This window comes from Actinomycetospora sp. TBRC 11914 (assembly GCF_012933465.1).
Classification (GTDB): domain Bacteria; phylum Actinomycetota; class Actinomycetes; order Mycobacteriales; family Pseudonocardiaceae; genus Actinomycetospora.
The window spans coordinates 1-43,028 of sequence record NZ_JABBND010000032.1 but is presented as its reverse complement, the minus strand read 5'-3'; the positions used below and the strand labels follow the sequence as shown (position 1 = coordinate 43,028).

Genomic DNA, 43,028 nt, shown 5'->3' with positions numbered 1-43,028 from the left:
TCCCGGGAACCAGCGCTTGAACCCGGCCGCCAGCTCGCGCTCGCCGTCGAACGTCAGCCGGAGGTCGTCGGCCGCGAGACGCCCCAGCGCGAAGCGCAGCACCGCGGTGTCGTCCGCACCGGTGACCGAGGCGGTGGGGTCCTCGCCGGGCGCGGCCTGCCACACGCCGTCGAGCAGGGCGAACCGGAGGTCCACCGACGGCCCGCGCAGCGCGAACACGGTGCCCTCCGGCGGCGGGGCCTCGCCGCCCGCGCCGGCGAGCGCGGGGAAGACCGGGGGCAGCACCGTCGTCGTCGCGCGGACCACGTCCTGCGCCAGGGGCTCGTCCCGGCCGCACGCGGCGACGGCGTCGTCGGCGTGCACCCCGGCCTCCATCGTGAAGACGTGCAGCCCGAACACGGCCGGGATGACGCCGAAGGGGATGGCGAGCACGGCGTCCGGGGCCAGCTCGTCGGCGCGGGCGAGCTCGTCGTCGAGGGCCGCGACACCGGCGCGCAGCGCGGCGGCGACCTCCGCCGGACCGCCCGACGGTTCCTGCCCCTCGGCGGTGCCCGGGGTCCCGGTCCGGGCGCGGCGCAGCGCGTCGGCCTCCATCGTGGTGCCCCACGCGCCGTGGCGGGCGAGGTCGGTGACGCTCCAGCCGGCGCAGCGGGTGGGGGTGTCGGCGGCGGCGTCGCCGAGCTCGTCGAGGGCGGCGAGGGTGCGGCCCCAGTCGCGGGCCACGGCGGCACGGGCCTCGGCGGGGGTCGGTCCCGGGTCGGTGATCAGCGTGGTCCTTCCTCAGGCGGGCCGGGCGGAGCCGCGGCCGGCGGTGTCGGCGAGGGCGTCGCGGGCGCGGGCGGCGGCCCGGACGGCCCCGGTGGCGTCGTCGATCCGGACCGCGTTCCCCAGGTGGGCCGCGGCCGCCTCGTGGTTCCCGGCCGCCCGCGCGGCCAACCCCAGCGCGTGGTCGGCCGCGCCGAGGCACAGCGCGCCGGACCCGACGACGACCACGTGGCCCTCCCAGGGCGCGAGCAGCTCGTGGAGCAGCGCGCCCGACCCGGCGTCGCCGACCGCGTCCGCGGTCTCCGCGGCCTCGGCCAGCAGGAACGCCCGGGCGCCGTCGTGGCCGATCACCGCGAACCGGTCGGCCGCGGCCGCGGTGAGCAGGTCCGCCGCCTCGTCGAGCCGCCCGGCCCGCGCGAGACCGACCGCGGTGTGGATCCACGTCCGGCCCCCGACCACCCGCGCCACGCGCTCCAGCGTCGGCAGCGCCCGCTCCGTGGTGCCGGCCGCGGTGTGGAGGGTCAGCAGCTGGACGCTGTGGACCTGGCCCGCGTCGCCGTAGTGCCAGCGCTCGCCCTCGCGGCGGAAGTGCTCGACGGCGTCGGCGGCCGCGCCGAGGTCGCCGTGGTGGAGCAGCATCATCGCCCGCCACATCGCCGGGTACCACAGGTGCAGCGGCCGCCCGAGCCGCAGCGCCAGCGCCCCGGCCTCGTCGACGAGGGCCTCGGCGGCCGGGGTGTCCCCCGCCTCGAGGAGGTCGACCATCCGTAGCCGCAGCGCCTCGAACTCGCGCTCGGGGTCGCCGGCCGCGCGGGCCGCGGCGAGCAGCTCGTCGTCGGACCGCAGCCGCTCGGGCAGCCGCGCCGGGGCGGCGAGGGTCGGGCGGCGGGCGAGCAGGGCGTAGGCCAGCGCCCCGGCGTCGCCGGCCTCCCGCGCGAGCCCGACCGCCTCGTCACCGAGCACGGTGGCCCCGGCCTCGTCGCCGCCGTAGCCCCGGGCGCGGGCGCCGGCGGCGAGCAGCCGGGCCCGCAGCGCCGGCGACGACGACGGGACCAGCCCGAGGGCGTCGTCGAGCAGCACCTGCGCCCGGGCGCCCCAGGTCTCGCGGGGCAGCCGGCTGTCGAACAGGGCGTCCTCGTAGCCGAGCGCGGCGGCCGCCCGGGCCGCGTGCGTGCCCGGCGCGGCGGCGTCGGCGACCTCCGCGAACGCGGCCATCGCGGCCGGCAGCCGCCCGGCGCGGCGCAACGCCTCGGCGGAGCGCAGCGTGCGGTGGGCCCGTTCCTCCGACGGTGCCGGGTCCGCCGCGACGCCGAGGTCGACGGCGCGGCGGAAGAGCTCCGCGGCGCGCAGCGGCTCGGTCCCGAGGGCCGCCTCGCCCGCCTCGGTGAGCCGGGCGGCCGCGCGGCGGGCCAGCTCGTCCCGGGCGATCCGGCCGTCGACGGGGCCGCCCAGCGCCGGCGCCTCGTCCCAGGCGGCGGCGAGGTGGCGCCCGGCCCGCTCGGCGGCCCGGTCGGGGGCGCGCGCCTCGAGCCATTCGGCGAAGCGCAGGTGCAGCGCGGCGCGCCGGGCGCGGGGCAGCGTCGCGTAGGCGGTGTCGCGCACCAGGGGGTGGCGGTAGGTGTACGAGGCCGGGTCGACCGGGTCCGGCCGCGGCCCGACGAGCAGGCCCGCCCCGGTGAGGTCGCGCAGCGGCTCTTCGGGCTCCGGGCTGCCCAGCCCGGGCAGGGCGCCCGCGGGCAGCGTCGTGCCGGTGACCGAGCCGCGGCCCAGCACCTCGCGGGCGGGCGCGGCCAAGGCGTCGAGCTGGCCGAGGTAAATCGCCCGGACGGTGCTGGGCACGGTCAGGGCCACGCCGCCGTCACCTCCGGGCAGCGCGCCGGAGCGCTCCCACACCCGCAGCAGCTCGACGACGAAGAGCGGGTTGCCACCGGCGGCCGCCCGGAGCTCGGCGAGCACCGCCGGCGGGAGCACCCCGTCGCCGACCCGGTCGGCGACCAGGGCGGCGACGTCGTCGTCGGACAGCGGGTCGAGGGTGCGCACCGCCCCCGACGGCGGGCGCTCCCCCGGTCGCGCGGTGGTGATCACCAGGCGAGGGGTGCGGTGGGGCGCGGCGAGCGCGTGCTCCAGGAAGGCCTGCATGTCCGCGGACGCGAGGTGGACGTCGTCGAGGATCCACACCGGAGTGGGGCCGCCGGGCTCGCCGTGGGCGTCGAGGACCGCCGTCCACGAGGCCCACAGCTCCGCCGGGGCGCCGGCCGGCTCCTCCCCCGCCAGCAGCGCGGCGGTGTGGTCGGCCGAGAGCGCCGCGCGGGGTCCGGTGTGGCCGTGGCGGGCGAGACGGCCGGCGAGGTCGGTCCCCTCGACGCCCGCGGCCCGCAGCAGGGCGGCGACCGGGGCGTACCCGGGTTCGTCGGTGCGGACGCGGACCAGCCAGGCCGGGCCCGCGGCGCGGGCGGCGAACTCGGCGACCAGCCGGCTGCGCCCGACGCCGGGCGGGGCGAGGACGGTGATCCGCTCGGCCCCGCGGGCGTCGCGGTGGGCGGCGTCGAGGGCCGCGAGGTCGGCGGCCCGGCCGCGGAAGGGCCCGCCGTCGGGAACCGGGCCCCGGCGTCGGCCGACGACCCGCCAGGCGCCGACCCGCTCCGCCTTCCCCTTGAGCGGGATGTCCCCGAGCGGGACGAGCTCGAGCGTGCCCTCGACGGCCAGCGCCGTGTCCGGCCCGACGACGACGGTGCCGGGCTCGGCGGCGGTCTGCAGCCGGGCCGCGGTGTTGACCACGTCGCCGGAGAGCCGCCAGGTGCCATCGGCGGCCCAGGTCACGACGACCTCGCCGGTGTGCACCCCGACCCGCGCGCGCAGCGTCCCCGCCGGCAGCCCGAGCCGTTCCTCCACCCCGGCGAGCGACTCGACGACGGCCAGCCCGGCCCGGACCGCGGCCCCCGCGTCGTCGGGACGCAGCACCGGGAGCCCGAAGGTCGCGAGGACGGCGTCGCCGATGTACTTCTCGACCTGCCCGCCCGCCGCCGCGACGAGCCCCGCGACCTGCGAGAAGTAGTGCTCCTGCAGCAGCGCGACGTCCTCGGCGTCGAGGTCCTCGACCAGCGAGGTGAACCCGACGAGGTCGACGAACAGCACGTGGACCAGCCGTCGCTCGGCGGGCCGCGGCGGCTCGGGGATCACGGGGGAAGTCCAGCACGGCGGCGCGCGGGACGCACCGCCCGGGCACGGCCACTCGCCGCACGGATGGTCGGCCATCCCGCCGCACACCATTCGGAGGAGCACTCAGGAATGGCGCGCGTCCGAAAGGCCGGCATCTTGTCAGAAGCGTCGGGCAGGTGCACCGTGACACGACGCACACTCTCCGGGACGAAGAAGGTGACGTCGTGGCCGCCATCGCGCCGGAACCGATCATGACACGGCCCTATCCGGCCCGCGAGACGAAGCGGGGGTCGAGCTTCGCGCACATGCTGCGCACCACCGACCCGAAGGACATCGCGATCCTCTACCTGGTCACCTCGTTCGCGTTCTTCATGATCGGCGGCCTGATGGCGCTGCTGATGCGCGCCGAGCTCGCCCGCCCGGGCCTGCAGATCCTCTCGGTGGACCAGTACAACCAGCTGTTCACCATGCACGGCACGATCATGCTGCTGCTCTACGCGACGCCGATCCTGTTCGGCTTCGCGAACTACATCGTGCCGCTGCAGATCGGGGCGCCCGACGTCGCGTTCCCCCGCCTGAACGCCTTCTCCTACTGGCTGTTCCTCTTCGGTGGCCTGATCGTGCTCTCGGGGTTCGCCTTCCCCGGTGGCGCCGCCTCGGCCGGGTGGTTCGCCTACACCCCGCTCTCGGACCTGACCTTCTCCCCCGGGTTGGGGTTCGACGTGTGGGACGTCGGGCTCGTGGTGGCCGGCCTCGGCACCATCCTCGGCGCGGTCAACTTCACGACCACCATCGTCTGCCTGCGCGCCCCCGGCATGACGATGTTCCGGATGCCGATCTTCACCTGGAACATCCTGGTGACGGCGATCCTGGTCCTGCTGGCCTTCCCGATCCTGACCTCCGCGCTGCTCGCGCTCGAGGCCGACCGCCACCTGGGCGCGCACATCTTCGACCCGGCCAACGGCGGGGCGATCCTGTGGCAGCACCTGTTCTGGTTCTTCGGGCACCCCGAGGTCTACATCGTCGCGCTGCCCTTCTTCGGCATCGTCACCGAGATCTTCCCGGTGTTCAGCCGCAAGCCGCTCTTCGGCTACAAGACGCTGATCTACGCGACGCTCGCCATCGGTGCGCTCTCCGTCGCCGTGTGGGCCCACCACATGTACGCCACCGGCGCGGTGCTGCTGCCGTTCTTCTCGTTCACGACGTTCCTCATCGCCGTGCCGACCGGGATCAAGTTCTTCAACTGGATCGGCACCATGTGGCGGGGCCAGCTGACGTTCGAGACGCCGATGCTGTTCGCCGTCGGCTTCCTGGTGACGTTCCTGTTCGGCGGCCTCACCGGGGTGCTGCTCGCGAGCCCGCCGCTGGACTTCCACGTCTCGGACTCGTACTTCGTGGTGGCGCACTTCCACTACGTGCTCTTCGGCACGATCGTGTTCGCGACCTACGCCGGCATCTACTTCTGGTTCCCGAAGATGACCGGCCGGATGATGGACGAGCGGCTCGGCAAGTTCCACTTCTGGACGACGTTCATCGGGTTCCACACGACGTTCCTGGTGCAGCACTGGCTGGGCAACGAGGGCATGCCGCGCCGCTACGCGGACTACCTGCCCAGCGACGACTTCACGTTGCTGAACACGGTCTCCTCGATCGGCGCGTTCATCCTGGGTGCCTCGACGCTGCCGTTCATCTGGAACGCGTTCGCCAGCTACCGCTACGGGCGGCCGGTGACGGTCGACGACCCGTGGGGCCACGGGAACTCGCTGGAGTGGGCCACGTCGTGCCCGCCGCCGCGGCACAACTTCTACGAGCTGCCCCGGATCCGCTCCGAGCGCCCGGCGTTCGAGCTGCACTACCCGCACCTCACCGAGCGCATCCGGATGGAGGCGCACGTCGGCGGGGGCGGCCACACGCCGTCCCTCGGCGAGGCGGCGGCCGGGGCGACCGGCCAGGAGCACCTCCCCGGCAGCGATCCCCGGAACCGCTGACCCCCGCAACCACCGACCCCGTTCCCGATGCCGAAGGAGCCCCACGCCGAGGAGGTCGTGAGATGTCGGACCACCGGGCGGCACCGCTGTCCGCCGACGAGGCCCGGGTGCTCCGCGCCGTGGCCCAGGACCTCACCCGCTCCGGCGCCGACGTCCTGCGCGATCCCGACTCCGGCGAGCCCGCGGTCCGGCCCCGGCTCGTCGAGCTCGGGATCTACCTGCTCGCGATCGGGGTGGTCGCGAGCGCGCTCACCCTGTCGGTCGGCCCGATGATCGCCATCGTCGTCGGCGCGGGCCTGCTCGTCGTCGCGACGATCAAGGCCGCGACGTCGGCACCCCCGCGAGCTCCTCTCCGTCGGTGACGGCGGCGAGCGGCCGGGACAACGCGCCGCCGGCGCGCAGGCCCTCGCGGTGGACGCGCTCGTGGTGGCCGCAGAACACGAGCAGGCCGCCGCCGGGCAGCATGCTGACGTAGCGGCCGGCGGCGCCGCAGCGGTCGCAGCGGTCCCGGGTGATGGTGTCGATCATGGCGAGCTCCTCGGTGTCGTGGCACTGGTCCGTGCCATCCGAGGGTGTCGCCGCGCCGACCCGGCCGACATGGTGTGCGCCCCCGCGCGGGTGGGGGCGCTCCCCCGGTTCCGCGCGGGTCGTCCCTCACTGCTCGAGGAGCCCGAGCTGGCCGACGGCCATGACGTCCTCCTCGCTCTCGTCCGGGCCACCGCGGCCCGGTGTGGTGCCCACGGTCGCCGTCGTCGGCGGGGACAACATCTGCCGAGCGGCATACGCGCGGTGACCGCCGGACGGCGACGAGGCCGCTCGTGCCTCGTTCGGCGGGTAGGCGGGTCACGCTGGGTGGAGCACCATCGGTCGCATGACCGAGGGGGTCCGGTCGCCGACGGCGTTCGTGGGACGGACGGCGGAGCTCGCCGAGCTGTGCCGGCGCGCCGGGGTCGAGCGGCTGGTGACGGTCGTGGGGCCGGGCGGCGGCGGCAAGACGCGGCTGGTGACCGAGGCGGTGCCCGCGCTGCCCGCGCCCGTGGTGGGCGTGGTCGAGCTGGCCGCGTGCGCGCCCGGGGACGACCTGTGGACGACCGTGCTCGACGCGTGCGGCATCCGCGACGACCCGACCCGCGCCCCGGCCGATCGGTTCGCCCACCGCGTCGGCGACGACGAGACGGTCCTGGTGCTCGACAACTGCGAGCACGTCCGCGACGCGGCGGCCCGCCGGGTGGTCGAGCTGGCCGACGCCTGCCGCGGCCTGCGGGTGGTCGCGACGAGCCGGGTGTCGCTGGGTGTTCCCGGCGAGGCGACGCTGGCGGTCGAGGGACTCCCCGACGACGAGGCCGCGGTCCTGTTCCTCGACCGCGCCCGCCGGGCGCAGCCGGCCCTGCCCGGGGGCGAGGAGACCGACCACCGCGTCCGGCGGATCGTGCGGGCCCTCGACGGGCTCCCGCTGGCCCTCGAGCTCGCCGCCGCCCGCGCCCGTGGCCTGCCGCTCGCCGCGATCGAGGCCGGCATGACCGACCGGCTCGCGTTCGTCGCCGCACGCTCCGCCGCGGGCCGCGACGTCCGGCACCGCTCGCTGCAGGCCTGCCTCGCGTGGAGCACCGCCCTGCTCGACGAGCGGGCCCGTGCGGGCCTGGCCGCCCTCGCCGTCGTCGAGGGCCGGTGCTCGCTGGAGGCGGCTGTCGCGGTCGTCGGCGAGCCCGGTGCGGTCACGGCGCTCGAGGAGCTCGTCGACCACTCCCTGGTCCGCTTCCGCCCCGACGACGCCACCTACCTCGTCCTCGAGACGGTGCGCGACCACGCCCGCGAGGCCGCTCCGGACGAGGTCCCGGCCGCGCACGCTCGGCTGGCCCGCTGGGTGGCGGACCTCGCCGCCGCCGCGCGCCCGGCGCTCGAGCACGCGGACCTCGACGTGCTCGCCCGGCTCGACCGCGACGCCGCGGCGATCCGGACGGTGCTCGCCCACGCCGGCACCGGCCCCGCGCTGGACGCCGCGGCCGACGTCGTCGCCGACCTCGCCTTCTGGTGGTCGCTGCGCGGCCGCTGCCGCGAGGGCCACGAGGTGGCGGGCCGCCTCGCCGCGGCCCTCCCGGCACCGACCCCGCGGCTGCGGTGGGCGCACGCCTTCCAGGCCGTCTACGCGGGCGACCTGGTCGGGGGGCTCGGGCTGGCCGCCGAGCTCGCCGAGGACGCCACGGCCGACGACGACGTGCGGGCCCGCGCCCTGATCCTGCTCGGGATGGCCCAGGCGTTCGACGATCCCGCGGCGGCCGCCCCGTCCGTGGAGGCGGCGGTCGCGCTGGCCCAGGGCGCGGGCGACCGGTGGGGCGTGGTGGAAGCGCTGCAGGTGCTGGCCTACACCCACATCTGGCGCGGGGACCACGCCGCCGCCGTCGCCTGCGCCGACGCGGCCCTCCCCGCGCTCACCGAGCTCGGGCACCACCAGTTGCGCGCCTGGGACGCCGCCATCCGCGCCGAGGCCGCCCGCCTGCGCGGCGACGTCGACGCCGTCCGCCACCACGGGCGGGCCGGGTGGACGCTGGCCGTGACGGTCGGCGAGCCCGTGAGCGCCAGTGGTGCCCTCGCCCCGGTCGTCCGCGCGCTGTGCCGCACCGGGGAGCACGCCGAGGCGGCCCGGCTGACGACGCGGCACGCGGCCTTCCTCGACGAGCACCCCGGCCTGGGGACGACGGAGATCCTGGACCTGTGCCGCGCGCACGTCGCGCTGTGGGCCTCCCCCGCCACCGCCACCGACCTCGCCGCGGCGCTCGTCGACGGGGCCGAGCAGGCCGGGCTGGCGCTGGTGGCCGCCGAGGCCGGCGGGGTGGAGGCCGTCGCGGCCCTCGCGGCGGACGACGTCGCGCGGGCCCTGGCCGCGGCCGACCGGACCCACGACCGGGCCCGCGCCGTCGGCGCCCACGACACGTGTCTGGTGGCCGGGCTGGCGCGGTGCGTGGCGCGGCAGCGGAGCGGGGACGCGGCCGACGTGCTCGCCGAGGCCCACGACGTCCTCGCCGCCGCCCACGCGTCCGGCTACGCCCCGATCGTCGTGGACGCCCTCGACGTCGTCGCGGCCCTCGTCCTCGACGCCGGCCGCCCGACGGACGCGGCCCGGCTGCACGCCGCCGCCGCGGCCGCCCGCGACCACCGCGGCTACGTCCCCTCGCCGCTGACCCGCCCCCTCGTCGACGCGGTCGGCCGGGTGGTCCTCGACGAAGACGGCCTCGCCCGCGCTCGTGCCGACGGCGCGACGCTCGACCTCGACGCCGCGGTCGCCTACGCCCGGCGCGCCCGCGGGGCTCGCGGACGCCCGAGGAGCGGCTGGGACAGCCTCACCCCGACCGAGCGCGACGTCGTGGCCCTGGCCGCACGGGGCCTGCGCAACCAGGCCATCGCCGACCAGCTGCTCATCGGGATCGGGACGGTCCGCACCCACCTGCGGCGCATCTTCACGAAGCTCGACCTCACCTCCCGCGCGGAGCTGGCCGCCCTCGCGGTGCGCCGCGGCCTCTGAGTCCCACGGGGGCGGCCCGACCCCGATGGTCGCAACGACCCGACCCCGACGGAGCAGACCGCACGGCAGCCCGCCCGATCCACCGGTGTGCGGAGCATCCCGTCGACATGCGGATGTCCGAATCCTGGGCCGCGCGAGTGAGCGCACTCAACAATGCGGGCGGCCCCTGGGACAATGGAACGACGAGCCGGTCGTCGCCGACGGTGGGGGGCAACAATGGAGAGCAACGGCGACGGGACGACCCTGACGGACGGGCGGGAGCCCGAAAGCACGCCGACCGATCTCGAAACGGATCCCGCCGCGGGAGAGCGCGATACGCCGGACGGGTCACCCTCGGTCCACGACCTGATCGTGGCGTACCAGCGGAAGGACCGCAGTCGGTACCGGAAGCTCAAGGCTGATTTCGTCCGGGAGAACGGCACGATCCGGGACGAGTACATCGCCGTCCGTTCGCAGAGCGGGGTCTACCTCACCGACCAGAAGGGCGACATCCTGCGGTGGCGGCACAGCTACCGCATCCAGGCCTACTACGCGAGAGCCCTCAACCCCGCGCTCGACGACGCCGTCCGGAAGACCCGGTTCGAGGAGAGCCGCTGGCAGCCGGTCCTCAGCGGCCGCTCCGAGGAGATCGTCCTCACCCAGCTGTTCTCGCTGATCGCGTCGCTGTTCCGGGTCCAGGACCTCGAGCGGGGCGTCGCGCCGACCCGGGAACAGCAGACGATGATCGCGACCACCGCCGCGGACGTCCTGGCCTACGTCCCCGTCCTCCAGCGGTTCGCCGCGGGCCTGGCCCGGCGGGCGACCCTCCAGGCGTACTTCTTCGGCATGCTGGTCGGGGTCGCGGTCGCCGCGACGGTCATCTGGTGGTTGTCGGTGCCCGCGAGGCTGACGCTGGGCACCATTCCGCTCAGCCTCGTGGGCGTCTGCGCCGCCGCCGGCGGGGTCGGAGCGGTCATCAGCGTCATGGTGCGTGTCACCAACAACGAGAACCTGAACATCGATTACGAACGAGGGCGCATCATCGCGTTCCTCGTCGGCGTGTTCCGCCCCCTCATCGGCGCGGTGTTCGGCGGGATTCTCCTGATCTTCCTGAAGAGCGGGCTCATCGCGATCACCATCGCGCCGGCCACGATCCAGGACATCACGCTGTTCTACGTCGCCGTCGGATTCCTGGCGGGTTTCAGCGAGCGGTGGGCCCAGGACACGATCGTCAACAGCGCTCCGGCACTCCGGGCCCGGACGCGCTCCCCGGACGGGGAAGACGGGGTGCCGCCGCACGACGCCGAGGCCGGGCACCGAGGACGGGAGGGCGAGGACCACTCCCGGTCACCGGGCTCCACGTCCTCGGGCAGTTAGGGTCCGTCCCGGACCACGGAGGGTGCGGTCGGGCGGCGTCGACGGACCACGCTGTCCGCGACCGACCTCGACGGCACCCTGCTCGCGCCGGGCGGGGTGCTCACGCCCGGGGACCGGGAGACGCTCGAGCGCCTGGTCCGGGAGCGCGGGCTCCTGCTGACCTATGCGACCGCCCGCTCCTTGCGGCACAGCGCACCCGTCGTCGGGACGGAGATCTGGCGGCTTCCGGTGATCGTCCACAACGGGGCCTTCAGCGTCGACCCCCGCTCCGGCCGCCCGCTGCGCACCCACCTGATCGCCCCCGAGGCCGTTGCGGCGCCCATCGCGGCGAGCACGCGCCAGGGCCTGTCCCCCGCCGTGTTCGCCTAGGCGACGGGCTCGATCGCGTGCAGTGGATCCGCGGCACCGAGACGTCCGCGCTGAGCCGGTTCCTGGCCGACCGGCCCGACGACCCCCGCTTCACCCCCGTGTCCGCGGCGTCGGAGCTGGCGACCGCGGGCGTCTTCGCGGTCGCCGTGATGGGCGCCCCAGAGCCGTCTCCCAGGACGCCCACCGTCCCGAGGACACAGAGCAAGGCCGTTCAGGTGCCACATCCCCGTCACGCGGCCGACCGCGAAGTTGTGTGCGCCGCCGAGCAGGAAGTCATGGACACGAGCGCCGTTGGCCTTCGTGACTTCAGATAGCAGTGAGCTGCACCAGCGTGACCAGGCGGTCGCGCTCGATGATCCCGAACACCAGCAGACCCCGTCCCGACGCGAAAGACGCTGCTCGGAGTCCGCCCGGTCTCGCCTGGTTGAGGGGCTCCCCGACGGTCCACGGGGACACCTCCAGGGCCGTTCTCACCTCGGCGAACGCGGCGAGGAGATCAGTCGGGAGGTCGGCGACGACGACCTCGACCTCGTCGAGGACCTGGAGGCGGTACACCGACGGTCAGATGCCGGCCCGGGCCCTGGTCACGGCGAGCGGTTCGTCTTCTGGTGGGACCTCACCGGTGGCGAGCTCGGCACCGAAGCGCACGGTGCGTCGCCAGCCTGCGGGGTCGGTCTGCAAGACCGCGATGCGACGCCACTGCTCGACGACCGAGTGGACCGGGCTCAGGTCGAGGCTCTCGCGTGCCTCGTCCAGTGCCGCGGTGTACTCGGCGAGGAACCGGTCTCGATCGTCCTTGTCGAGCCAAGCCCGGATGACGGCTGGGGTTGCCCCAGGCAGGAGCGGATGCTGCTCGGGGCCCTCGGCGGGGCGTGCCCGGCTGCTCATGCGCCTACCGTACCGCCCGCCAAGCGGCCGAAGGGCTGACCGAGTGGGCACTGTGCCTGACACTCAGAGGCGGCAGGCAGCGATGGCAACCGCTAAGGGCAGCCCGCCGCACAGCCTCGTATCCGCACATCGCCGAGATCGCCCCGTTGCCGCGATAAGCGGGATTATCGTGGCACCGACATGCGTACTCAGCCGACGGCGAGACCACTGCGATCTCTACGGTATGTGGGATCCAGGTCCGCGAGCCAACCGCGGGGCCGCTGATGCACTGCTCCTTCGAGCAGGGCTTATGAGCTGAACGGACCTCGGCTTGAGGCCACGGGGCACATCTGCTCACTAGACAGGAAGCAATACTCTGCACCGCGATCACACCCTGCCTCCACGGGCACCGCTACACGATCAGCTGTCAGGCGACGCGGTCTGATGACCGTCGAGCCAGACGTCGAGTCGCACCGCGACGCATGCGCAAAGCGAGCACCGGGAACCGTCCTCGCCCTCGCTCGCGGACAGGGGTCAACCCATACAGTAGGTGGCGGTCGGGGTCGTGCCATCGCACGCGTCGGCGCGCAGATCGTGGGACTGGCTGGCTGCTGCCACACCGAGCGCACCGGTGGCCAGAGATCCAGCCAGCACCGTGCCGACGATCATCGATCGGATCGTTCTCATGAGGGAACATCTCCTTTCGCCGTCCGACGCTATCAGCGTTCAGACACCTCGCACTACGCCGAATGGCCGCAGGTGTTCATCGACTGTGGCGCCGTGGTCGTGGGCACCCCATCATCCTCTGGTGATCGATCTCGAGGTCCGGTTCGGTTCGCGGCGGTGGTCGCTTGGAGACGGGGGGCGCCTCACGTTCGGGCGCGGTGCGGACCGCGACATCCAGCTCGGGAACGACCCGGAGGACCGGGACGTGTCTCGGGCCGCGGGAGTCGTGGTCGTCACCGACGGCTTGTGGGCCGTGCGCAACGAATCGGCATCTCGCCGACACCTCCTCGAGCCGCGGCCCGGGCCGACGGTCGAGGTTGAGCCCGGCGCGACCGTGGGCCTCCCCGTTTCACTTGCCTATGTCCATGTTTATGGCCGCGGAACTGTCTATACTATTAGATTGAACCATCGGCCCATTGGCCGGCCTACCGAGGACACTCCGCCGATCGCGGCTCCCGGAACCCCGACACGCACGCCGCCCGATGTTCTCGGGAGAGAACTAGAGATCGTTGCCGCATTGTGTGAGCCACTGCTTTCGCAAGCGGGCACGGAGGCGCGTCCGGCAACGCACGCGGAAGTGGCAGCGCGGTTGGGCGTAACTCAAGGATATGTCGCGCGTCGGATCAGTGCTCTACGCTCGCGACTGCTTGGCGAAGGAGAATCGGACCTTGCCGTCGAGGATGAGTCCGCCCAGGGCGCGTCCGCTTTGCTTGCCGCGTGGGCGATCCGCAGAGGAGTCGTGTCGGCCCAGACTCTCGCAGTGCTTCCGGCGCGCCGATGAGCGAGACCTTCGAGCCGACGTCGGCATCTGGTCCGCAGGAGGAGGTCGGGGGACAAGGGGACTGGATCGCGCGTCCCGACGAGCTTGAGGCCTACAGGATCGTGGGGCGCCCGGTGGCGGGCGGGGAAGGCTGGACCTACGAGACAGTCTATCGCCAGGGTCAGAGGCGGGCAGTCAAGCAGCTTCGTCGGCCACCTCAGGCCGGTGCCGAGTGGCCATCGACGAGCGACCTGGCCCGCTGGCAGGACGTCATGACGGCCTTAGCGACTGTGGACAACGAGCACCTAGTGCGGGTGCTCGAAGTTTTCGCCGGTCCCCCTCCACGACCTGCCGGCACTCGCGCGGCCGCAGGAGCCCGGCGATACGCCTACGTGGTGATGGAGTGGTTGGAGGGCTCGACGCTCGAGAATCTGCTGAGGAACGGCGAGATCGATCGCGTAGAGGCCGTTAAACATGTCTACGAGCTTGCCTCGGCGGTCTCCGCCCTTCACTCCTCCACGCAGATGGACGGAACACCGCTGATCCACCTCGATATCAAGCCGGCGAACTGCGTGGTGACTGCCGATCGCGGTCTCGTCCTCGTGGACATCGGGACAATGCGGCTCTTGGGTGAAGGCCCGGACCCACGGCGACCGCGTTCTCTCGGATACACGGCTCCTGAGTACACGAGGGCTCCTGAACGAAGCCCGGCTCCGGCTGCAGACCACTACGCGCTAGGCGCGGTGACTTATTTCTGCCTCGTCGGAGAGGTTCCGCCAGGCGATATGGACTCGGCGGCGGTACGGGCGAGCGCGAGACAGCGAGTCGAGAGGGCAGCCGCCGAGATCAAAGTCCCGCGCACTCGCCTGGGCGATCTCGTGATGGGAATGCTCGCCGCGGATCCCGCGGACCGCTCCTCGCCGGCACCAGCCGAGCTGCTGGAAGCGATCACCCCGGAACGCCGGCGGCGGCGAACGCTGATGCTCGTCGCGGGTGCCGCCGTCATTGGGGTCGTTCTCGCGTTCTCGCTCGTGATGGGCAACGAAGGGGGTACTTCTTCGACACCCGTTTCAAGCGTCCCGAACTTGGCCCCTTTCGGCGCCTCCCACGCGAGCTTCACGGCACGACAGGCGGGGGACTCGCTCCAGATCTCGCCGCCGTTGGGGACGAATCGCTACGACTTCCTATGGGGTATGAGCACTGGCCCCGGCCTAGTCGCCTGCGGGTCGGTGGTGGACTTTGATGTCACCATGGACCCGTCGGCGGATCGCGAGAGCGGCTTCGGAGTCGGTGTCGCGCCGCGTAGTAGTATCGACGCCGATCAGCCGTCTGGTTCGTCTGTGCAGTACGAGTGGGTGCCCAGATCGGTGAGCAGTACCCCGGGGTCACGCATACGCCCTGCACTTCTTCCTGGCGGCGCTTGGAACGCCCGAACCCAACCGGTGATGGCTCCCGACGTTGGCGCGACCCATCACGTACACGTAATCGGCGAGGGGAAGGGGCTGGAGATGACCGTTGACGGCGTCCGCGCGAGCTACGACGTACCGAGGGTGGAGTGCGGCGGCGTCGCCATCCGCGCCTGGGGAACCTCGATGACGATTAGGAACCTACGGATCAAGCTGTCCGCGTGATCTTGCGCCGCCATGTCTGGTCATGGAGCCACGGGAGCCGGGCGTCGGCCATGAGCGACCGACGCCCGGCGTACTCCGATGGCCAGGCCTCACCAAGCGGCAGCGCAACCACCGGCAGCACCGGCGAGGCCGCCGGCCGCGCCCCCAACCGCGGCGCCAACTGGGCCGCCGACGGCGGCGCCGCCCGCGACGCCGGTGGCGCCTACCCCGGCTGCGCCGACGACACCGCCTCCGATGCAGTGCGTGATGCGGTCGCGGTGGTCGTTAATGCTGCCACCACGACAACCGGAGCCCTTCCCGTGCCGAGTGCCAGTGATGCACCAGGCTGGCAACGCGGCCGACGCCTTTGTCGACACAGGTGTATGGGCCGTGAGGTCTGCGGGGGCGTCGGCGAATGCCACTCCGCCGCTCAGGACGCTGAAGAGCGCCACGCCAGCCGCTCCGAGCGCGAACCGGCCAATGCGCCCGACACGCCCGGGGTTAGCCTGCTTGTGATTCGACGGCCGATCGGTCTCGCGGGTAAGCCCGCGGGACGACGAGACGAGGTCGTTGAGCTGGTCATTTGTCATGAGAGGGAGTCGACCAGTGAACAGGCCGTAGCGGAGGGGGCCGTGGCCCCTTGACTGCGTCATCTATGAGCTGATATATGCCGGTCAGTCACTCGCCAGCCATGGCGGTCGGAGCCATGCCAGCGTTGGGCCCAGCACCCATCTCGCGCCTCTTCGAGCTTGAGCATTCTCTCACCCGAGCGAGGGAGTGATAAGGGGAGTTATCACGGTTCGGCCTGCCCGGGTAGAGATCGCCTCGGCAATCTGAACCGCCGACTAGGCCCGGACCTCTGCCCATGTGGTCGTGGGTCAGACAAACCCCGTGGGGGACAGAACTCCGGTTCGCTAGCTGCACACGTGGATGTGTCGTCCTCCGACGCATGCGTGAACGTGGGGGTGCGGGATGTAGTGGTGCCCGCTGCCGGAGTCGTCGTTTCCGGAGCTTGTGTCGGTGTCGGTCGCCGCGGTCGGCGGCGGGTTCGAGCCAGTATCCGACATGTGCAGGACGACCGGTCCGTCCTCGGGTTCCAACGCGGTCCCCGCCGCTGGTTCCTGCGACACTATCGTTGCGGTCGGGTCCGAGCCGTCGTCATCGGTCGTGGGATGCGACTCGGGATAGACGGCAACCAGAACGTTCAGATATTGCTGGGAGGTCAGCCCGACGAGGTTCGGCATCAGCTTCGGCGCTGCGGCCGGCTCCGCAACAGCAGGGCTTACCATGGCTGGGCTGGCCGTCGCGACCGGAGCTTGCACCGACCCACGATGGTTCACCGCGCCGATCAGCGCGATGATCAGGCTGAACAGCGTGACGGCGACGAAAGTCCCGCCGATGGCTTTGCCCAGCGAAACCGGAGCTTTCTGGTTATTCACAGCCGGACCATCGATGGATGGTGCGGCGCCGCTACCGGTGTGAGGTTGCTGTTCGGTCACGGGCCCCGTCCGCAGACGACGCCACGAGTCCCCGAGCGAGTCGCTACTGCGCCGGAGAGGTCGACCTGAGCGGGCCGGCGCCCTTCAGCCCGAAGGAAGGCTCGCGTAGCCGGCCGCCGTCGCGGGCCTAATCAGCGGCCAGCTCGTCGATTAGCGACCACGAGACGCTCGACGTCCCGCGATCGCCGCGCGGATGGTCTGCAAGGGCGCGGCGCCCGCGACACGCTCGCCTCCTACCGCCACAACTGAAGGTATCGTGGCATTGACCAGCGGGCGTAAGGCTCGGTCGTGACGAGCCGGCAGGTCTGCTCGGCTTCCGTCGGCAACGGCGCTTCACCCGAGGGCGTGGCGACGACGATCGGGGCGGCTCGTGGCGCCCTGCGCTCAGAGCTGGTCGACCACGCGACCTCGCGGCCCGATCGGCCCCCAGCTACCGGTCGGCGCGGTACCCGTGCCGAAAAATGTTCCGCGCCCGTCGGCTTGGCGGGTGCCCGCGGGGCCCGTGGACCCGAGCCACGCCAGCATGGCCGCGCACCCGACGAGCTCGTGGGCCGTGACCTCGGCGCGGACCGCCCCGACCCGCTGGGCGTCGGCCAGGAACCCCTCGGTCGCCGCGACCATCTCCTGGCACGCGAGGCCGAGTGGCGTGGGCTCCGGTACCTGACCGGAGTCACGAAGGTGCCCGGCGTCCACGCCTATCCGCACCGAAGCGCCGGTGTCCCGCTCTACATCCTCGGCTCCTCGCTCTACGGCGCGCAGCTCGCCGCGTACCTCGGCCTGCCCTACGCCTTCGCCTCCCACTTCGCTCCCGAGGCCCTCGAAGAGGCAGCCCGGACCTACCGCGACCGGTTCGACCCCTCCGGCCCCCTCGCCGGCCCGGACGCGACCCCGCACTTCGTCGCCGCGGCCAACGTCATCGCCGCCGACGACGCCGACACCGCCACCGAGCAGTACCGCAAGACCGAACTGGAGTGGCTGCGCTCCATCCTGGGTAGCGGCCAGGACCTGACCGACGATCAGCTCGTCATGCTCCGGGACCACCCCCAGGGACGACTGCTCGGCATGCTGCGCCGCACCCTCGTCGGCACCGGCCCCGAGGTCGTCGCCGCACTCGACGCCCTCGCCAAGGAGGTTCAAGCAGACGAACTCATCGTCGTCAACGGCGCCACTGAGGAGCCGCACCAGCACCGCACCCTCGAGCTCCTCGCCCCGGACGCGGACTGGCGAGACCGCGACCAGCCCGCGCTTGCCGCCGCGGCGGTCTGACCGACCCCCTGCCCCGCAGATGCGAATCCATAACGCCGAGGCATTCACGCAGCAAGCATCGGAACAACTGGCGGGGCTTCGCTATGCTTCGCCTGGCGCAAAGCGAGACTTGTAACGTCCCCTCAACATCAGGGAACGAGCTGCTCCGATGCCGCGATAACTAGGCCTATCGCGGCATCACGTGCGGCATGGCGTCCCAATCCCGTCTGCAAAGTGCGCGAGCGAAGGCCACGCTGCCTTGGGCAGTGCTGCCAGCCGGCGGCTGGACGAACCCTTGGCGCTAGACGGACCTGGAGCGAGCCCTCACGCTTGGTGTCTGGAAGCGGCTGCTCGTCGTCGTTGTGCTTCGCGATCGTCGTGCCCTCACTCGCCTGGGTGAGCCGCGGCCTACGGCCGACAACGGGGTCCCTGGGTGGCTGCGGCGCTAGACAGTGGCGTTCCGCAACCGGGCGGGATGTCGGGGGTGTCGTTCACACTGCTGATACGTCTTCACGACGGGGTCTGATGACGCATGCTCGAGTCGGCGTTTCGGGCCACGAGGGGAGGTTGGGGTGGGCGAGCGGACCATCACGTTGAACTTCGACGGCCGGTGCCGCGCCTGCGGTGCCAGGTTGTCCGCGGGTCAGCGGGGTCGCTGGAGTCCCGATACCGGCGGCGTGCGCTGTGTGTCCTGCCCGAGCAGGGCCCCGCGCTCGCCCCACCCACAGGTGCGGCCGCTTGCGTCGACGGTGCCACCACCTCGACAACCGCGGTCGGAGGAGCGACCGCGGACCGCCCCAGCACCGTGCGGTCGCGGGGAACGCGGAGGGCGCCGAGACGGCGAAGACCATCGTGTGTGGCCCACCCTGCTGGGCTATCACCACGAGGCGGTGCGCCGCGACAGTGCGTGCGCTCCAGTCCCCCTCGCCCATCGCGGCGACTGGTGGGTGCCGCTGGCGGAGACCCGCGAGACGATCGTGACCGGCCGCGGCGACGACCTCGAGCCCAGCGCTGCCCTGGCCGGCTTGTTCGACAAGCTCAGGCCCAATGAAGAGGTGTTCGTGGGCTGGCCGTTGCTAGTCCTGTCTGACTTGCGGGGTCAGCGCCAAGTGGCGCCGCTGTTCATGACGCGGCTCGAGGCCCCGTACACACCCGGCGGTCACCCGGTCGCGGCCGACGACAACCCCTACCTCAACCCCGCGATCACACTCGGCGGCGAGTTCTTTGCTATGGGGGTGATCGCGGAGGCCGAGTCCCACGTGCCGCCCTCCGGACTGCTGCCTTTCACCGACCCTCAAGCGCTGGCCGGGCTGGCAACCCGCATGCTGGACGCCCTCGGGCTCGGCCCGGTCGACCTCGACATAGACCACCTCGATCAGACACCCCCACGCGAGGTCGGGGTGTACAACGCGTTGGTTGCGGTCCGAGGCGAAGGGGGCGGGCCTACCGCGGGACTGCTCGAGGAGCTCTCGGATCTGCGGTGGCGCGACGACTGGCACAGGACCGCAGCCCGATGGCTGATTGAGTCCGCACCGGCCGAGGACGAGCACGCCAGCACCAGCACACCGCTATGCCCTGCCCCGTTGCAGCCGCTCAGCGACGGCCAGCAGCAAGCCGCGGCGATGGCCGCTACCGCCCGGTTGACCGCCGTCAAGGGCCCGCCAGGCACCGGCAAGAGCGAGCTGGTCGCCACCATCGTCGCCGACGCCTGGGAACGCGGGGAAAGCGTGCTGGTGGCCTCGACCAACAACGGTGCGGTGAACGTCGCCGCGGACCGCTGCCAGAAGATCGACGATGGTCTCCTGATCCGTACAGGCAACAAGTCGGTGCGCGAGGCTCTGCCCGAGGTCCTCGAGCAGCTCGCCGAGCGCGTCCCTGACCCCGCCCCGTCGCCCGAGATTACCCGTCGCCGACTCGACATCGCCGACGGCCGTCGCCGCGCGATCATCGAGGCAATCGCCGAGCGCTCTCGCCTCGACGCCGCCTTGGCTCAGGCCGCGTTAGACCGCGACGAGACCGCCATCCTCCTGTGGGGCCAGCCCCACCCGCCGGCGGCCGTGGCTGGGCAGTACGGCTGGGCGCTGCGTCGGGCGCGGCGCCTCGAGGTCGCCCCGCGGCTGTTTCCGCGGTGGCGCCTCAACCAACTACGCCGCGCGGTCGCTGCGAGCAACGACGCCGTCGAGGCGAGCGATGTGGTGGCGTGGGCTCGGACCGCGCATCGGTTCGACGAGCTGCACGAGCAGTACGACGCGCTCGGCCCCGACAAGCCGGACGAGACCTACGCCGAGCTAAGCGCCGCGGGCCAGGAATTGGGCGCGGCCAGCCGGGCGGTGCTTACCCCGAAGGTGCAGGAGTCGCTGCGGGCCGCGGCCGTCGCCCTGCGCCAGCTGGCGCGCGTGCGGACCGGTGACCGCGCCGCCCGCGTCGCCGCGACCGGAGAGGCCCTCGCCGCGGGTGCCCGCGGCTGGGCCTGCACCGCCCTATCCATCCGCGGGAACTTTCCGCTGCGCGCCGGCCTGTTCGACCTGGTCGTCGTCGACGAGGCCAGTCAGTGCGGCGTCGCCGACCTCATTCCACTGGCCTACCGGGCCAGGCGGCTGGTCGTGATCGGCGATCCCAACCAGCTCGCTCCCGTCGTCACCCTCACCGGGGTCCAGCTCCGTGCATTGGCCGCAGCCGCCGGGGCTAGCCACGACCAGTTAAGGGCCAATGGGCTCTCCGCGGCTGACTCCGCCTTCGCCGCAGTGACCACGTCCAGCCGCAAACCTGGCCCGCCGGCACCGTTCCTGCTCGACGAGCACCGACGTTGCCACCCCGAGATTGCTGCATTCTGCAACGACCAGTTCTACGGCGGGACCCTGCAGATCCTCACCGACACCAACGATTTTGAGGGCGAGCCGCGTGGACTCACCGTCCTTCCGGTCACCGGCGCCCTGCAACGAGGCCCCAATGGGGCCTCGTGGGTAAATAACGCCGAGGTCAACGCCACGGTCGACTGGCTGACTGCCCATATAGAGACGGCCGACTCAGTCGGTGTGGTCACCCCCTACAAAGCGCAGCGGCAGGCCATCGAGGACGAACTCGCCAGGCGCGTCGGCCACAAGACTGCCGCGACGGTGGCGGTCGGCACGGTGAACACCTTCCAGGGCGACCAGCGCGAGGTGATGCTGTTCTCACCGGTCCTGACCGACCAGGCGTCCGACCGGGCGGTTCGGTGGATCGAGGACAACCGTCGCTTGATCAACGTCGCGGTCTCGCGGGCCCAACGAGCTCTGGTCGTGGTCACAGACCCCGACGCGGTACCCGGGCTGGCGGCCCCAACCCTCGTCGCGCTGCTCGACGCGGCCAGCCGCAACACGGACGCTGCCGCCACCACTGACCTGGGCCACCGGTCCGTGCCCGCCGACGAGCGCACCAGGCTACTGCACTCGCGCGCCGAGACCGCGCTCTACACCGCGCTGCGGGCATGGGAAGTGCCCGTCGACCTCAAGCCCGTCGAGCAGGGCTACGAACTCGACTTCGCCCTTCACACTCCAAACGGGCCGGTCGACATCGAATGCGACGGCATCCACCACCACGACGCACGCGGCCGGCAACGACGCCAAGACCTCGCGCGAGACGCCATTCTGAAACGCGCCGGCTGGCAGGTGCTGCGATACCCGTCTTGGCGCTGCCTCCTCGTTCCGGACAACGTTGCCAACGACATCATCACCGCCACAGGGCTATTTCGATGAGCACGGGCCCGGCCGTCGAGCTCGCCTGCAGCCCTTCTCGCGGCGGAGCTGGTTGCGGTCAGAAGCCGCTCTCAGCCCAGTAGCTCGGGCCATACTTGCTCCGCCTCCCCAGTCAGCCCGCTCCGGGCAGGCGATCACGGTTCATAGGGAAGCGCGTTCGTTCCGGATCGAGCAGGTCGAGCAGGTCGACAAGCACCCGTTGGACCCGGACGAGGCGGGGAGGAACCATATCGAGCACGGTCAGCTCAGCATCCAGGCGATCGAACCATCGTGCGAAGTGCTGGTCCCCCTCGAGCGCCGAAACGAATGAGGCGTAGCCACGCGTTCGAGTAGGCCCGGCCGCGGGCGTGTCGACCATAAGTTCCCCAATCGCTCGCTGCTCACCGCGATAGAGATAGAAGCCGTCGCCCATACCAAGACGGCTGGAGTTCTCCGCCCACGAGTCTCGGACAGCCTCTAACGCCCACCTGACCCTGCGGGTGGCTTCCGCTGAGCCAAGGTCGAGGAACTGGACCTCCCTCCGCACGATTTCGAACCAACCCAACAGGTCCGCGATCACGAAGAGCGTGCTCGTCCGGTAGTAATCAAGGTCGCCGTCCCCTCGGAATCCACCGGAGATGTTGAACAGTCGGCTTTGCAAGTCGAACACCGCTTGTGCGACGGGCTTGCTGTAGGTGGCCATCACCTCTGCGGCTCGAGTGTGCTGAGTGGCGGCATCCCGCTGCGTTGCAAGCGAGGATTGTAAGCGCTCGAGCTTGGCCTGCTGTGCAGCCGTGCTGACCTGCAAACGTGCCGCCGCACGCCGCCGAGACAGCTCGATCGCGAGCGAGCTCGTTAGCGAGGCCAGTGCAGCGATGACTGCCACGATCACGGCCACGGTGGGGGACGGCACAGCGGACATTGTGCTATGCACGTTCTGCCGACCTTCGCGCCGGACCGCCTCAACTCCTCACGGTCGGGTAGACAAGCCCGTGGCAACGAGGTAGTTCCAGAAGGCCGCTCGCCGAGAGCCCCAGAGACAGGCATCGCGCCGCCTACCGACCCGCACCCTCCGCAGATGCATCTATACCGGCCCTATCGCGGGATTGGGGCCGGGAGCCCCTACGGGCCGCAGCTGACAGGACATCTTGCAGGGGCAGACTCGCTCTGGACTGAAGGTCGCCGACCTCCATTAGGCGTAGGTAGGCCGCCCTGAGTAGTCATGGCCACCACGTTCACTCAAGGTCCGCCCGATTGGCGGCTTGCGCCCGCAATCGGCTAATCCTCATCGACACTTCTCCTTTCGGAGCATACTCGAACCACTTCGCTGTTATTTAGCTCAAGCACTAGCGGCCAAGCCCTCAAGACCGTAGATCTGGTTCGCGATAGCCTGCAACTCTCCGGCCAGGCAGGGAGATGATCTGTTCCGTGGTGCGCAGTCAACACTATAAGAATTGCGAAGAGGCGCGCCTCCACCAGTGTCGGTGCACCTGGTGTGGAGGCGCACTACACGGGTGGATTGGATGGATCGACCTCACGCGGGAGGCGCAGGGATCCTCAGAGCGCGAAGAAGAACTACGCGATCGAGCAGAGACCGAGTGGAAACGATACAAGGACCCCAGTCGGCGACGCCGTAGACGTCGACAACTTCGTGAGCAGGTCGTTGACCGGGTTCGGCTCGACCTCGTCCGATGGCTAAAGGGACGTCCTCAGCCAGACCTCGTTCCCTCGCCGCGACTCGGACAAACGCCTCGTCGTCGACTAGACGACGCCGGCGACGAGAGCGCGTCGACGAATACGACCGCCACCGACCCCAACCTCCCTCGACAGCCGACCCCAGAGTCAGCGGCAGAGCACATAGGAGGCCCAAGGCTCCCAGACCTGCAAGGAGCCGGTTCCCCGCCTTCCACCAGTCTGAGCCTCGCCGACCATGCCGAGGCCCTCGCCGACACCGTCGCACGCAAGACCTGGGACGACCTCAAGGACGAGCCATACCTCGCGGACCCAGAGGTTCGCCGTGCCCTCGCGAATCACTTCTGGTGCAGCCTGTTCTTGGCGTTAGCTCAACTCGTCTCGGAGTTTCAGGAGACGCTGGATAAAATCCCGTCGACGGCCAAGAGCACCATTAAGGAGCTGCTCCGTCCGGGCAACAGGAACTCCGGCCTTGATGCGTTGCTTACGGACTTGGTCATCGACAAGACCATCGATCAGGCCTGGAGCAACCTGCAGACCGCCCTCACAGCAGGCTCGCCTCTCCTCACCATGGCGACCTCGAAGCAGACCGTCCAGGCCTTCCAGCTCCTCGCGGTATTCAGCTGCCCGAACCCCGACAAGCATCAAGCCGTCCGGCTCCAAGCCATCAACCCGCTCGCGCGGGACGTCGCGGGAGCCGTCACTGACGAAGCCAAGGAACGACTCCTCGACGTCTTCCAGGACCAGATCGATGACGCCCGACCCGAGTTCGCGGCTGGGAGCCCCGTCCCAGGTCGACGCGTTGCGGGCGCGCCGTAGCCACTTGCGACTCCGCTCAAGTCGAGCGGCCGTAGTCGCGGAGAACTGCTTTGGCACCGTTTACGTCACAACGACTGCAGGGACGGGCGTACCGCGCATGCTGGCTGCGACGCGATCGTGTCGCTGAGCAGCACAGATGCTGTGGCGGTCGACCGACGGAGTCGTGAACCTCGTCCACTGGGACCAGGAGTCGTGGTGCCGCGATAACCGGGCTTATCGCGGCACTTAGCTGGTTGGTCGGCTGACGAACCGTGCTCGTGTGGCCGCGATGCTCGTGCCGGCGTTGACGGTCGGTGGACCTACCCGAGGGCGTCCACGGCACCGCTGACCAGCTCCCCGGCCCGCCACACCGCGACCGGCCCGCGGCGCGTGAGCACCGCGAGGTCGTCGAGGGGGTTGCCGTCGACGACGAGCAGGTCGGCGTGGGCGCCGGGCGCGACGGTGCCGAGCTCGCCCCGGCGCCGGAGCAGCGCGGCGCCGACGGTCGTGGCCGAGCGCAGCACGTCGGCCGGGCTCTGCACCTCGCGCCGAAGTGTGAGCTCGTGCAGCTGTTGGGACTGCAGGCTCCCGAGCAGGTCGGTGCCCAACGCGATCGGCACACCGTGGCGGTGGGCGGTCTCGAGTCCGCGGAACCCGTCGTCGCGCACCTCGAGGATCTTGGCGATGCTCGCGGGCGGCATGCCGGCCGCGGCGCCGTCGCGGGCCAGCGCGTCGTAGGTGACCAGGGTGGGGACGAGGAACGCGTCGTGCTCGGCGAAGCGCGGCGCGGTGTCGTCGTCGAGGAAGTTGCCGTGCTCGATGGTGCGGATGCCGTGCTCGAGCCCGCGGCGGATCGCCCGCGGGGTGTAGGCGTGCCCGGCGACGTAGCGGTCCGCCGCCCGGGCCTCCTCGACGATCGCGTCGAGCTCCTCGCCGGAGAACTGGGTGCTGTCGATGCGGTCGGTCGGGCTGGCCGCCCCGCCGGAGAGCATGGCCTTGAGGTGGGTGGCGCCCTTGCGCAGCTCGTCGCGGGCGGCCCGGCGGACCTCGCTGACCCCGTCGCAGATGCGACCGAAGTCGGGGCAGCAGTAGGGGTCGTGGCGCGACTGGTCGCCGGGCTGCCGGACGTCGCCGTGGCCGCCGGTCTGGGAGAGGGCCTTGCCGGCGTGGAACAGGCGCGGTCCGGTCACCAGACCCTGCTCCAGGGCCATCACGAGCCCGTGGTCGGCGCCGCCGCAATCGCGGGCCGAGGTGACGCCGCGCGCGAGCATCGCCCGCAGCTCAGCCGCGGCGTGCAGCGTCGTGAACGACCACGGCAGGCGCGGCAGCGCCGAGAGGTCGGCGGTGGCCGCGGTGACGTGCACGTGCGCGTCGATCAGCCCGGGCATCAGGGTGCGCCCGGCCAGGTCGACCCGGCGGGCACCGGAGAAGTCGACGTCGTCCCCGCCCACCTCGCTGACCACCCCGTCGACGACGAGGACCCGCCGGTCCCCGCTCACCGTCGCGGTCTCGGGATCGAGCACCGCGGCGTGGGTGAACAGCCAGGCGGGGGCGGTCAAGGCTTGCGGCCGACCCCGCCCGCGATGCAGCGCTGGGCCGGGGCGAGCGGCTTCACGAGGGGGCCGTCCGGCCACCAGGTGGCGCAGACCGCGACGCCGGGCTCGACCATCTCGAGGCCCGGGAACAGCCCCTGGATCTCGTCCATCGTCCGGAACACGCCGCTACCCATCGGGCTGTGGACGAACACGTCCTCCATCCGGCGGGCGAGCGCGCTGTCGTCGTCCTCGGGGTCGTAGAAGTGCGCCACGACCACGTAGGAGCCCGAGGGCAGGGCCTCGACGAACTCGGCCATGATGTCCTGCGGCGAACGCGTCGGGTCGTCGTAGTGGTGGATCGTGCCGTTGTGGATGAGCACGATCGGCTCGTCGAAGTCGAGGAACTCGCGGACGGTCGGGTCGGTGAGGACGCTCGGCGGGTCGAAGATGTCCGCCGCGGTGAATACCGTCTGCTCGTTGTCCTCGAGCAGCGCCCGCCCGTGCACGATCACCGAGGGGTCGTTGTCGACGTAGACCACCCGCGACTCCGGCCGCAGCCGCTGCACCACCTGGTGGGTGTTCTCGGCGGTGGGCAGCCCGGACCCGCAGTCCAGGTACTGGACGACGTCGGTCTGGCTGGCGAGGAACCGGAGCGCCCGGATGAGGAACGCACGGTTGTCGACGGCGAGGAGCTGGACCTCGGGCGCGACCTTGCGGACCGCCTCGATGGTCTGGCGGTCGGCCTCGAAGTGGTCCTTGCCGCCCAGCGCGTAGTCGTACACCCGGGCGATGCTCGCCTTCGAGGTGTCGATCTGGACGGGCGTACGACCGTCTCCGGTCTTCGAGGCGGCCATCGATCGATCCCCACTCACAGCAGTGCGTTCGCCGGACGACTCACCCTAGCGGGTGCCGAGATCGATTCGGTGGCCCGTCGCGGATCCGCGGCGGTCGAGGACCCGCCCGACGACGGCGCGGGTGTCCGCCGGGTCGATCACGTCGTCGACCTCGAAGACCGACGCGACGCTGAGCGCCTTGCCGCGCTCATAGTACTCCGCGACCAGCTCGTCGTACCGGGCGCGCCGCGCGCCGGGGTCGGTGATCGCCTCCAGCTCCTTGCGGTAGCCGAGCCGGACGGCGCCCTCGAGCCCCATCCCGCCGAACTCGCCGCTGGGCCACGCGACCGTCAGCGCCGGGGCCTTGAGGTCGCCGCCGGCCATCGCCATGGCGCCGAGCCCGTAGCCCTTGCGCAGCACCACCGTGACCAGCGGGACCGTGAGCCGGGCCCCGGCCACGAACATGGCGCTGAACCGGCGCACCGTGCCGGTGCGCTCGGCGTCGGGACCGACCATGAACCCGGGGGTGTCGCACAGCGAGACCACCGGGAGCCGTCGCGCCTCGCAGAGCTCGAGGAAACCGGCCGCCTTGTCCGCGGCGTCGCCGTCGATCGCCCCGCCGAGGTGCTCGGGGTTGTTGGCGAGCACGCCGAGCGGCCGCCCGCCGAGGCGGGCGAGCGCGGTGACGACGCCCGCCCCGAACCCGCCGCGGAGCTCGAGGACGGAGTCGGTGTCGAAGAGCGCCGCCAGCACGGGGCGGATGGCGTAGGAGCGCAGCCGGTTCTCGGGCACGAGGTGGCGCAGCCGCCGCGGGTCGTCGTGCTCGACGGTGCCGCGGCTCCCGCCGAAGTACCCCAGCCAGCGACGGGCCGCGTCGACGGCGGCCGCGTCGTCGGCCACGCGCACGTCCACCACGCCGTTGGCCCACTGCACGTCGATCGGGCCGACGTCGGAGGGGGCGACCACGCCGAGCCCGCCGCCCTCGATCATGGCGGGACCGCCCATCCCGAGGCTCGAGTCCTCGGTGGCGATGATCGTGTCGCACGCGCCGGCCAGGGCCGCGTTGCCGGCGAAGCAGTACCCGGTGACGACGGCGAGGGTGGGCACGGTGCCGCGGAGCTCGGCCGCCAGCCGGAACGACGGGACGTCGAGCTGCGCGATCGCGCAGGTGTCGGTGTCTCCGGGCCGCCCGCCGCCGCCCTCGGCGAGGACGACGACCGGGAGCCGCTCGCGCAGCGCGAGCGTGAACAGCCGGTCGGTCTTGGCGTGGTTGTTGACGCCCTGGGTGCCGGCCAGCACCGAGTAGTCGTAGGCGAGCACGGCGACGGGCAGGCCGCCGACGGTGCCGGTGCCGGTGACCAGCCCGTCCGCCGGGGTGCGCGCGATGAGGTCGTCGAGGTCGCGGCGGCGGCGCTGGGCGGCGACGGTCAGGGCGCCGTACTCGACGAGGCTGTCGGGGTCGAGCAGGTCGGCGAGGTTCTCCCGGACGGTTCGCCGGCCCTTGCCGTGGGCCTTCGCGACGGCGTCGGGCCGGGCCTCGTCGCGCCCGACCCGGTGGCGCTCCAGGGTCTCGGCGAGATCGGCGCGGACGTGGTCGGGGTCGGGGGTCGTGTCCTGCGCGGTGAGCTCGGCGGCCGCGTCGGAGGGCTGCAGCCGGGCCAGCACGGTGCCCGGCGACACCGCGTCCCCGACCGCCACGTCGAGCGCGGCGATGCGCCCGGGCCGCGGACTGTGCACGACGTGCTGCATCTTCATGGCCTCGACGACGACGAGCTCCGCGCCGGCGGGCACGAGGTCCCCGACGGCGGCCGACACCGCCACCACGACGGCGGCCTGCGGGGAGACGACGGCGTCGGCGTCCGCGGGCTGCTCGCTCGGTGCCGAGCCGGCGGTGAGCTCGGCGAGGTGGCCGTCGACGAAGCCGGTGTCGAGCGCGCCGAGCTCGGCGCGTCCGAGCAGGGCGTGCAGCAGTGCGGCGTTCGTCGTGACCCCGGCGACGTCGAGGTCGTCGAGCGCCCGCCGGCCGCGGGCGACGGCGCCGGCCAGATCGGCCCCGCGGGTGACCACCTTGGCGAGCAGCGAGTCGTAGCGGGGGCTGACCGTCCAGCCGGGGTAGGCGTGGGTGTCGACGCGGACGCCGGGCCCGGTCGGCGGCCCGAAGCGCTCGAGGGTGCCGACGTGCGGGACCACGGTGCCGTCGGGCTCGACGGTCTCGGTGTTCACCCGGACCTGGACCGCGGTCCCGCGGCTGACCGGGGTCTCGACGAGGCCGAGCGCGCCGAGGGTCGCGCCCTCGGCGATCCGCAGCCCGACCTCGACGAGGTCGAGCCCCGTGACCTCCTCGGTCACCGTGTGCTCGACCTGGATGCGGGGGTTCACCTCGAGGAAGGCGACGTCCTCCCCGGCGACGAGGAACTCGACGGTCGCGAGGCCGCGGTACTCCCCCACCAGCGCGACGGCCATCGCGTGCAGCCGGTCGCGGCCCGGCAGGTCCGGCGCGGGCGCGATCTCGACGAGCTTCTGGCGGCGACGCTGGGCGCTGCAGTCGCGGTCCCCGAGCGCGACCGCCCGGGTGCCGTCGCCGACGACCTGCACCTCGACGTGCCGGGCGCCGGGCAGGTACTGCTCGACGTAGACCGCGCCGTCGCCGAAGGCTGCCTGCGCCTCCGCCGCGCACTCCCGCAGCGCCGTCGCGAGGTCGGCCGGGTCGGCGACGGGACGCATCCCCCGGCCGCCGCCGCCGGCGAGGGCCTTGACCATGACCGCGCCGTGGGCCTCGAGGAAGGCCCGGGCGGTGGCGGGGTCGGTCGGCGCCGCGGTGCCCTCGAGCACCGGCACCCCGGCCGCGCGGGCCCGGTCGCGGGCAGCGGTCTTGCTGCCGAACAGCTCCAGTGCCTCGGCGGCCGGGCCGACGAAGGTGATGCCCTGCTCGTCGCACTCGCGGGCGAGCGCGGGGTTCTCGGAGAGAAAGCCGTAGCCGGGGTGCAGCGCCGTCGCGCCGGTCTTCACCGCGGCGGCCACGACCTCGGCGACGTCGAGGTACGCGGCCGCTCCCGTCCCGGGCAGCCGGACGGCCTCGTCGGCGCGCGCGACGTGCAGGCAGGCCGCGTCGTCGTCGGGGTGGACGGCCACCGTCGGGATCCCGAGCGTCGCGGCCGTGTCGAGGATGCGGACCGCGATCTCGCCGCGGTTGGCGACCGTCAGCTTCACGCGTCGCTCCGGCGCAGCGTGATCCCGGCGGCCTCGCGGTCCCACCCGGTCGCGCCGGTCTCGCGCAGCAGATGCTTGTGGACCTTCTGGGTCGGGGTCTTGGGCAGCTCGTCGAGAAACTCGAGGTAGCGCGGCACCATGAAGTAGGGCAGCCGGTCGATGAGGAACTCGCTCAGCGCGCGGGGGTCGACCACCCGTCCCTCGCGGGGCACGACGACGGCCTTGATGTCGTCCTCGGTCAGCGCGGAGGGGACGGCGACGACGGCGCTCTCGTAGACGTCCGGGTGCTCGTTGATGACCCGTTCGACCTCGAAGCTGGACACGTTCTCGCCGCGGCGGCGCAGGGCGTCCTTCATGCGGTCGGAGAAGAAGAAGCGGCCCGCGTCGTCCTGGCGGAACGCGTCGCCGGTGTGCACCCAGCCGTCGACGAGGGTCTCGGCCGTCTTCGCCGGCAGGCCGTGGTAGCCGCGCATGACCAGCCGCGGGTCCTCGGGGTGGACCCACAGCTCGCCGACGGTGCCGGTGGGCACCTCGGCGCCGTCCGGGTCGACCAGGCGCAGGTCGTAGCCCTCGCGGGCGAAGCCGCACTCGCCGCCGACGACGGTCTCGGGCGGGCCGTTCATCACCGCGCCGACCTCGCTCATCCCGTAGACCGCGGCGAGGTCGATCCCGAAGCGGCGCCGGAAGCCGGCGACGTCGCTGGCGAGCGGCGCCATGATCGCCAGCTCGAGGGGGTTGTCGGCGTCGTCGGGACCCGGCTCGACCTGCTGGAGCAGCTCGGCCATCGCCCCGAGCATCACGGTGACCGTGATGCCGTGCTCGCGGACCGTCGGCCAGAACCGGCTCACCGAGAACGCCGGCTCGAGCACCACCGGGCACCGGTGGATGAGCCCCTGGTAGATGCCGTACCAGAGGCCGGTGAGGTGGAACATCGGCAGCGTGACCAGCAGCCGGTCGCCCCGGGTCGGGCGGGCCTGGTCCTCCCGCGAGCCGTAGGTGTAGGCGTGGGCGTGGGTGATCTCGACGCCCTTGGACAGCCCGGTGGTCCCCGAGGTGTACATGTAGGCCATCAGGTCGCCGGCGTCGGTCGGCGTGACCGGCGCCGGCTCGCTCGCGACGAGCTCGTCGAACCCGACCACCCGCAGCCCGAGCCCGTCGGCCGCCGCGGTGTCGCCCCGCACCACGAGCGTGCGCAGGGCCGTGAGGTCGCCGGCGATCCGGGCGATCCGCTCGACGTGGGAGTCCTCGACCACCAGCGTCGACGCCGCCGAGTCGTTGAGCACGTGGGCGAGGAAGCCGCCCTTGTAGGCGGTGTTCACCGGGACCTCGACCATGCCGCCGAGCCCGAGGCCGGACCACACGTGCGCGGTGTCGAGCGAGTTGTCCAGCAGCGCCGCGACCGGCTCCTGGCGGCCCACTCCGAGCTCGGCCAGCCCGCCCGCGATCCGCAGCGAGCGCTCGTGGCTCTCGGCGGTGGTGTAGCGCGCGGTCCGGTCGAGCTGGGCGAGCTCGTCGGGGACCTCGGCCAGCGCGCGGTCGTACGCCGCGCGCAGCGTCCGTTGCTCGACCGGAGGCAGCGCCCGGCTCGCCACGAACTGGGCCATGGGCTTCCTCCTCGATCGGCCTCGGCGGTACTTTACAACGGTGTCAAGTCGTGGCCTGGGTGGTCGGGCGCTCGCCGAGGAGGACCGGCGGGAGCGCCTGCTCGACGCGGCCGAGGTCGCGTTCTGCGCGCACGGCCACGAGGGCACCACCATCGGCGTGCTGGCCACGGAGGCCGGCGTCACCCGCCCGACTGTCTACGCCTACTTCGCCTCGAAGGACGAGGTGTTCCGCGCGCTCGCCGACCGCGTGCGCCAGGAGTTCCTCGAACTGCAGGAGCACGTCGACACGTCGTCGCCGGAGCGCACCGTGCGCGAGGCGATGGCCGCCTACCTCGCCGCCTGGACGCGCCACCGCGGCGTGCTCACCGTGATCGCCCACCAGGCCCTGGCCGACCCCGCGGTGCGGGCCCTGCGCGACGACATCGTCGCCCGCGCCGAGCGCCGCAACACCAGGTTCCTCGAGCGCCTGGTCGCGTCCGGGGCGGCCGACCCCGCGCTCCCGCCCGAGGATCTCTCCCACGCGGTGACCGGGATCGTCGCCCGTGCCGCCGAGATCGCCGCCGACGATCCCGGCCGGCTCGAGGAGCTCGCCCGCCAGGTCGGGGACGCCTACCTCCGGCTCGCCGGGATCGGGCCGCGCGCTTAACCGGCCAGGACCTGTTCGCGCAGGATGTCGGCGTGCCCGCAGTGGTGGGCCAGCTCCCGCAGGACCTGCAGGTAGACCCAGCGCAGCGTGCGGGGCCCGGACCGGTGGCCGGTCAAGACCGCATCCAGCGGCAGGTCGGCGACCGCCGCCCGGGCCGTCGCGCAGGCGTCCCGGTGCGCGGCGGTGACCGAGGCGACGGTGTCGGCGTCGGTGAGCCGGAACGACTCGTCCGGGCTGCTCACCAGGCCGAGCTCCCGACGCGATGTCCCGCCGACGCACTCCTCGAACCACACCCGCTGCATCCAGGTCACGTGCTTGACGAGGCCCAGCAGCGTCGTCGCCGACGGGACCAGGCGACGACGGGCCTGCTCTTCGGACAGCCCGGTGAGGGCGGCTTCGAGGGCGCCGCGGTACTCCTCGACGAACGCGTCGAGCTGGGTGCGCTCGTCGTCGAGCGGCACGTCGAACGAGCCCATCGCGGTATCCCACCACCCGGGTCAGGACGTGGATACCGCGACCGCACGCCCCTCGGGGTGGGGCCGTCCGAGCCACGTGCCCTCGGGCTGGTCCGGGCGGGCCACGTACCCGCGCAGCTCGTAGGTCTGGATCGCCCAGAAGACAGCGAAGGACGAGATCAGCACGAACTCCACCCAGAACACCCAGTGCTCGCCGCCGGCGAGGAAGGCGATCACGGCGGCGACGGGCATCCCGACGGCCGCTCCCCCATAGATGCGGGCGTACCCGGGCCCCCGTGAGCTCGCCGCGTTGAGCACCACGACGAGGAAGATGCCGACGAACAGCGAGATCGCGGCGGTGGGGTGCGCCGCGCTCTGGAAGCGCTCCCGCGACGTCAGGAAGATCAGCGCGCCGCCGACCAGCGCGAGCGCGGTCACGATCGACGCGACGACGGACACCGTCGACACCCGCTCGCGGAGCCTCGCGCGCACGAAGACCACCGCGTTGACGACGACGGCGAGGGCGGCCACCACGAGCAGCGCGGAGACGTTGTTGGTGGAGGCCGAGAAGATCTCGTCGGTGCTCGGGAGGTTCGAGAGGTCGCACACCTCGTCGCCGGGCTGCGTCGGCACGAACGCGACGATCACCGCGAGGAAGCCCGAGAAGTTGAGAAGGACGTTCTCGAGGTCGGTGTTCCCGCGGTAGAGGACCAGGCAGAAGCCGACGGCCGACAGCGCCGCGACGAACACCGGCCGGACCGGCGTGTAGTAGTAGGAGCTGAATGACGTGCGATAGCAGTCGCCCGGCCCGATCAGCCACACCTGGATCGCGACCGACACGAAGAGCAGGACGACCAGCAGCACCATCACCACCCGGAGACCCAGGTAGGTCTTCCGGATGCTGTCCAGGCGGTCCCCGCCGAGCGGCTCCACCCCACACCCCCGGCGTGCGTCAGGCCTTCGCGGACTTCTTCTTCGGCAGGTACAGGTCGGTGAGGGTGCCCTCGAACGCGTCGGCCGCCATCCCGACGGTCTCGGACAGCGTCGGATGGGGGTGGATCGTCAGGCCGATGTCGGCGGCGTCGGCGCCCATCTCGATGGCCAGCGCGGCCTCCGTGATGAGGTCGCCGGCCGAGGGCCCGACGATGCCGGCACCGATGATGCGGTCGGTCTCGGTGTCGAACAGGAGCTTCGTCGAGCCCTCGGAGCGCCCGAGCGAGAGCGACCGCCCGGACGCCGCCCAGGGGAAGGTCCCCGTCCCGTAGGACAGCCCCCGGGCCTTGGCCTCGGTCTCGGTGACCCCGACCCAGGCCACCTCGGGGTCGGTGTAGGCGACCGAGGGAATGACCCGGGCGTCGAACGCGCTCGGCTTCCCCGCGGCCACCTCGGCGGCGACCTTGCCCTCGTGCACGGCCTTGTGCGCGAGCATCGGCTGCCCGACGACGTCGCCGATCGCGAACACGTGCCCGACGTTCGTCCGCTGGTGCTCGTCGACCGGGACGAACCCCCGATCGGTCACCGCGACCCCGGCGGCGTCGAGCCCGAGCCCCGACCCGTTCGGCACCCGGCCCACGGCGACGAGCACGGCGTCGAAGGTGTCGGTCTGCGGGGCCTTCGCACCCTCGAAGCTCACGACGAGGCCGTCGTCGGTCGCCTGGACGTCGGTGACCTTGGTGGCGAGGAGGACGTTCTCGTAGCGCTTCCCGATGTGGCGGGCGAGCGGCTTGACCAGGTCGGGATCCGCGCCGGGGATGAGCTGGTCCATCAGCTCCACCACGGTGATCCTCGAGCCCAGCTCGGCGTAGACCGTGGCCATCTCCAGCCCGATGATCCCGCCGCCGAGCACGAGCAGCCGCTCCGGGACCTCCGCGAGCTCGAGGGCGGACGTCGAGTCGAGCACCCGCGGGTCGTCGTGGGGGATGAACGGGAGCCGCACCGGCTCCGACCCGGCCGCGACGATCACCTGGTCGAACCCGACGACGGTGGTGGACCCGTCCGTCGTCGTGACCTCGACCCGGTGCGGGGAGAGGAACCGGCCGGTGCCCTGCAGCGTCGTGACCTTGCGCTGCTTCGCGAGGCCGGCGAGGCCGCCGACGAGCTTGCCGACGACGCCGTCCTTCCAGGACCGCAGCCGGTCGAGGTCGATGCTCGGGGCCCCGAACGAGAGACCGTGCTCGGCCATCTCCTTGGTCTCGGCGATCACCTTCGCGGCGTGCAGCAGCGCCTTGGACGGGATGCAGCCGACGTTGAGGCAGACCCCGCCGAGGGTGTCGCGCCCGTCGACGACCATGACCTCGAGCCCGAGGTCGGCGGCCCGGAACGCCGCGGTGTAGCCGCCGGGTCCGGCGCCGAGGACGAGCAGCCCGACGTGGCGGTCCTCGGCGCCGTCGGCCGCGGCCGCGGGGGCCGTCCCGGGCGAGGCCGACGCCGGCGGGGCCGGGTGCGCCGCCGCCGACGGGGTGCCCGCGGTGGAGGTCTTCTGCGTGGGGGCCGGGGTGGCCGTCGCCGCGGCGGCGTCCTCGGCCGGCGTCAGGACGAGGATCGGCGAGCCCTGCGAGACCCGGTCCCCCACCGCGACGCGCACCTCGGTGACCGTCCCGGCGACCTCGGCCGGCACGTCCATCGTCGCCTTGTCCGACTCCAGGGTCAGCAGCGGCTCGTCGAGGGCGACCTCGCTGCCCGCCGTCACGTGGACCTCGATGACGGGGACGTCGGTGAAGTCGCCGATGTCGGGGACCTCGACCACGGTCATGGCTCACGTTCCCTTCTCGTCGGTAGGTGCGCTCCGCGCTCGTGAGCAGAAAGTGTCGGTATACCGACCTTGAGTGCTCACGAGGCCGAAGGCCACCTAGAGCAGCAGCCGGCGCTCGTCGCCCATCATGTGCGCGAGGTGACGGGTGAAACGGGCGGCGAGGGCGCCGTCGATGACGCGGTGGTCGTAGGACAGGCACAGCGGCAGCAGCGTGCGCGGCTCGAACTCCGAGCCGTTCCACACCGGCGCCACCCGGGACCGGACGACGCCGAGGATCGCCACCTCGGGCGCGTTGACGATCGGGGTGAACGCGGTGCCGCCGATCCCGCCGAGCGAGGAGATCGTGAACGAGGCGCCGCGCATGTCGTCGGCGGTGAGCTTGCCGTCGCGGGCGCGGGCGGACACCTCGCCGAGCTCCTTCGAGAGCTCGACGATGCCCTTGCGGTCGACGTCGCGGATCACCGGCACCACGAGCCCGCCGGGCGTGTCCACCGCGACCCCGAGGTGGTAGTAGCGCTTCAGGATCAGCGCGTCCTTCTCCGGGGTGAGCGACGCGTTCACCGTCGGGAACGCCTTGAGCGCCGACACCGCGGCCTTCATCAGGAACGCGAGCAGGGTGACCCGGTAGCCCTCCGCCTTCGCCGCGGTGTCCAGCTCCTTGCGGTAGGCGTCGATGCCGGTGATGTCGGCGTCGTCGTTGTGCGTGACGTGCGGGACGTTCAGCCACGAGCGGTGCAGCGCCGGGCCGGAGATGCGGGTGATCCGCGACAGCGGCTGGGTCTCGACGGGGCCGAACACCGAGAAGTCCTGCGCCGGCACCTCCGGGATGCCCGACCCCGACGACGGCGGCGCCGCGGGGGCCGCCGCGGCCGGCGCCGACGCCCCGTCCCCGCCGCGGACGAACGCCAGCAGGTCCGACTTGGTGATCCGCCCCTTCGGCCCGGACGCCGGGATGCTCCCGAGGTCGACGCCGAACTCCCGGGCGAGCTTGCGCACGCTCGGCCCGGCGTGCGCGGGCAGGTCCGACGCGCCGTTGCTCGCCGTCGAGGGCGACGACGGGGTCGGGGCGGGCGCGGTCTCCGTCGGCGGCTCCTGCTCGGCGGCCTCGGCGTCGGCGACCTCCCGCCCGCGGGCGGGTTCCGGCGCGGCGGGGGCGTCCTCGGCCGGCTCGCCCTCCCCCGCGTCGAGCACGATCACCGGGGTGCCCTGGCTGACGGCGTCGCCCACCGACACCAGCACCTCGGTGACGAGCCCGGCGTGCGACGACGGGACGTCCATCGTCGCCTTGTCCGACTCCAGGGTCAGCAGCGGATCGTCGACGGACACGACGTCGCCGGGCGACACGTGGACCTCGATGATCGGGACGTCCGAGAAGTCGCCGATGTCGGGGACGGCGACCTGGATTGCAGCGGGAGCCGACATCTGTGGTGGTCTCCGATCAGGTCTCAGGCGTGCGCCGGGGCGGGCCGCTCGGGGTCGATGTCGTACTTGGCGATCGCGTCGGCGACCACCGAGGCCTCGACGACGCCGTCGCGGGCCAGCGCCGAGAGCGCGGCGACGGTGACGTAGCGGCGGTCGACCTCGAAGAAGTCGCGCAGCGCGCGGCGGTAGTCCGAGCGGCCGAAGCCGTCGGTGCCGAGCACCTCGAAACGCCGCCCGGTCACCCAGGCGCGGATCTGGTCGGGGAAGGCGCGCATGTAGTCCGTGGCCGCGACGACCGGGCCGGGCGGCCGGGACGCGAGCTGCCGCTCCACCCACGACTGCCGGGGTTCCGACGTCGGGTGCAGCAGGTTCCAGCGCTCGGTGTCGAGCCCGTCGCGGCGCAGCTCGGTGAAGCTGGGTGCGCTCCACACGTCGGCGACGACGCCCCAGTCGGACTCGAGCAGCTCCGCAGCGGCCATCACCTCGCGCAGGATCGTCCCGGAGCCCATCAGCTGCACGCGGGGTCGCTGCGCCGCCTTCGACCGCGACCGCTTCCCGGGCACCGGAGCACCCTCGCTCAGCAGGTAGAGCCCCCGCACGATCCCCTCCCGGACCGCGGCCTCGTCGTCGGTACCCAGCCCCGGCATCGGGGGGTGGGGGTAGTTCTCGTTCATCAGCGTCAGGTAGTAGAAGACGTCCTCCTGCTCGACGTACATCCGCCGCAACCCGTCCGCGACGATCACCGCGACCTCGTGGGCGAAGGTCGGGTCGTAGGACACGCAGTTCGGGATGACCGACGAGAACAGGTGCGAGTGACCGTCCTCGTGCTGCAGGCCCTCGCCGTTGAGCGTGGTCCGCCCGGCCGTCCCACCGAGCAGGAAGCCGCGCGCCCGCAGGTCCCCGGCCGCCCAGGCCAGGTCGCCGACCCGCTGGAACCCGAACATCGAGTAGTAGATGTAGAACGGGATCATCGGGGTGTCCGACGTCGAGTACGCGGTGGCCGCGGCGATCCACGACGACATCGCGCCCAGCTCGTTGATGCCCTCCTGCAGCATCTGGCCGCTGCGGTCCTCGCGGTAGGACATCAGCTGACCCTCGTCCTCGGGCGTGTAGAGCTGCCCGACCCGGGAGTAGATCCCGAACTGCCGGAACATGCCCTCCATGCCGAAGGTGCGGGACTCGTCGGGGACGATCGGCACCACGCGCTTGCCGATCTTCTTGTCCCGCAGCAGCGTGTTCAGCACCCGGACGAACGCCATCGTCGTCGAGATCTGCCGGTCCCCCGAGCCCGCGAGCTGCGCGCCGAACGCCGAGACGTCGGGCACCTCGAGCGACTCCGAGCGGCGCCGCCGCGCGGGCAGGTAGCCCCCGAGCGCCTCGCGGTGGCGGCGCAGGTACTCCTGCTCCTCCTCGCCGAGCCGCAGGTAGGGCAGCGCGTCGACGTCGGCGTCGGCGACCGGCAGGTCGAAGCGGTCGCGGAAGATCCGCAGCTGCTCCCCCGCCATCTTCTTCTGCTGGTGGGAGATGTTCTGGCCCTCGCCGGCCTCGCCCATCCCGTAGCCCTTGACCGTCTTGGCGAGGATGACCGTCGGCCGGTCGGGCTCGGTGACCGCCGCCGAGTAGGCCGCGTAGATCTTCGACGGGTCGTGGCCGCCGCGGGTCAGCGCCCAGATCTCGTCGTCGGTCCAGTCCTCGACCATCGCGGCGGTCTCGGGGTACCGGCCGAAGAAGTGCTCCCGGACGTAGGCGCCGTCGCGGGACTTGAACACCTGGTACTCGCCGTCGACGCACTCCTCCATGAGCTGGTGCAGCCGCCCGGTGGAGTCGCGCTTGAGCAGCTCGTCCCACCGACTGCCCCAGATGACCTTGACGACGTTCCAGCCGGCGCCCCGGAAGACGCCCTCCAGCTCCTGGATGATCTTGCCGTTGCCCCGCACCGGCCCGTCGAGACGCTGCAGGTTGCAGTTCACGACGAAGATCAGGTTGTCCAGGTGCTCGCGCCCGGCCAGCGAGATGGCGCCGAGCGACTCCGGCTCGTCCATCTCGCCGTCGCCGAGGAACGCCCACACGTGGCGGTTCTCGGTGTCGGCCAGCCCGCGGCCGTGCAGGTACTTGAGGAAGCGCGCCTGGTAGATCGCCATCAGCGGCCCGAGGCCCATCGAGACCGTCGGGAACTGCCAGAACTCCGGCATCAGCCACGGGTGCGGGTACGACGAGAGCCCGTGCCCGGAGGTCTCCTGCCGGAACGCGTCGAGCTGGTCCTCGGTCAGGCGGCCCTCGAGGAAGGCCCGCGCGTAGATCCCCGGCGACGAGTGGCCCTGCATCATCACCAGGTCGCCGCCGTGGCCCTCGGACGGTGCGTGCCAGAAGTGCTGGAAGCCCGTGTCGTAGAGCGTCGCCGCGGACTGGAAGCTCGCGATGTGCCCGCCGAGCTCGCTGGACTCCTTGTTGGCCCGCAGCACCATGGCGACGGCGTTCCAGCGGATCGCCGAGCGGATGCGGTGCTCGACCGCCCGGTCACCGGGGTGCGGCGGCTCGGCGTCGACCGGGATGGTGTTCACGTACGGCGTCGTCGCCGAGTAGGGCACCGGCGCGCCCGCCTGCCGGGCCTGGGCGATCAGCTCGTCGAGCAGGTCGTGCGCCCGCTGCGGCCCCTCGACCGCGAGGACCGACTCCAGGGCCTCCCGCCACTCCTGGGTGCCCTCGGGATCCGTGTCCGTCGGCTCGTCGACCATGCGGCACCGTCCTCCCTGGAGCCGCGGCGGCGCGGCACGTGATGCGGGGCGTCCCACCCTGCCGTCTGGGTCGTCACCGCGAAAGTCGAGGCGCCCGGGCGGTTGCCTCCCCCGGTAGGGGGCAGGATTCTCGAGGCGTGCTCCTCGACGGCGTCGACCACATCGCGACCATCAGCCACGACCCGGCACGCCTCGGCGCCTTCTACGCCGCCGTCTTCGAGGCCGAGATCGGCGAGACCCACCGGCACGGGCAGCAGGGCGAGGAGACGATGACGGTCTTCCGCATCGGCCCGCACACCGAGCTCAACGTCTTCACGATCCCCTCCAGCGACGAGGCCGACCGCCAGACCCCGATGTGGCACCGCGGCCGGCTCGACCACTTCGGGCTGCACGCCGCCTCGCGCGAGGCGTTCGCGACGATCCGGTCCCGCCTGGTGGAGCACGGCGCCTCGGACGGCACCGTCAACGACTTCGGCGGTGCCTGGAGCCTGTTCTTCCGCGACCCGGACGGCCTCGAGGGCGAGGTGCTGCTGCCGAAGGACGGCCGCACCGAGCCGCCCGTCTGACCCTCTCGCGCCCGGCGTCCGGCCTCTGGATCGAAGCAGGAAGGACGGACCTCGCCCGTTGGGCCATGGTGTCCGCGCCCCCGAGGTGCCAGCGTCGTCGGGTGCCGCCGGCAGGGGCGGTGGGACCAGGGGACGGTGACGATGACGAAGTTCGTCTACGACTTCGCCGAGGGCGACAAGGACCAGAAGGACCTGCTGGGCGGCAAGGGCGCCAACCTCGCGGAGATGACGAACCTGGGGCTGCCGGTGCCCCCGGGCTTCACGATCACGACCGAGGCCTGCCGGGCGTACCTGGCCGGCGGGCGCGAGCCCGACGGCATGGCCGACGAGGTGACCCGGCACCTCACCGCGCTCGAGCGGACGATGGGCAAGCAGCTCGGTCAGGCGGACGACCCGCTGCTGGTCTCGGTGCGCTCCGGCGCCAAGTTCTCGATGCCCGGGATGATGGAGACCGTCCTCAACGTCGGCCTCAACGACGCCTCGGTGCACGGGCTCGCCGCCCAGGCCGGCGACGAGCGCTTCGCGTGGGACTCCTACCGCCGGCTCGTCCAGATGTTCGGCGCGACGGTGCTCGACATCGACGCCGAGCACTTCCACGACGCCCTCGAGGCCGCCAAGTCGGCCAAGGGCACGAAGAACGACCTGGACCTCGACGCCGGGGACCTCGCGGCCCTCGTCGAGACCTTCAAGGGCGTGGTCCGCGAGCACGCCGGCCGCGACTTCCCGCAGGAGCCGCGCGAGCAGCTCGACCTCGCGATCCGCGCGGTGTTCGACTCCTGGAACTCCGAGCGGGCGAACATCTACCGCCGCCAGGAGCGCATCCCGTCCGACCTCGGGACCGCGGTCAGCGTGTGCTCGATGGTCTTCGGCAACCTCGGCATGGACTCCGGTACCGGCGTGGCGTTCACGCGCGACCCGGCGTCGGGCGCGCAGGGCGTGTACGGCGACTACCTGCAGAACGCGCAGGGCGAGGACGTCGTCGCCGGCATCCGCAACACGCTGCACCTCACCGAGCTCGAGCGGATCGACGGCTCGTCCTACCGCGAGCTCATGGAGATCATGCGGACGCTCGAGAACCACTACCGCGACCTCTGCGACATCGAGTTCACCATCGAGCGCGGCAAGCTCTGGATGCTGCAGACCCGCGTGGGGAAGCGGACTGCGGCCGCCGCGTTCACCGTCGCGACGCAGCTCGTCGACGAGGGCCTCATCGACGACGACGAGGCGCTGCGGCGCGTCACCGGCCACCAGCTCGCGCAGCTGATGTTCCCCCGGTTCGACCCGGACGCCGAGAAGCAGCTCCTGACGACCGGCATGAACGCCTCACCGGGCGCGGCCGGCGGCAAGGCCGTCTTCGACTCGCCCACCGCGGTCGCGTGGGCCAAGCGCGGCGAGAAGGTCGTGCTGGTCCGCCGCGAGACCAACCCCGACGACCTGTCGGGCATGATCGCCGCCGAGGGCATCCTGACCAGCCGTGGCGGGCGCACCTCCCACGCCGCCGTCGTGGCCCGCGGCATGGGCAAGACCGCCGTGTGCGGCGCCGAGGAGCTCGAGGTCGACGTCCGGGAGAAGCGGTTCACGACCGCCTCGGGGATCGAGGTCCTCGAGGGCGACGTGATCGCCATCGACGGGACCAGCGGCGAGGTCTACCTCGGCGAGGTCCCGGTGGTGCCCAGCCCGGTGATGGCGTACTTCCAGTACGGGACCGTCGACCGCGGCGACGAGCTCGTGACCGCCGTCGACCGGATCATGCGCCACGCCGACACCCGCCGTCGGATGCGCGTCCGCGCCAACGCCGACACCGGCGACGACGCCGAGCTGGCGCGCACCTTCGGCGCGGAGGGGATCGGCCTCTGCCGGACCGAGCACATGTTCCTCGGCGAGCGCCGCTCGCTGGTCGAGGAGCTCGTCCTCGCCGAGACCCACGACCAGCGCGAGAAGGCCCTCGCGGCGCTGCTGCCGCTGCAGATCGAGGACTTCACCGCGCTCTACCGGGCCATGGCGGGCCTGCCGGTGACGATCCGGCTGCTCGACCCGCCGCTGCACGAGTTCCTCCCCGACCTCACCGAGCTGTCGGTGGAGGTCGCCGTCGCCCGGGAGCGCGGTGAGCTGACCTCCGAGCGCGAGGAGCTGCTCGCCAACGTCCGCCGGCTCCACGAGCAGAACCCGATGCTCGGCCTGCGCGGCGTCCGGCTCGGCATCGCCGTGCCGGGGCTGTTCGCGATGCAGGTCCGGGCGATCACCCGGGCCGCGGCGTCGCTGGCGGCCGAGGGGCTGTCGGTACTCCCGGAGATCATGGTGCCGCTGGTCAGCACGGTGCAGGAGCTCCAGGCGGTCGCGGCCGAGATCGCCGACGTGGTGGCCGAGCCGGAGTCGCGGGTCGAGGGCGAGCCGGTCCCCCACCAGGTCGGAACGATGATCGAGCTGCCGCGGGCGGCGCTGGTCGCGGCGCAGATCGCCGAAGTCGCGCAGTTCTTCTCGTTCGGCACCAACGACCTCACGCAGACCACGTGGGGCTTCTCCCGCGACGACGTCGAGAGCTCGTTCTTCTCGGCCTACCTCGACCACGGCATCTTCGGGGTGTCGCCGTTCGAGTCGCTGGACACCGTCGGCGTCGGGGAGCTCGTCGAGATCGCGTCGTGGCGGGGCCGGGAGGTGCGCCACGACCTCAAGCTCGGCATCTGCGGCGAGCACGGCGGCGACCCGGACTCGGTGCACTTCTTCCACCACGCCGGGCTCGACTACGTGTCCTGCTCGCCGTTCCGGGTGCCGGTGGCCCGGCTGGAGGCGGGCCGGGCGGCCGTCGTCGCCTGACCCGGCGCGAGGGGACCCCTCGGGCGGATAGAGCGACCGGATCGTCCCCTCGCAGTCGGGCCGGGCGGGCTTGATCACGAACCGTGGAACGGAGTGCCCCAGATGTGGGGCACTCCGCTCCACGGATGTCGATCATGCTCAGGGGCTCTGGCCGGCCGCGTCCGACGGCTGCCCGCGAGGGGCACACGAGGCAGCCCGCACGGGCCGCAAACCAGCCCCACGTGCTCGTGATCACCGGCACCGGGCGTCGGTCCGGGCCGCCCACCAGCCAAGGGCACATCAGGCAGCACACGAGACCTTGGGCTCAGGGGGTGGTCGCAACACCGGTGGTTGGTGGGGCGGACAGTAGCTGTCCCATGGCGGCGGCGGGGTTGCGCCAGCCCAGGGTT

The 43,028-nt window shown here is 72.3% G+C and carries 30 protein-coding genes; 12 read left to right on the top strand and 18 right to left on the bottom strand.

All coding sequences use genetic code 11. From position 1 onward, the window contains the following. Together HH311_RS29575 and HH311_RS29570 are read right to left on the bottom strand one after the other, a co-directional pair. Positions 1-723 (bottom strand): maleylpyruvate isomerase family mycothiol-dependent enzyme (locus HH311_RS29575; protein ID WP_169187319.1); only part of this gene is annotated, 723 nt, incomplete at its 3' end. A gap of 57 nt (positions 724-780) precedes the next feature. Beyond that, a complete protein-coding gene (locus HH311_RS29570) occupies positions 781-3,945 on the bottom strand; it encodes an adenylate/guanylate cyclase domain-containing protein (RefSeq protein ID WP_169187318.1) in 3,165 nt (1,054 codons plus the stop codon). 203 nt (positions 3,946-4,148) lie between these two features. On the opposite strand from HH311_RS29570, the gene ctaD reads away from it, so the two are divergent. Together ctaD and HH311_RS29560 are read left to right on the top strand one after the other, a co-directional pair. Further along, positions 4,149-5,912: a cytochrome c oxidase subunit I gene (gene ctaD, locus HH311_RS29565; protein WP_169187317.1), complete on the top strand. Its 1,764-nt coding sequence runs from the start codon at positions 4,149-4,151 to the stop codon at positions 5,910-5,912. A gap of 62 nt (positions 5,913-5,974) precedes the next feature. Beyond that, entirely contained in the window at positions 5,975-6,274 is a 300-nt protein-coding gene (locus tag HH311_RS29560; protein WP_169187316.1) for a DUF3040 domain-containing protein, read from the top strand. On the opposite strand, the gene HH311_RS29555 is transcribed toward HH311_RS29560, so the two are convergent. After that, positions 6,228-6,440 carry a hypothetical protein gene (locus HH311_RS29555; protein ID WP_169187315.1) on the bottom strand — a complete coding sequence of 71 codons (213 nt, stop codon included), beginning with the start codon at positions 6,438-6,440 and terminating at the stop codon, positions 6,228-6,230. The two genes, HH311_RS29560 and HH311_RS29555, sit on opposite strands and share 47 nt — an antisense overlap. Before the next feature lie 343 nt (positions 6,441-6,783). Between HH311_RS29555 and HH311_RS29550 the strand changes: the two genes are divergently transcribed. The 3 genes from HH311_RS29550 (at position 6,784) to HH311_RS29540 (ending at position 11,157) form a co-directional block, all read left to right on the top strand. Then, entirely contained in the window at positions 6,784-9,432 is a 2,649-nt protein-coding gene (locus tag HH311_RS29550) for a LuxR C-terminal-related transcriptional regulator (RefSeq protein WP_169187314.1), read from the top strand. A gap of 351 nt (positions 9,433-9,783) precedes the next feature. Continuing rightward, positions 9,784-10,788 carry a hypothetical protein gene (locus tag HH311_RS29545; RefSeq protein WP_169187313.1) on the top strand — a complete coding sequence of 335 codons (1,005 nt, stop codon included), beginning with the start codon at positions 9,784-9,786 and terminating at the stop codon, positions 10,786-10,788. Positions 10,789-10,839: 51 nt separating this feature from the next. Further along, on the top strand, positions 10,840-11,157 hold the full coding sequence (locus HH311_RS29540; protein WP_282439775.1) for an HAD family hydrolase: 318 nt from the start codon (positions 10,840-10,842) through the stop codon (positions 11,155-11,157). A gap of 306 nt (positions 11,158-11,463) precedes the next feature. Here the strand turns inward: HH311_RS29540 and HH311_RS29535 are convergent, their stop codons facing one another. From HH311_RS29535 to HH311_RS32960, 3 genes are all read right to left on the bottom strand, one after another. After that, a complete protein-coding gene (locus HH311_RS29535) occupies positions 11,464-11,712 on the bottom strand; it encodes a hypothetical protein (protein WP_169187311.1) in 249 nt (82 codons plus the stop codon). A 6-nt stretch (positions 11,713-11,718) separates the two neighbouring features. Continuing rightward, complete coding sequence (locus HH311_RS29530; protein WP_169187310.1) at positions 11,719-12,045, bottom strand: DUF6247 family protein; 327 nt, start codon at positions 12,043-12,045, stop codon at positions 11,719-11,721. Positions 12,046-12,558: 513 nt separating this feature from the next. Continuing rightward, complete coding sequence (locus HH311_RS32960) at positions 12,559-12,693, bottom strand: hypothetical protein (protein WP_282439773.1); 135 nt, start codon at positions 12,691-12,693, stop codon at positions 12,559-12,561. Positions 12,694-13,527: 834 nt separating this feature from the next. Between HH311_RS32960 and HH311_RS29525 the strand changes: the two genes are divergently transcribed. After that, complete coding sequence (locus tag HH311_RS29525; protein WP_169187309.1) at positions 13,528-15,141, top strand: protein kinase domain-containing protein; 1,614 nt, start codon at positions 13,528-13,530, stop codon at positions 15,139-15,141. A gap of 893 nt (positions 15,142-16,034) precedes the next feature. Here HH311_RS29525 and HH311_RS33640 read toward each other — a convergent pair. Both HH311_RS33640 and HH311_RS29515 read right to left on the bottom strand, forming a co-directional pair. Beyond that, the gene (locus HH311_RS33640; protein WP_169187308.1) at positions 16,035-16,619 is read right to left on the bottom strand and encodes a PASTA domain-containing protein; all 585 of its coding nucleotides are present in this window, start codon (positions 16,617-16,619) and stop codon (positions 16,035-16,037) included. A 384-nt stretch (positions 16,620-17,003) separates the two neighbouring features. Further along, a complete protein-coding gene (locus tag HH311_RS29515) occupies positions 17,004-17,240 on the bottom strand; it encodes a hypothetical protein (RefSeq protein WP_169187292.1) in 237 nt (78 codons plus the stop codon). Between HH311_RS29515 and HH311_RS29510 the strand changes: the two genes are divergently transcribed. Together HH311_RS29510 and HH311_RS29505 are read left to right on the top strand one after the other, a co-directional pair. Continuing rightward, entirely contained in the window at positions 17,166-17,885 is a 720-nt protein-coding gene (locus HH311_RS29510; RefSeq protein WP_396027472.1) for an LLM class flavin-dependent oxidoreductase, read from the top strand. The two genes, HH311_RS29515 and HH311_RS29510, sit on opposite strands and share 75 nt — an antisense overlap. An 833-nt stretch (positions 17,886-18,718) precedes the next feature. Then, entirely contained in the window at positions 18,719-21,598 is a 2,880-nt protein-coding gene (locus tag HH311_RS29505) for an AAA domain-containing protein (protein WP_169187307.1), read from the top strand. 112 nt (positions 21,599-21,710) lie between these two features. On the opposite strand, the gene HH311_RS29500 is transcribed toward HH311_RS29505, so the two are convergent. Next, positions 21,711-22,475 carry a hypothetical protein gene (locus HH311_RS29500; protein ID WP_169187306.1) on the bottom strand — a complete coding sequence of 255 codons (765 nt, stop codon included), beginning with the start codon at positions 22,473-22,475 and terminating at the stop codon, positions 21,711-21,713. 530 nt (positions 22,476-23,005) lie between these two features. On the opposite strand from HH311_RS29500, the gene HH311_RS29495 reads away from it, so the two are divergent. Next, positions 23,006-24,088, top strand: a complete 1,083-nt coding sequence (locus HH311_RS29495; RefSeq protein ID WP_169187305.1) for a hypothetical protein — start codon at positions 23,006-23,008, stop codon at positions 24,086-24,088. Positions 24,089-24,387: 299 nt separating this feature from the next. On the opposite strand, the gene HH311_RS29490 is transcribed toward HH311_RS29495, so the two are convergent. The 4 genes from HH311_RS29490 to HH311_RS29475 are packed head-to-tail and all read right to left on the bottom strand — an operon-like array spanning position 24,388 to position 31,249. Then, the gene (locus HH311_RS29490) at positions 24,388-25,626 is read right to left on the bottom strand and encodes an amidohydrolase family protein (protein ID WP_169187304.1); all 1,239 of its coding nucleotides are present in this window, start codon (positions 25,624-25,626) and stop codon (positions 24,388-24,390) included. Then, positions 25,623-26,456, bottom strand: coding sequence for an SAM-dependent methyltransferase (locus tag HH311_RS29485; protein WP_169187303.1), 834 nt, complete (start codon positions 26,454-26,456; stop codon positions 25,623-25,625). The genes HH311_RS29490 and HH311_RS29485 overlap by 4 nt, the downstream gene beginning before the upstream one ends. Positions 26,457-26,501: 45 nt before the next feature. After that, a complete protein-coding gene (locus HH311_RS29480; protein WP_169187302.1) occupies positions 26,502-29,645 on the bottom strand; it encodes a carboxyl transferase domain-containing protein in 3,144 nt (1,047 codons plus the stop codon). Next, positions 29,642-31,249, bottom strand: a complete 1,608-nt coding sequence (locus HH311_RS29475; protein ID WP_169187301.1) for an AMP-binding protein — start codon at positions 31,247-31,249, stop codon at positions 29,642-29,644. Before HH311_RS29475 ends, HH311_RS29480 begins: the two co-directional genes overlap by 4 nt. Positions 31,250-31,289: 40 nt before the next feature. Between HH311_RS29475 and HH311_RS29470 the strand changes: the two genes are divergently transcribed. Continuing rightward, the gene (locus tag HH311_RS29470) at positions 31,290-31,895 is read left to right on the top strand and encodes a TetR/AcrR family transcriptional regulator (RefSeq protein ID WP_169187300.1); all 606 of its coding nucleotides are present in this window, start codon (positions 31,290-31,292) and stop codon (positions 31,893-31,895) included. On the opposite strand, the gene HH311_RS29465 is transcribed toward HH311_RS29470, so the two are convergent. The 5 genes from HH311_RS29465 to aceE all read right to left on the bottom strand — a co-directional run bounded on the left by HH311_RS29465 (position 31,892) and on the right by aceE (position 39,259). Continuing rightward, positions 31,892-32,371, bottom strand: coding sequence for a DinB family protein (locus tag HH311_RS29465; protein WP_169187299.1), 480 nt, complete (start codon positions 32,369-32,371; stop codon positions 31,892-31,894). The two genes, HH311_RS29470 and HH311_RS29465, sit on opposite strands and share 4 nt — an antisense overlap. Positions 32,372-32,392: 21 nt before the next feature. Then, positions 32,393-33,283 (bottom strand): hypothetical protein, encoded by an 891-nt coding sequence (locus tag HH311_RS29460; RefSeq protein WP_169187298.1) that lies wholly within the window; start codon positions 33,281-33,283, stop codon positions 32,393-32,395. Positions 33,284-33,302: 19 nt separating this feature from the next. Continuing rightward, positions 33,303-35,102, bottom strand: a complete 1,800-nt coding sequence (gene lpdA / locus HH311_RS29455) for a dihydrolipoyl dehydrogenase (protein WP_169187297.1) — start codon at positions 35,100-35,102, stop codon at positions 33,303-33,305. A gap of 96 nt (positions 35,103-35,198) precedes the next feature. Further along, positions 35,199-36,524 carry a 2-oxo acid dehydrogenase subunit E2 gene (locus HH311_RS29450; protein WP_169187296.1) on the bottom strand — a complete coding sequence of 442 codons (1,326 nt, stop codon included), beginning with the start codon at positions 36,522-36,524 and terminating at the stop codon, positions 35,199-35,201. Positions 36,525-36,547: 23 nt separating this feature from the next. Beyond that, the gene (gene aceE, locus HH311_RS29445; RefSeq protein WP_169187295.1) at positions 36,548-39,259 is read right to left on the bottom strand and encodes a pyruvate dehydrogenase (acetyl-transferring), homodimeric type; all 2,712 of its coding nucleotides are present in this window, start codon (positions 39,257-39,259) and stop codon (positions 36,548-36,550) included. A 137-nt stretch (positions 39,260-39,396) separates the two neighbouring features. Here aceE and HH311_RS29440 point away from each other — a divergent pair, with 137 nt between their 5' ends. Continuing rightward, on the top strand, positions 39,397-39,825 hold the full coding sequence (locus HH311_RS29440; RefSeq protein WP_169187294.1) for a VOC family protein: 429 nt from the start codon (positions 39,397-39,399) through the stop codon (positions 39,823-39,825). Between the two features lie 141 nt (positions 39,826-39,966). Further along, positions 39,967-42,639, top strand: a complete 2,673-nt coding sequence (gene ppdK / locus HH311_RS29435) for a pyruvate, phosphate dikinase (protein ID WP_169187293.1) — start codon at positions 39,967-39,969, stop codon at positions 42,637-42,639. Positions 42,640-43,028 lie beyond the last annotated feature (389 nt).

Bases quoted from the DNA above. Each gene is read 5' to 3' on its own strand.
- HH311_RS29560 (WP_169187316.1), top strand. From the start codon at position 5,975: ATGTCGGACCACCGGGCGGCACCGCTGTCCGCCGACGAGGCCCGGGTG.
- HH311_RS29555 (WP_169187315.1), bottom strand. From the start codon at position 6,440: ATGATCGACACCATCACCCGGGACCGCTGCGACCGCTGCGGCGCCGCC.
- HH311_RS29550 (WP_169187314.1), top strand. From the start codon at position 6,784: ATGACCGAGGGGGTCCGGTCGCCGACGGCGTTCGTGGGACGGACGGCG.
- HH311_RS29530 (WP_169187310.1), bottom strand. From the start codon at position 12,045: ATGAGCAGCCGGGCACGCCCCGCCGAGGGCCCCGAGCAGCATCCGCTC.
- HH311_RS32960 (WP_282439773.1), bottom strand. From the start codon at position 12,693: ATGATCGTCGGCACGGTGCTGGCTGGATCTCTGGCCACCGGTGCGCTC.
- HH311_RS29525 (WP_169187309.1), top strand. From the start codon at position 13,528: ATGAGCGAGACCTTCGAGCCGACGTCGGCATCTGGTCCGCAGGAGGAG.
- HH311_RS29515 (WP_169187292.1), bottom strand. From the start codon at position 17,240: ATGGTCGCGGCGACCGAGGGGTTCCTGGCCGACGCCCAGCGGGTCGGG.
- HH311_RS29485 (WP_169187303.1), bottom strand. From the start codon at position 26,456: ATGGCCGCCTCGAAGACCGGAGACGGTCGTACGCCCGTCCAGATCGAC.
- HH311_RS29475 (WP_169187301.1), bottom strand. From the start codon at position 31,249: ATGGCCCAGTTCGTGGCGAGCCGGGCGCTGCCTCCGGTCGAGCAACGG.
- HH311_RS29465 (WP_169187299.1), bottom strand. From the start codon at position 32,371: ATGGGCTCGTTCGACGTGCCGCTCGACGACGAGCGCACCCAGCTCGAC.
- lpdA (WP_169187297.1), bottom strand. From the start codon at position 35,102: ATGACCGTGGTCGAGGTCCCCGACATCGGCGACTTCACCGACGTCCCC.
- HH311_RS29450 (WP_169187296.1), bottom strand. From the start codon at position 36,524: ATGTCGGCTCCCGCTGCAATCCAGGTCGCCGTCCCCGACATCGGCGAC.
- aceE (WP_169187295.1), bottom strand. From the start codon at position 39,259: ATGGTCGACGAGCCGACGGACACGGATCCCGAGGGCACCCAGGAGTGG.
- ppdK (WP_169187293.1), top strand. From the start codon at position 39,967: ATGACGAAGTTCGTCTACGACTTCGCCGAGGGCGACAAGGACCAGAAG.